Below are 57487 nucleotides of genomic sequence, written 5' to 3' on the forward strand. Positions count from 1 at the left end.
CGGCCCGCGAGATAGCTTCGCTGCAACGGGGTCAGCGCGAACCCGGGGTCCGCGGTGAGATGGGCGAGCAGTTCGGCCTTGACGGCCTTGATCCGGCCGACGAGGTCGGCGTCCACGCGCTCGCGCGGTCCCTGCAGACGCAGGTCCGGGCCGACGGCGACGATGCTCAGACCGCGGGCACCGATCTCCTCCAACAGCGACTGATAGCCGGTCATCGGGCCACCGCCTCGGCCAACTCCCGGCTCAGCGCGGCAATGTTCCGCTCGGAGAGCAGATCCGCCATCGGTATGTCGAGATCCAGCCGCTCCAGAATCTGGTACTGCACCGCGACCGCCTGCAACGACGACGCGCCTAGCTCCCGCAGCGTCTTGTCGGCCACCACCGCCTGCGCCGGCAGGCCGAGCGTGCTCCGGACCAGGTCGGCGAGCCAGGGCAGGGGTTCGGGTGCGGCGTCCGGCGGTGCGGGAGGTGCCGGCTCGGCGACGAAGAACACCTGCCCGGTCAGGTCCAGCCCGGTCCCGGCCGGCACCAGGTCCACGGTGGACGGCCAGGTCGGCTCGCTCTCGCCGAGCAGAGCGGCAAGACGCGCGGCGAAGCGCGGCATGACCGGTGTGGCGACCCGGGACAGCAACCGAGCCGCCGCCAGTTCCATCGCGATCGCCGTGCGACGCTCCGACTGCCACCCGGACGCGTCGGCGAGTACCTCCTCGCGCGCGGCGAAGGCACGCGCGTCGGTGACGATGCCCTCCAGTTCGGCGGTGGCCGCCCGCAGGGAGAACCCGTCCTGTCCGAGGTGTGCGGTCACGGCCGCCAGCCGCCTGCCGAGCCGGGCATGGAACGCGGTGTGCTCGGGGGTCCAGATTCCGGCGTCCGGCACCACGCCGCCGTACCGTGTGTTCAGTCGGCGGCCGAGATCGTCGAGCCAGCCCTGCCAGCCGTCGATCAGCACCTCGCGCACGGTCGCGGTGTAGGCCTCCCGCTCGAAGTTGGTGCGCTCGCCCTCCGGGCGGGTGCGGGACAGGTAGAACCGCACCGCGTCCACCGTCTTTGGGGACAGGATGTCCTTGCCCCACACCGCGTGCTGCCGGCTGGTGGAGAACTTCTGGTTGTCCAGCAGATAGAACTCGTTGACGTGGTAGTCGATGTCGGGCTCCCAGTGCGGGAACGCCAGCCGATACAGCACCGGGTAGAGGATCGCGTGGTAGAAGCTGTTGTCGTAGCCGAAGAAGTGGACGATCTTCCAGTCCTGCTCCGGCTTGTCCGCCTGCCACATCTCGCCGATCCGGGCGCCGAGCCGCGCGATGCCGTGCAGGAAGCCGTACGACATCTCCGGCCACACCCAGATCACCTGGTCGTCGGCTCCGCGCGGGGCGACGCCCCACTGCGCAGGGTGACTCAGCGGCAGGTCCAGGGTCTCCCGCGCAAACACCCGCTCGGCCAGCTCGCGCAGCCGGGCGGGGACCCGGCCGAGCCGGTGATGCCGGGTGACGACCTCGCGGAACTCGTGCAGCGGCAGGGCGTGCCGGACCAGTCCGCCCACCCGCACCGAGTCGGAGATCCGGCTGCGCGCCTCGATGAGGTCGGCGACGATATTGGGCTCGCCGCACTCCTCGCAGATGTTGCCGTTGGTGGCGGCCGCGCAGGACGGGCAGATGCCGGACACATTGACCTCGTAGAGGTACCGGCCGGTCTCCGCGTCGAACAGCGCGGGCAGTTCGCGCCGGGCCACCTGGCCCGACGCCTCCACTGCGGCGAAGAAGTCGCGCAGGCCCTCGCGATATCCTGCGTCCGCGCTTGTCACCGTGAACTGGTCGGGCCGGATGTCCATCAGCTCCAGCGTCCTGGTGATCTCGGCGCCGTAGTGCGAGGCGACCTGCTCCGGCGTGCTCTGCTCCTGCGCCGCCTTGGCGACCACGTAGCTCTGGTAGTCGTCGCTGCCGGTCAGGTGCCAGGCCTGCGCCCCGTTCATCCGCTGGAACCGGACGAACGCGTCCGCGCCGAGATACGGCCCGGACAGGTGCCCGAGGTGCAGGTCCCCGTTGGGGGTCGGCGGGGTGGAGAAGACGAACACCGGCCGCTCCGCGAAGCGCCGTCGGCCGGGACGCGCGGCCACCTCCTCAGCGTGCCGGGGCTCACGCCAGTAACACGTCACGAAGACGACATCGGTGTCACCGGTGTTGTCGATCACATGTGTCTCGAACGGGTCGAACTTGACGACCGTGCCCGGTCCGACCGGATGCCGCGCGCCGTCCACCACGACCTCGCCGCTGCCCGACACGATGACGAACATCTCGATCTCGTCGTGCTGGTGCGGGTCGGAGCGCCTGCCCGGCGCCACCCGGCCCCAGCCTGCGCCCAGCCCGACGACACCGGGCAGGTCGATCGTGCTCATGTCGATTCCGAAGGCATCGCTGAGCGTCGCGGGGTCGAAGGTGTCGATTCTCATCGCAGGTTCCCTTTCACGCTCGGGTCCAACAGTTGGACTGCCTCAGCCGCGATGGCCGGGGCAAGGCGGTAACCGGATCCGCCCGCCGCCCCCGCGAACACCACCCGGCCGTCCGGGTCGAGTCGGCACAGCAGCGGTTGCCGGGAGACGCTGTAGGCATCGCAGAAGACGCGCCCGGCCGTGCAGCGTGACGCGAGCAGGGGCACGTAACGGCTCAGGGATGCGCGGGCCTGCTCCACGTCGTGCGCGTCGAGATCGGCGCCGACTCGGTCGGGGTCGACATCCCAGTCCTGGCAGGTGTAGCTGAACAGCCAGTGCCCCCGGTAGGCCAGGGGAAGCAGGAAGGCGTCCTCGTCGTGGAAGACGACCGCCCGGTCGGCCTCGCCCGCGGGGTGGTCGATGTGCAGGGCGACGATCTTCTTGACGCGCGCTCCCAGCGGCGCGACCGGATCGGCCCATGCGGGCTCGCTCAGCCACGGTCCCGGCGCAAGCACCACCCGGTCGACGGTGAGCCGCTCGCCCGTGCCGAGCGAAAGCCGCACACCGAGGCCACCCGGTTCCAGCCCGGTGACGCGGACTCCCTCACGCACGTGGACGCGCGGGCGCAGGTCGGTGACCAGCTCCTGGACCAGACGGTGCACATCGGCATGGTGCGCGCTCCTGACGTCCCACACCGACGCGCGCGGCGGCACGCGGACCTCGGCGCCGCAGGCGTCCAGCACGGCGGGGGCGTCGTCACGGCGGACCGGATCGATGTAGATCTTCTCCAGCTCGGCTCTGTCGGTCTGCGAGACCATCGACATGCCGACCGGATGGATCGGCACGGTGGGCCGGTCGGCCTTGAGCTTCTCGTAGAACTCCTGGCTGTAGGCCGACATCCGGCGCACCCGCTCGCTCGCACCACGCGGGAAGTGCAGTCCGGCCGAGCGTCTGCTGGCGCCGCAGCCAACCGCGTCCCGGTCAAGAAGCAGCACCGTGCTCGCCGGATGATCGTGGACGATCCGCCGGGCCACCAGGCAGCCGATGATGCCGCCGCCGATCACCGCGACCGTGCCCAGGCCCATGTCACACCCTCCCTCGCGGCTCGCCGTCCTCGATGTCCTCGTCCGCCCACTCGACGAACGAGGAGAGCTGCTCTTCCCGCTGTACGCCGCGCAGGCGGTCGACGATGCGCTGGCTGCGCCACGCCAGCAGGCTCAAGTTCTTGTCTGCGAGGCCACGCTGGGCGGGAGTCCCGTTCTGGATGAAGACGTTGCGGTCCGCCGGGCCGTCCCAGCGCACCGCGAAGTCCCGGTCCACCCGGTACTCGCCGCCATCGCAGTGGAGCCGGTCCGCCAGGGGGGCGAGCAGGTCCAGCAACCCGGTGCGGAAGCCGGTCGACCAGATGATCACGTCGGTCGTCACACGCTGGGGCTCGTCGGGCCGGTCGTTGTTGACCACGGTCAACTCCCACCCCGCACCGGCCTTGGCCACGCCCGTGATCTCCCGGTTCGGGTACAGCCTGATCAGGCCGGGCGAGCGCGCGATGAACCGGTGGTGATAGGTCCGCTGATAGATCGCACGCAGCGTCGGCTCGGAGATGCCGTCGCTGGACAGGACGTTCTCCTGGTTCAGCCGCTCACGGGTCGCTCGCTCCAGGCCGTAGAAGTACTCCGAATAGCACGGCATGTAGAAGTCGTTGGTGAACGGTGAGTCGTCGATCGGCAGGAAGTTGCGTCGCCGGGAGAACCACGACACCCGGCTGGGCAGTTTGCTGCCTTCACGGGAGATGAGGTCGAGGAACGCCTCGGCGCCCGACTGCCCGCCACCCACCACCACGACGCGCTTGCCCTCAAGGTGGACGGCCTTGTCGACGAAGTCGCACACATGGAACTGGCTACGCGAATGCCAGCCCTGTCCGGCCGGCGGAATCCACGGCCGGCTGCCGACACCTACGGCGATGTTGTCCGCGGTGAGCACCCGCTCGTCGGTGCGCACCTTGAACACGCCGTCGAAATCGACCGATTGCACTTCCTCGCCGAACACGACGTTCTTCATGCGCCAGCTCGCCCATTCCAGGTAGTTGCGGAACTCCTGCCGCGGCACGGCGTCGAACCGGGCATTGATGAAGTGATAGATCCGCCCCTGGTCGTACAGGTAATTCAGGAACGAGAACTTGCTGGTCGGATCGGCCAGGCTGACCAGGTCCTTCAACGTCGACACCTGCAGTGTGGTGCCAGGGATCTGCTGGCCGTCGTGCCAGCCGAAGGCTTCCTTGCGATCGAGGAACAGGCTGGGCAGATCCCGGTGTGGGTACAGCAGCGCGGCCAGGCTGAGATTGGCCGGTCCGACACCGATACCGAGCACACCGAAGTGGTTCTCGTCGGTCATTTTTCGACGCCCCTAGGTCCGGTCGAGGACTCCGTGAATTCGGCGGTGATCCCGCTGGAGCGCAGGGAGCCCAGCCAGCGGCGGGCCGCGTACGCGCCTTCGGCCCCACGGTGCAGCCCGGCGGGCAGGCGCCCGGAGAGGATCTCCCCGACACCGACCGCCAGCGGCGTCGACACGAGCCGAGCCATCGCACTGTCCTCCTCGTCGCCGGTGACGTCGACTACGTACTCCCCGGACCACGCCGTGGCGTCCTCCCCCTCGACGGCGAGTGCGACGGCCAGCACCACCCGGTCCCGGTCGGCACCGGTGGTCGGGTACCGCTGCGCGAGGTCCTCGGCCAACTCGGTGATCCGGTCCAAGTCGCCGGTGCGCAACTCGGCGAACACCTGCTGCCATGCGGCCTGCCAGCCGTGGAGCCGGAGGGTGCCGCGGATGAAGGTGTCCAGCGACCACAGCCCCGGTACGCCGTACCGGGCGATGAAGGGGATGCTGTCGCGGTTCGGGTACGCCTCGAACTCCTCGCCGCGCACCAGGTGCGGCCGGGTCGCCTCCCAGGGACGGTCCGCAGTCGACTCGCTGCCGCGCTCGACATAGCGCGCCGATGAGAGCAACGCGGTCAGCACGCCGCGCGGCGCCCAGCTGAACCGGTAGCGGAAGTCGTTGGGCACGGCCGGAATCCCGCCGCAGTAGGAGGTGAACCTCGCTCTCGCCGGCCCGCTGACTGCGGCTCGGCCGCGGGCCACCAGATCGGTCGCGAGCAGGTGGTCGATGCCGGGATCGAGACCCGCTTCGGTCAGCACGACGACGTCCGCGCCCTCGGCCAACTCGGCGATCTCAGCGCCGGCATAGCTGGTGTCCGCGAAATGGGCCCCCGCGGCCATGCTGAGCTTGAGCAGCCAGGCGTGTTCGGTCGCCGGCAGCATCGACACGACCACGTCACCGCGCTCCGGGGCCAGCGTGTCGAGTGCCGCGGCAGTCACCTCGCCGGCCAGCCCGAGCCGGCCCACGACGGCCTCGGCCTTGGCCTTGGTCCGCCCGTAGAGCGCGACATCGGCCTGTTCGGCGAGCAGCCGGACGCCGCCGCCGGTGGACAGTCCGGTACCGACCCAGTGCACCCTAGGCATGGACGTTCTCCTTCACCGCTGTATGGAACCGCCGGGCCGCTCGCTGCCACGGCGCCGAGTCCAGGTCGAGCAGGTACCTGCCGAGTTCCGCCGAGAACGCCGCGCTGGCTTCCCACGGCAGCAGCGACGGCAGGTTGTCGATGGCGATGATGTGCACCGGGCGCTCACCCCGGCGCAGCGCGCGGGCCGGCTCCTGCCAGCTGGTGACCTGGTCGTACACCGGCAGGACGTTGCAGTCCGAGGTCACGTCACAGGTCACGTCGGAGATCACCCGTAGGTCGCTGGCCGGGTCGTCGAGATCGGCTTCGATGAGCAAGGGCGTGACCGGGCCGGTGCTGAACACCGCGTTGACCAAAATGTCATGCGCCAGCAGCGCCGGCCGGTCGAACCTGCTGGTCTCCGCGATGTCCCATGGGGTCGGCTGGATCCCGGCGACAGCGCAGGCGTCGCGGGCGCCCCGCCCGCCGCGGCCGAGCGCGCCGACCACCAGCACCCTTGGCCGCTCGCCGGGCGTGGCCAGTGCGACGTCGAGATCGGCGCGCGAGCCTGGCCGCAACGGAACCGCAAGGGTGCCGCGCAGGTGCAGTATCGCCAGCGCGGCACCGGTGTACCCGGCCCAGTAGCCGAACGCGACCAGCCGCCGGCCATCCTCGCTGGTCAGGTGTTCGAGGTCGAGGAGCGTGCCACCGCCGGCGGTGAAGCGGCGCAGTAGGTCGGCGGCGCCGTGCTGGCCCTTGTAGGCGTGAGCGAAGTACACATGCCGGTGCCGCAGCGCGGCCGGTTCGTCCGGTAGTTCCTTCAATCCGATGACATAGGCGTCCGCGGGCGCGTCGACCCAGCTGCCCGCCGGAGCGATCCTGCAGCCGGCCGTCAGGTACTCCTCGATCGGGAACACCCGCTGCGGTGACTGTTCGACCGTGACCTGGTGTCCGGCGGCCACCAGGCGCGCCGCGTCGGTCGGCACCACCGCCGCTCTCCGTTCGGTGCTGCGCACCTCGTGCCTGAGCCATAATCGGGTCATCCGAGCTGCCCTTTCAGGACGGGGATGCGGGCGTTGGGTGAGGGCCGGTAGCCCTCGTGCGAGGGCGACCCGCCCGCCGCGGCGACGGCGCCGATGGTGATCGCGGCGGCCATGGCATGGCCGGGACACCGGTGGGCACCCTGGCCGAAGGTGAACACCTGCGGATCCGCCCGGCCGGGGCGGAACGCGTGCGGATCGGGGTTGGCCATCGGGTCGCGGTTGGCTGCGGCGAGCAGCAGCAAAATCGTTGAACCCGCCGGGACTTCGTGGCCGGCGATGGTGGTCGTGGTCGCCACGGATCGGCGAGTGTTCTGGATGGGCGCGTCATGCCGGACCACCTCGGCGACGAAGGCCGCGAGATCGTCGGGCTGTCCGTGGCGGGCCAGTGCGAGCAGGGTGTTGCCGACCAGCCCCGCTGTGGCGTCATAGGTCTGCGACAGCAAGCCGATCACATTGGCCGGCAGCGGAGCGGTCTCGGGCCGGTCGTCGCGGGCGGACAGGCGGACCAGTTCGCCGATCAGGCCGCCGCTCCCGGCGCGCAGATACGGGCCGAGCAGGTCGAGCAGCCGCGCGGCCGCGGCGGCCGCGGCGGCCTGGTCCTCGGCGGTGGCCGATGGGGGTACGCACCGGACGAACTCGCCGATGAGCCGGGCTGCCTCGGCCGGGATGTCCCCGCCAAGGCCGAGCACCGTGGCCACCACTCGTGCGGGCACCCCGAACTGGAGGTCCGTCCAGTCGGTCGCCTTGCCTGCCTGCTCTGTGGCCAGCGCGACGACCTGCTCCGCAGTGATCGTGCTCAGCGCCCCGAGCAGGACCCGTTTGCGCCGCACCTGCGGGGCACCATCGGTCATCCGGACCAGCTCGCCGAACACGTCGCCGGCCGGGGTGCCGAGGATGCCGCGCGGCACCGGCTCGGTGCTCGGCCGGACCCGGCAGGCCGGATGGGCGAGCACCTCGGACACCGCCGCCGCGCCAGCCGCCACCCACAGCCCGCTGCCGGTGTCGTAGCCGAACGGCTGGTCGGCCACCAGGTCGGCGTAGAACGGATACGGGTCGGGGTGGGTGGCCGCCGTGCTCGGCGTCGCGGGAAGCGGCTGCGTCATGATGCCCCTCGGTGTGTTCTGTCCGGATCGATCGCCGCAGCGATGATCGCCTGCTGCACTTCCGAGGAGCCTTCGTAGATCCGCAGCGACCGGATCTGCCGGTACAGCCGCTCCAGCAGGCTGTCGTGGACCAGCCCGGCCGCACCGAAGATCTGCACTGCGCTGTCCACGATCTGCTGCGCGGCCTCGGTGGCGTAGAGCTTGGCCACCGAGGAGTGCCGGGCGTAGCGGCAGCCGCCCTGGTCGATCTCCCAGGCCGACCGGGCCACCAGCAGCGCGGCCGCGTCCAGCTTGACCTCCATGTCGGCGAAGGTGGCGCGCACGGTGGGCAGGTCGAACAGTTTCCCGCCCAGCATGGGCCGCTCCCGTGCCCGGGCCAGCGCCGCATCGGCGGCCCGGCGGGCGAAGCCGAGCGCGGCGGCGCCTACGGTCATCCGGAACCGGTCCAGCACCTCCATCGCGATCGGGAACCCGGCGCCACGCCTGCCGAGCAACGCCTCTCGCGGCAGCGCGCAGTCGTCGAACACGAGATGGCCGAGCGCCCGCGGGGCGATCATCGGCACCGGCTCGACGCGCAGGCCGGGCACGGCCGCCGGGACCAGGAAGGCGGTGAGCCCGAACGCGCCCGGTCCGGGGCCGGTGCGCGCGATCACCGTGTACACCTCGGCGATGCCCGCGTTGGCGATCCACGCCTTGCCGCCGTTGAGCACCCAGCCGGTCTCGGTCTCGCGCGCCTCCAACCCGATCGCGGCGACATCCGAACCCGCCGCCTCCTCCGATACCGCGAAGGCGCCGCACAGGGTGCCCGCGGCCAGTCCCGGCAGATACCGGCGGCGCTGGTCGTCGGTGCCGAAGCGGCGGATCGGGGTGGCTGCCAGGGCCTGAACGGAGAATGCGTAATCGGCGAGATCACCGGCGTACGCAAGTGCCTCCCGCGCCAGGCACAGCGCGCGGTAGTCGTCGGGGCCGCCATCGAGGAAAGCCAGCCAGCCCCCGTCGCCGAGGGCGCGGAGTATGCGCAGGCCAGTCGCTTCCGGCCGCTCTGAGCCGACGAGGGCATTCCGGTGCTCGTCGCACCAGGTCACCAGGCGCTCAGCCAGCTCGCGGTGGTGATTCTCGTACAGAGGCAGCGCCAGGATGCGCGTGTCGAAGGTGTGGGGGGACGTGGCCGTGGCCATCAGATGATCACATCCGCCGACTCGTGCCGGGTGAGGCCGGCCACCAACTCGTGCTCGATGAAGTAGGCGAAGGAGGCGTAGCCGCGCCAGATCCGCTCCCAGTGCGACGACACCGCGTCGGCCCCGGACAGCTTCGCCACGTCGTGCAGGTAGGCGATGATGATCTCGGCCGACTGGCGCGCGTGGCCGGCGGAGAGGTTGTCGATCGTGAGGTGCGCCTCCTCGTAGGCGACGTCGAAGCCGTAGCGGCGCAGCTTCTGCGTCTCGTGCATGCGCATGGTGCCGAGCCCGAACATCTCGATGCCCAGGTTGTAGCCGAGGATCTCGTCGTAGAGCGAGTCCGGGAACAGCGCGAGGCTGAGCTGGAACAGCGAGAAGCCGTAGAGGTGGTCGGGCAACTCGTCCTGGTCGAGGAAGGCGGTGTCGCGGATGTGCGGCACCTCGATGCCCATGCTTGCGAGCACCCGGTAGATCAGGGTGATGTGGTTCTTGGTGACGTCACCGCGACCCATCTCGTCGGCGTAGATCGAGTAGAGCATGCCGTCACTGCGGCGGGTGTAGCGGCCGGTCGCGCCGATGCGATGGGCCCACGCGCCGTCGATCATGCTGCCGAGCGCGAAGGTCTTCTGCCCGAAGATCACCTCGTCGCGGTCCGGGATCTCGGTGAGCGGCCGGTACGGATTGACCAGCTTGTCCCAGTAGATACGGTCGACGCGCTCGTTCAGCGCCGAGGGCGAGTACGCGAACCAGCTCGCGTCGGTGAGGACGCCGTCGCCGCCGTGCTCGAAAAGGATCTCGGCCCGGGCGAGCCCCTCTTCGGCCCTCGCGCGTGCGAGGGCCAAGGTGTTGGGGAAGTTCTCGATGTTGACCAGCCGGTGGAGGAACTCGCGGTCGTCGCTTTGGGCAGCGGCCCTCAGCCGCACCTCGGGCGGGAGCGCGCCGATCGCCTCCGCGAGGGCGTGTGCCGCGTCGTCACCGGCCGTGTTCGGGGTCAGCTCAACGCCGGGTGGGTTTCCTGCGGCGATCGCCTCGGCCCACCGCTGGAAGGTCGCAGCTTCCTGCTCGTCGAAGATGCCGAACATGGGACCGCCGAACTTGATGGCCCGCAGAAACCGGCACCCGCCGTCACGCGGCCTCAACTGGGGTGACGCACGCAAATCGCAGATGAACGCGGCCAAGTCGAAGTCGGGATCGCCGAACCGTTCGGTCAGCGGCCGACCGCCGACGCGAACGTTGCGGTGCTGCTTGCCCGCAAACGGGGCATGTCTGGCCACGATCCGCGCCACCTGCGCGTCCAGTGAAAGGCCCGCATGCCATTCGGCGACATCGGCGAGCAGGCGCACGTGCTCCAGCTCCATCGCCAGCGTGCGCGTGACCGCGGCGTACAGCCTGCTCCTGACCGATGCCGGGGCCAGTGCGAGGTAGTCGGCGAGGGCGGCCCTCAAGTCGGCTTCGACGACCATGGGCCGGGTGCCCAGCAGAAGTTCGTCGACGCCGAGCGCGGCCACGACATAGTGCGTGCCGACCACCTCGGGCAGGAACGTCGTCGGCAGCCTGGCCAGGCTGAGGTGGTAGGCGCCGTGCCACGCGGTGAGCGGCCGGGCTTCCGCCCGCCGCAGGAAGTCCGGCGCCGTGACGTCCGGCAGGAACACGCCCAGGTCCTCCAGCGCACGCCCGCGCAGCTGTTGGAGCCCGCGCCGGGGGTTGCCCTCACCTCGCCAGACGAACTGGTGACGCACCAGGTGGTTCACCACGATCGAGGGCTGGGTGGCGGGCTGGGAGACCGAGTCCAGCCAGCAGCCCCCGATGAGCGCCAGCGGCGCGCGCTGAGCCAGCACAGCGTCGCGCACCCGGGGTTCGGCCTCGCGCAGCGGCTGCAGCATCCCGCTGATCTGCCGATGCACCTGGGCGGTCCGCTCGGCGATGCCGTCGGCCTCCTGCGCACCGGCGTCTTGGTCGGTCGGCTCCCGCACGCCGCCGAGGAAACCGTTCAGCACATGCCGGGCGAGGAGGAAAACGGCCTCGGACTCCTGATCACCGACCAGCCGGTGGTAGACGGACTCCGGGCCTGCGGCGATCATCTCGTGGGCCACTGCGGCTGCAGACGGGTCGAACTCAGAAGCGGACAAGGGCGCCACGACGAACGTGTCGGGCAGAGCGAAAGCAGGCATCGAAACCTCCGGACAATGTCCTGGGGCCTGTTCGGATCAGGGCCGTGGTGGGGTCTTCCGCAGCAACATGGCGGTGCGGGAACCCGGCACGCTTGCGGCGAGCAGGTAGTACCCACCCGGTTCGGTGCGGCGATCGGCGAGATTGATCAGCGGGTCGGCGGCGAAGCAGTGGCCGATTCGGGCGGTGTTGGCGGTGTCGAGTTGCGCGAGTGAGAATCCGGCCAGGCGTTCCTTCATCACGACGATCGGGACATACAGGTTGTTGTGCAGCAGGCCGGCCAGGTCACCGGGGGCCAGCCCGCGCGGGGCCAGCAGGATGTCGTTGACCTCCCGCGACAGGTCCGCGCTGATTTCGTTGCCCCAGTCCAGCGCCTGGGTGTCCTGCGCGCTCGCCGAGCCGAGGATCTCGTAGTCACCCGGCCGCGCGGTGACCAGGCAGCCGGCTGCGCCGTCACTGAACAGGGCGAAGTTCTCTATCCGGGCGGTCTCCGTGGTGCTGCGGTCCGCAGTGATCACCAGGACATTGCGGTACTTGCCCGTCCGGACGAAGGCCTCGGCTACGCCGAGCCCGCTCACCAGGTTGGTGCATCGGTTGAGGGTCAGGCCGAGGAACGCGCAGTCCAGACCGAGGCCGTTCATGATCCTCTCCATGAACCCGCCGTGGGTGTGGGCGTCGCCGGGGAACCGTGTCGAGCACAGCACCAGGAAATCGACGTCCGCCGAGTCGGTGATCGTTTTCCCTGTATCGACGACCAGTTCCTCCAGTGACTTCTCGGTGCGGCGTACCTTGCCCCAGCCCCACAGCCGGGCGTCGGGCTGCATACCGCACTCCCGAGCGCGCGCAGCGAAACCGGGGATCTCGTAGTGGTCCTGTTCGATCTCGCCGAGCAGGTAGCCGGGGGAGGTGAGGTAGACGGCGGTCATGACCTGCCCAGCAGGGCGTTCGATTCGGCGTAGCCGAGCGCGGGTTTGAGAAAACCGAAGGTGCCGGGCTCCGCGAGGTCAGCCGCCGCGTCGAGCATCGCGGTCAGCGCGACCCTGGGCAGTGCTGGGCCGAGGCTGATCCGGCGGACGCCGAGGGCGCCCAGCTCGGCGACCGAGCATGCGAGGACGGGACCGGCGGCAAGCACGTTGACCGGCTTGTCCAGCGAGGAGCAGACCGCCTTGACCGCGTCGAGGCTGGGCAGTGCCGGTGCGCAGAGCACGTCCGCACCAGCTTCGGCGAAGGCCTGCAACCGGCGGATGGTGTTGTCGAGGTCGGCGCTTGCGTGGAAGAAGTTGTCGGCACGGGCGGTCAAGGTGAAGGGGAAGGGTTGCTCGCGGGCGGCTTCGACCGCGGCGACGACGCAATCGACCGCCTCGGAGACGTCACGGATCGCCCTGCCCTCCTCGCCGGTTGCGTCCCCGATCGACGCACCGACCAGCCCCACCTCGGCGGCGCGCCGGATCGTGTCGGCCACGTCCTCCGGGCTCTCGCCGTACCCGCTCTCCAGATCGGCGGTCACCGGCAAGTGGGTCGCTTCCACGATCGACCGTGCGTTGGCCAGTGCTTCTTCCCGCCTGACTTGCCTGAGGCTGTCGGGGCGGCCGAGGCCGAAGGCGAGGCCGGCACGGGTCGTCGCGAGTGCGGAGAAGCCATGACCGGACAGCATCCGCGCGCTTCCGGCGTCCCAAGGATGCGGCGCTACGAAGCTGCCTGAGCGGTGCAGTTCGGCAAACGCGACGGCCTTGCTGTGTTGGTCGGCCATGCTTCCCTTTCTCGTTCGATGCCGGAACCTAAATAAGTTCGACCGGCAGCGCCTCCGCCGCACGGCGTATTACTTCAGTGACCGCTTCCGGATGCTGCTCGAAATAGAAGTGGCCGCCTTCGGACCAGTAAGTCTCGGGCTCGCCGATGCACTCACGCGACCAGTCCGCCAGATCTTCACTGCGGACCAGTGGATCGTCCATGCCGTTGACCAGAGAGACACCGAACGGCAAGGCGGCGGCCGGGCGATAAAGATACTCAGCGACCATTCTGAAATCAGCTCGGACGTCGGGAAGTATGAACTCCTGAAGCTCCGGATCGGCCAGAATCTCCGGCCGCAGTCCCCCGTAGACGGCCAGCGCGTCGGTGAGGCCCTGCCCGTCGAGCCCCGCCACCTCGACCATCCGCGGTGTCGGATGCAGACTCGGTGCGACACAGCCGGAAGCGATCAGGTGCGCAGGGCGGTCGTCGAGCCTGCGACCCACCTCAAAGGCGATCAGCGCGCCGAGGCTGTGGCCGAACAGCAGAAATGGCTCAGTGCGCTGCGCCGCGATCAGCTCGGCGGCCTGGTCGCAGACCGTGTCGATGCCGGTGCGCTCGGGCGGAGTGACCGCGACCAGTGCGGTCACTTCGGCCAATGCCTCCTGCCACTCGACGAACGCCTGCGCCCTGCCGCCTGCATGCGCAAAGCAATAGGTACGGGGCCGTCCTGATGGCACAGCGCGCGCCGTGTCGAACCATGCTTCCATCGGCTTTCATCCTTCTGTCACAAAACAGGGTCGTGATCAGAGCGGGCAAGCTGAGCGAAGCGTCGAAGACAATCAACAGAACACGGACTCCATTGTTGGCTGCAGTGAGAACTTGTCAAGACCGAGCGGCCCTGATCTAAAATTCTAAGAAGTACGGACCATAGAGTTCCGGTCACGGTCGAAGATGCTCGCGAAGGCTCTGGGAGTGGAAATCAAGCCATGGTCAAATATTCCCGAAAGGAAACGGGCCGCGTGATTTCGGCCGCCGATCGACTTAATTTCCGCGCACCGGGGGCGACGGACGACCGCCGCACGGCCGCCTTGGGGTCTTCGGTCGCCTCATGAGTCGTGTTCTGTTTCAGATCATGGGATGTGTTCTGACGCGGCTCCTTCAGCGCGCTGTCCTGTCGGTAGGGGCGACACCAGGCTGGAGCCGCTGGTGTCATCCGAGGCTGAGCGGCTGATGTTGCAGAACTGGGCCGAACGGCGGTCCACGGCCCAGGGTCTGCCGAAAGGGGCGCGGATTGTGCCGGCTTGCGCTGCGGGCGGGAACAACACGGCCGCTGCCGCCAGGCTGGAATGGACCGTAGGACGGTGACACGGTGGCGGACCGGGTTCCTGCGGGATCGGCTGGATGGTGTGTCCGACGAACCGCGTCCGCGGGTGCGCCGCAGTCTCGACTACGTCCGGCACGGCACCGTGGGTCAAAAGGTCTGCCGCTGCCGACGGTGTTGATCAGTTCTTGGAGTGCTGCGGGCGGGGGCTGCGTCGACCATGCCCGCCCGCACGAACCCGCCGTCGACAAACCACCGCTAGTGCCAGAACTCGGCTGTCGCCGACGCCGCACGCAGCCCTTGGCCGTGACCGGCGCGGGCCGCTGATCCCCGCACCGCGGGATCGAGCAGGTCCGGGCCGATCGACGATGCCGCGGTGTCGTCCGGGCGGATCACCGTAACCCGCGCGCCGCTCTCGCGCAGCTCGGCGACCTGGAGGTCGAGGTCGGTGTTGCCCAAGATCGCCATTACTTGAAGCACGAGAACCCGGTCGCACCCTGCAGCGAGGTCAGCGTTCTCCGCCGTGCGCGTACCGCCGTCGATGTAACGGCGCCCGTCGATCGTGACCGGCGGCCACGCTCCGGGCACGGCGCAACTTGCTGCCACCGCGTCCACGAGGTCGACACCCGATGCCGGGTCGAACACCCGCTCCGCACCGGTCTCCGCGTCCACGGCCACGATCTTCAGCTCCGACCGCGGCCAGCTGTGCGAGAGCAGCCGGGCCTCGATCACCGCGCGTCGCTCGGCCTCCGCGACGGTCGGCGCCGCCAGCGCCATGGCGCCGATCCGGCGCCGAACATCGAGGGCGTCCGTGGCGCCGTCACGGGCATCGAGAAACAGCGTCATCAGATCCTCGGCGCCGAGAACGGGGGACAGTTCAGGCGCCTGGAGCGCCGGATCGACCTGGCGGTCGAGCAATTCCCCGAGCGGAGTCCCGCCGGTGATCTGCGCCGCCACTGTTGCCCCCGCAGACGTACCGATGATCACGTCCGCCTCCAGGACGTCGGCGCCTCCTTCGAGCAGCCCGGCCAGCACACCCGTCTGCCACGCGACTCCTGCCACGCCACCGCCGCCGAGTACCAGCCCACGTCGAGTCATCTGCCGATGATATGCCGCGGGACCCGAGTCGCGGGCGCCGGCGACGATGACGATGACGTCAACTGCATCCAGTGGCTGCAGATCGGTGAGCGTGCGGCGCGGGGAACGCGGCACGGAAAACCGTCGGGTGGAATCGGCAATCGCACGTGCCCGCCGCAAAGGCGACCGCGCCGAAGTGCGGTCGCTCTACCGGCAGTTGGGCCGCCTCCCCAGCCAGGATCCTCACGCCCCTGACTACCTGAGTTCGATGCTCCGAACCCTGGCGCGAAAGCACGGCCCAACGGTGGCCCAGTACAGACCAGGAAATGTCAGACTACATGCTACTTTGCCTGGAATTCCTTTAGTCGAGAGTCCGCACTCGGGTCTGATGGAGGAGCATGATGTCGGCATTCGATCAGTCAGAGGCCTCGCACGCGAACACCATGGGCAGGCGTCGGCTTCTGCGCAGCGGCGGGGTGATCGCAGCCGCCGCGGCGCTCATGAGGCCGGCAGCGGCGCAGGCGTTACCCATTCATGGGGACGCTGCCGTGAAGGTGACGGACCTGGGCCCCGGGGTGAAAAACCTGTCAGTGATGAGCGGCCTTCTCATCGGTACCAATTTCTATGCCGGATCACGGAATGTGTCCCCCGCGCGTGTGTTCGCGATTGATGTGTCTACGGCCAAGGTGACGGCCACTCACATGCTCGGCAAGGGCAATTTCGTCGAGGGTCTGGCGGCCGATCCGACGGGACGCGCGTTGTTCGTCGGTGTGACCCATACAGGACGCGGGGACGTCAATCTCTACAGCATCGCGTTGGGTACGGGTGCCGTGTCGAAGGTCGTCAACGTGCCCGGGCTGCTGATCCGCGACCTGGCCATGGCACCGGACGGGGTCTTGTTCATCACGGGGCGTCCGACGCCGCACGCGGACGGGCCGCCTGTGTACAGCTGGTCCTCGTCCAGCCGGCGGCTTGCCAAGGTGGCCGTGCCCGAACCGGCCGCCGACGAAGGGTCCTGTCTGGCGGCGACGCGCACCCATGTCTACTGGGGCGGCGGAAGTCTTCTTACCGGGGGCAACCCCAAGGCCGGCCTGTTCGAGATCAACCGGGCGACCGGCAAGGCCACCAGGATCCCGCTCCCCGCCGAACTCCTGCACCAGACAGAGATCTGCGCGCTGGCCGTCTTCGGCCATCTGCTCGTGCTCACCACGATGAACCCCGGTCTGGGTACGCCAGGCGGGGTCGGCATTCTCGACCTCGGGACTCGCCGGTGGCGGGTGCCCGCATACACCGGCCAAAGCCTGGTCAGCATCGCGCGATGGGGCACTTACCACTTCGTCGTCGACGGGGCCCCGCAACCCGGACTCGCCGCGATCGACACCCGATCCCTCAAGGTCACACGCCAGCCCGCCGGCAACGCGCACAGAGGCAGCGGGTGGATGGGCATCCGCGGCAACACCGCCTACGGGGTGGTCGGGCGTCGTTTCTGGAGCTACGACCTCGCGGCCAAGCAAGGGCGGGTACACGACCTGGCCACGATGGGTGCCGCTCCCGGCTCGATGCTCGGCATGTCGATCGCCACGGACGGCACGCGCGTCTACGTCGCCGGAACCCAGGCGGTCGACATGCACGACCTCACCACGGACAAAGTCACCCCCCTCTCCGTGCCGGGCGAGGTCAAGGACATGCTCTGCGTCGGATCGACCCTCTACATGGGCGTCTACAGCAGCCAGGGAATCTGGAGATACAGGCCCGGCGGCACGCCGGCGCGCGTCGCGAGGCTGCCGCAGGGCCAGAACCGGCCAACAGACATCTGCCGGGACGGCGTCAACAAGCTGATCGGCATGACGGTCAAATCGGACACTCTGGGCGGCGGATCACTCTGCCTGTACGACACCGACCACGCGAAGACGACCTCCGTCATCAACCCTCTCGGCGCCACACAGGTCCCCACCGCCGTAGCCGCCAGAGGGGGAAGGATCTACATCGGCGGCAGCGCAGGCGACATCGCCATGTGGGACCCCCTCACCAGAAAGCAGATCTGGCGCTACGCCCTGCCATTCACTGAGGGCGACCAGCGCAGACCCGCGGTGACCAGCATCCTCGTCTACGGCAACAAGCTCATCGGAGCATCATCCCGCTCACTGTTCGTCATCAGCATCTCCGCCCGCCCCACCCTGCTCCACTACGTCGGCATCAACGCGTTCACCGGCGCCGCGGCCAACGAGAACCCCGAACTCGTCGCGACCGGCAACGGTATCTACTCCGTCTCGGCATTCTCCGTCGTACAGATCAACCCGGTGAATTACAAACTCCGCCTGCTGCTGAAAGACCTCGGCGGCGACTGGTACGGACACGCACACGTGGCCTCAGATCCACAGCACCGCCTCTACACGCTCTCCGGGCGAAACCTGATCCAGATCACGACTCCCTGACCGGCAATGCTCAGGGCTGTCCCGTAACGCCTGGTCACGGGTGAGACGATCTTGATGTGGCTGGTGTGATCACGGCGTCGGAGCCGTCCGGGATGGCCCCGTTCACCGGACTGAGCCCGCGCTGCTTCGCCAAGTCGGTGACCGTGGTGCGCCGCGAGAGCGGGGCCGCCGCACCAGATAACCGGCATGGCAGAGGGCCCGCGGCCATGGTGGCTGCGGGCCTCTGGTGGTGCGGGTGGTCAGGGGCGGCGGGGCTTGCTGAGGACGACGTCCAGACACCCGCTGGGAAGGTCGACCACGGCAGCGAAGTCCTCGATAGGCGCGCCCTGTTGTTCGGCGGCGACGAGCAGGGCGGCGAGCAACTGCTCAGCGGCCGATCTCGGCCCATCCGTAGCTGAGCGAGGAGTTCACCGAGGTGCAGTATGCGTAGGACCAGACACCGCCGCCGACTCGCTTCCACTGGCCAGGGACGGTCTTGCCGTTCTTGCACTTCGCCATGGCCCGGAAGGAGGGGTTGCCGTCTGCGGAGCTGCAGTAGGTGCCGAAGGTGTTGGGGTCCGACCACGGCTGACAGTTGGGCGCTGCATGGGCGGCGGTGGCTGGGGACAGGACGGTGAGTGCTGCCGCCAGGCCCAGCACGCTGACACTGGCTGCCGTTGCTGCACGCAAGCGATGACGGATCGTCACAGTTTCCTCCTGGTGGGTTTCCGTTTACGGAAGGCGACAGCGGGGTTTGCGCCGCGAGACAGACGCTAGGTGCCGGTGTTTGGACAGACCTTGGAGGAACCTTGAATCGACTGGTCACGCGGGCTGCCTGAGGCGGCGACTGCAGGAGCACCGAGTCTCCCGGCCAGGCAAGGTGAACATGGGCGCTCGATATCCGGTTACTGACTTCGGCTCGTCAAGGGTGCGTAGGCGGGTGGCACAGCAGGGTGCGGGAAACGGGCCGCATGGCGATCAGTCCGGCCACCGACGGTCGTCCCGAGCATCGTGACTGACGATCACGACCGGGATGTGGCCGCGCCGGCCCCAGGTGCGTGCTCGTCACGCTCGGCGACCCGTCGTGCAGGGCCCGTCAGTAACGCATGCACCGGCACCGGTGCCCGGCCTTCCTCGGGTCGCGTACCGCCGGCAAGGCTCCCATAATGCCCATAAGGAAGTAGTGATCAGTCGCTTGCTCGCAGCGGTACGGCGCCGGGCGTCGCACTCGCGCCGGCATCGCCTACCAGGTGGATCCGAGGCTTTCCGCGCCAGACGCGCCGCTCGCCCCGGGTCCGCAGAGCCGGAGACGGCCATCGTCAACAATGACCGCCCTCATCCCGCGCACAACCGATTGCGGCCCGCGCCAGACGGTCTGCAGCCGGCAGAGAACTCGCGGGTGCTGGTCGCCACCATGACCGGGACGTCTTTTGACCTTCAGAATCGTGGGTTCAGACGTGCACTCCCCCACGATCGCTTGATGCATGCCGGCCGGGGGTGAAAAGCGGAGGAATGCGGGATGGGTTCCTGCACCGATGACATCTGGGGTCAGTCGTTCTCGTTGAACGACATCGTGACGGGCGTGCTCGACGATCAGGGCATTGTGCTGTGCTGGTCCCAGGCTGCCGCCAACCTGCTGGGGCTCACGGCGGAGGAAGTCTGCGGCTCGCCGGTGTGGAGCCTTCTCGCCGACGGCTCCCCCGGACGATGCGAGGTCAGCCACCATCGGACCGGGATACCGCCGTGCGGACAGGCGCTGCTCCGCCATCGCTGCGGCCACCGGGTCGAGGTGGCTTTCCGCACGGTGCGGCTGGGAGGCTTGTCCCAGAGTGTGGTCCTGGCCCTTCCCCTCCAGCACCTGGCATCGCGGGGCCAGGGCAACGCCTTCCTGCGGGCGCTGTTCACCCAGGGCCACATCGAGGTCGGCATCCACGATCTGGATCTGCGTACTGCGTTCACCAATGTCACCTCACAGGTGTCTCATCCATCTGACCTGCTCCTCGGTAGCCGAGTGCGTGATCTGCTCTCTCCGCAGGACGCGGAGGACGCAGAGTCGGCGGTGCGCCAGGTGGTGGACACGGGGATGCCGTTGATCGGGTGGGAGCCGCGGGCACGGGCACCTCAGATGCCCGACCAGCAGTGGTCCCTGTCCGCGTTCAGATTGGAGGAACCGCCGGGGCGCCCGACAGGTGTCGCCACGATGCTCACCCCCATGGCCACCCGGCAACGGGAGCGCCACCGCCTTGACCTGCTCCATGAAACCTCTGCGCGGATCGGTGGTTCCCTGGACGTCCTTCACACTTCTCAAGATCTGGCCGATGTCCTGGTCCCAGCCCTCGGCGATTTGGCCTGGGTGGAACTCGCGTACGCCACGCTGACGGGTGACGAGCCCCCGAAGCTGGCCGGCGCCGGGCTGTGGCACACGCGTCGCGCCGCAATGGCCTCGGCCACCGGCTCCATCCCGAGCAGGTTGCTGCAGACGGGAATGACGCTCCCCCCGATGCCGGACAGCCCTTTCCTTCAAAGACTGCAGCGCGGTGAAACCGTCCTGACCTCCGCGCGCTCCGCGAGCGAGCAGTTGGGACCAGAGCTGTCGCCCCTGTTCGTTCCCGAGCGCGGTCACTGCGTCCTGTACTCACCCCTGTTCGCGCGTGGCCTGGTGCTCGGCGTCGTGGTGGTCTGGCGTACCGACCGTCGCGACCTCTTCGTAGAGGAGGACCGGGAGCTGCTGGCGGAGATCGCCTCCCGGGCCGCACTGAGCGTGGACAATGCGCGCCGGTACACCCGTGAGCACCGCGCGGCCCTGGCACTGCAGCAGCGCCTGCTGCCCCGTACGACCAGCGATCTCCCGGCGGTCGAGGCCGCGGGTAGTTATGTGCCGGCGGGCGGCGGGGCCGACATCGGCGGGGACTGGTTCGATGTGATCCCGTTGCCGTCGCTGCGGGTGGCACTCGTCGTAGGGGATGTCGTCGGTCACGGCCTGCACGCCGCCGCCACGATGGGACGGTTGCGTACGGCGGTGCAAAGCCTCGCGGATCTGGAACTGGAGCCGGATGAACTGCTCACACACGTCGACGACCTGGTCCTGCGGTTCGCGGAAGAAGCCGATCCCACCGAGCGGGACACCGTGGGCGCGACGTGTCTGTACGCGTTGTACGATCCGGTCGCCCGCCGGTGCGCGGTGGCCAGCGCCGGGCATCCACCACCCGTTCTGGTCCACCCCGACGGCACAACCGAGATGTTCGAGGTACTACCGGGTCCGCCGCTGGGAGTGGGTGGGATGCCGTTCGAGGTCACCAGCCTGCAACTGGAGCCCGGCAGCATCCTCGCCCTGTACACCGACGGGCTCATGACCCTCGGCGAACAGGACGTCGCAGGTGAGGTGTCACGGCTGACGGACAGGCTGGCGGTGCTGTGCGCCGGCACCATGTCACCGTCTCTGCGCGAGATCGGCCGATCCCTGCTGTCCAGGGCCACCGAAGTCCCGCCCCGCGACGATGTGGCCCTGCTGCTCGCTCGCACCAGGGCACTGCCGGACGATGCCACGGCCACCTGGCAGTTTCCCGCCGACCCGGCCATAGTGACCGAGGCACGCGAGGATGTCACACGGCAGCTGACCTCGTGGGGCCTGTATCACCTGGTCTTCACCACCGAACTCGTCGTCAGCGAACTGGTCACCAACGCCATCCGCTATGCAGGCGGCCCCGTCTCCCTACGGCTCATCCGCGATGACGTGCTGGTCTGCGAGGTTTCCGATCCGAGCAACACCCAGCCACGACTGCGCCGGGCCCGCTGGACCGACGAGGGAGGCCGCGGGCTGTATCTCGTGGCCCAGCTGACCACCCGCTGGGGCAGCCGCTACGGTCAGACCGGCAAGACGATCTGGACCGAACAGTCCCTCAGCCCCGCAACGAAATAGCCGGCGCACCCAAGTGGGCCCTATGCCCGAGCGTCTCGCTCGCGCATAGGGCCGGATTCAAACCATCGACCTCGATAAGACTTGCTTATTGCGCGCGAAATTTTCATCTATTGGACCTCCCGAGGACGCCTGTGTTCCACTCCTGAGCAATCACCGAACAGGCCGATCAAGGAGATCACATATGGGAGGCACGGTCGCGCGAGGCCTGGCAGCGGCATTGCGCCGCCACAAGGTCAGCGACGTATTCGGACAGAGTCTACCGTCGCTGTTCTTCCTCGCCGCCCCCGAGGAATCCATCCGGCAAATTGTCTATCGCACGGAGAACGCCGGCGGCGCGATGGCCGACGGGTATGCACGGGTGTCGGGCAAGGTCGGCGTCGTGGCCGCTCAGAACGGCCCCGCCGCAACCCTGCTCGTGCCGCCGCTGGCTGAAGCCTTCAAGGCCTCGGTGCCGTTGATCGCGATCGTCCAGGAGGTCCCACAGGCGGCCCGGGACCGCAACGCATTCCAGGAACTGGACCACGTGAAGCTCTTCGCCGCATGTACCAAGGCGATTCACCGGATCGACGACCCCGCCCGGGTCGACGACTACGTCGACGCGGCGGTCACCGAAGCAACGTCCGGCCGCCCTGGGCCTGTCGTGCTGCTGGTCCCCAAGGACGTCCTGGCGGAGCCCGTTCCGGTCGCGTCCCCTCGCCGCGCCAGCTACGGCCACTTCCCGCTGGACCGGTACATACCGGGCCCCGCGCAGATCAAGCACGTTGCCGACCTGCTCGCCACGGCCAAGCGGCCGCTGGTGGTTGCCGGCGGGGGCGTACACATCTCCGGGGCCGGGCCCGAGCTGGCCGAGTTGCAGCGCCTCGGCGCGCTGCCCGTGGCGACAACGCCCATGGGCAAGGGATCGGTGGACGAGACCGACCCGCTGTCCATCGGTGTGATCGGCTACGCCATGGGAAGCTACTCGTCCACCCACTACGCCCGCTCCCTCGTGGAAGACGCGGATCTGATCGTGTTCGTCGGCACCCGGACCAATGAAAACGCCACCGATGCCTGGCGGCTGTTTCCGCCCGCAGCGACGTACGTCCACATCGATATGGATCCGGTCGAAGTGGGGCGCAACTACGAAGCGTTCCGGCTGATCGGCGACGCCAAGCTCACCCTGCGTGCGATCGTGGACGAGCTGAAGTCCGCCTCGCTCGACACCCGCACGGCGGCCCGCGACCAGGTCATCGGTCAGATCGCACAGGCCCGGGCCAAGCACGAGAAACGTATCGCGCCTCGGATGGCAGCGGCCGGCTCACCGATCCGGCCCGAGAGAATCATGCGGGAACTCGATGAGCAGCTGACTCCGGAGACGATCGTCGTGGCTGATGCCAGCTACAGCTCGATCTGGATGTCCAACTACCTGCGCGCCCGGCGCAGCGGTCAGCGGTTCCTGTCTCCTCGCGGCCTGGCCGGGCTCGGCTGGGGGGTCCCCATGGCGATCGGTGCCAAGGCGGCGAGCCCGGACAGCCCCGTGGTCGCTGTGGTCGGTGACGGAGGGTTCGCCCACTGCTGGTCCGAGCTTGAGACGGCTGTCCGGATGGACCTGCCCCTCACGGTCATCGTTTTGAACAATGCGATCCTCGGCTACCAGAAGCACTCCGAGCTGCACCAGTTCGCCGAGCACACGAGCGCCATCGACATCACCCAGATCGATCACGCAGCCATCGCCACCGCCTGTGGCGCGCGTGGGGTCCGTGTCGACTCCGCAGACGATCTTGCCGTCGCGCTCAGTGACGCGCAGCGCTCGGGCACCGTCACCGTGATCGACGTGATGACCGCCGCGGACGCCTTCCCGCCGATCTCCGCCTGGGACAACGACACCACGCTGCGCGAGCTGACGACTGGGGCCGCCCTGTGAACGAGGAGACCTTCACCGGCTCGCGAAGGTACATGCAGCGTGCTCACCAGGTCATCCCACGCGGGGTGAACTCCTCGCGCCGGGCAGTGCTGCGCCCCACCCCACTGGCCTTCACGCGCGCGCAGGGCAGCCGGATCACCGACATCGACCGCAACGAGTATGTGGACTATGTGGCCGGGTACGGCCCGATGCTGCTCGGACACCAGCCCCGTCAGGTGATCGAGGCCGTGCACACGCAGCTCGCCGCCGGAGTCCTGTACGGCGGTCAGCACGAGGCGGAGGCCGAACTGGCCGAACGCATCGTCCAGATGGTGCCCTGCGCGGAGCGGGTGCTGCTCAATGTGACCGGCAGCGAGGCCGTCCAGGCGGCGTTGCGGATCGCCCGCGCCGCGACCGGACGACGCAAGACGATCAAGTTCGAGGGCCACTACCACGGGTGGATCGACCCGATGACCGCCAACGGGCCGGGCAGCCCCGTGGGAACAGGCCCGGCACCGCGTTCGGTGATCGCCCCGACACACAGCATGATCGGGCCGGAGATCCTGGTGTGTCCCTGGAACGACCCGGGGGCTCTCGCCGACCTGCTGACACATCACGGTGCAGACGTCGCCGCGGTCATCATGGAGCCCGTCGCAGTCAACGGCGGCAACCTGTGGGCCGACGACGGTTACCTGGCCACGGTCCGCCGCCTGTGCGACCAGCACGGCTGCCTCCTCGTCTTCGACGAGGTCGTGACCGGCTTCCGGCTGGCCCCCGGCGGGGCGCAGCAGCGCACCGGCGTGACCCCGGACCTCACCGCGCTCGCCAAGGCTCTCGGGTCCGGGTTCCCGATCAGCGCGGTGGCGGGGCGCGCCGAGGTGATGCGCGTCGCTGAGGACACCGTCGCACATGGCGGAACCTACAACGGCAACGCCTTGTCGGTCGTCGCAGCCAACGCGACCCTCGATGCCCTCAAGGCCGATCAGGACTCCCTTTACCCACGCCTCGAACGCATCACCGGGAAGCTCGCGGACGGCATCGAGCAGCTTGCCGGCCGGCACGGGGCGCCGCTGCAGGCTCTGCGCGCCGGCGCCCTGATCCGCCTGCACTGGGACGCCCCGAAACCCCTGCGCACCTATGCGGACGCGCTCGCCGGCAGCACCGAACCGCTGCGGCACTTCTCCGAAAACCTGATCCGCAACGGCGTCCACGCCCGCGAGACCGGGCTGTGGTACGTCTCCGCAGCCCACACCGACGACGACGTGGACAGGACCCTGTCTGCCGTCGACCGGGCGCTGGCCGAGGTCTCCAAGCAGCTGCTCAGCAGCGCTCGGTAGCCAGGGCGTCCGCACCACTCCCCTGGGGCCGCCGCTGCCGCGCCGCGTCCCGCGGCAGCCGGCCTCGAATCTCGCCGTCGCCCACCCGAGAGGCACTCATGCGCTTTTCTGTCTCCGCCGACACCGGCGGCACCTTCATCGACGTCGTCGTCCGCGACGACAACAACCACTACGTCGGCAAGGCACTGACCACCCACCAGCGCGTCTTCGACGGCATGCGCGAGGCCCTCGAAGGTATCGCCGACGGCCTCGGGACAACCGCGCATGCCCTGCTCGCCGACACCGACCTGTTCATTTACGGCACCACGCGGGCGACCAACGCCATCGTGACCCGTCAGGTGGCCAAGACCGCCTTGCTCACCACCGAGGGTTTTCCCGACATCCTCGTGCTGAAGGAGGGCGGCAAGCGGGATGTCTTCGACTACGCGACCGAATACCCCGCCCCCTACATCCCGCGGCGCAGGACATTCGAGGTCCCTGAACGTGTCAGCTCCGAGGCACGGATCACCAAGCCCCTGGACGAGCAGGCAGTGCGGGACATCCTGCACCACCTGCGCCGGGAGAACTACGAGGCAGTGGCCGTGTCTCTGCTGTGGTCCGTCGTCGAGCCCGCGCACGAACTGCGTATCGGCGAGCTCATCGAAGAGATCCTGCCAGGCATCCCGTACACGCTTTCCCATCGGATCGCACCGATTGTCCGCGAGTACCGCCGGGCCTCGGCGACCGCCATCGACGCCTCGCTCAAGCCGCTGATGCAGAACCATTTCCGCGCGCTTGAGTCGGACCTGCGGGGATTTGGCTACGCCGGTCAGCTGCTGGTCTCCTCAAGCATCGGCGGCGTGATGACCGTGCAGGAGATGATCGCCGCGCCGATCAACGCCGCCAAGTCCGGACCCGCGATGGCTCCGGTCGCGGCCGTCAGCTTCTCCAACGCCGAAGGTTTCGGCGGAGACACCATCGTCTGCGACACCGGTGGGACAACATTCGATGTCGGTCTGTCGCACGACTCGGGGCTGGTCTACACCCGTGAGACGTGGCTCGGCGGCGAGTGGGAAGGAGATCTGCTCGGCATCTCGTCGGTCGACATCCGCTCGATCGGCTCCGGAGGCGGGTCGATCGCCTGGGTCGACGACGGTGGGCTGCTGCGTGTCGGCCCCCAGTCGGCCGGTTCCGAACCAGGCCCCGCCTGCTACGGGCGTGGCGGCACCGAGGCCACGTTGTCGGACGCCGCCTGCGTCCTGGGTTTCTTCGACCCGGACTACTTCCTGGGCGGCCGGATGGACCTGGACATCCGCGCGGCCCGCAAGGCCGTGACCCGGGTGGCCGAGAAGCTGGGCAGGACCGTCGAGGAGACGGCCTGGGGGATCCTGACCCTGGCGACGGACCACATGGTCAAGGCGGTCTACGACATGACCATCTCCCAGGGCCTGGACCCCAAGGAGAGCACGGTCGTCGCCGGCGGCGGCGCTGCCGGCATCAACATCATGCAGATCGCGGCCGAGCTGGGCAGCAGCCGGGTGATCCTGCCCAAGACCGCAGGTGCCCTGTCGGCGGCGGGCATGCACTTCGCCGACATCGTCAAGGAGGAGTCGGCGCCGCTGATCACCCGCTGCTCGGCCTTCGACGCGGACGGCGTCAACGCGGCGCTGGTGCGCCTCAGCGCCCGGCTTGCGGCCTTCGCGGGCCGGGTCGGCCTCGACGAGGACGACTACGTGATCGAGTACTTCACCGAGGCCCGCTACGAGGCCCAGGTGTGGGACATCGTCACCCGGGTGCCCGTGAGCGAGTTCCGCAGCGACGAAGACGTTGCTCAGCTCCGCAAGGCTTTCGACGACGAGCACGAGCGCCTGTTCGCCTTCTGTGATGACTCCGCGGACCTGGAGTTCATCAGCTGGAAGGCACGACTGACCGCCGACCTGCACAGCAGTCCGCCGCTCGTCCAAGCCGTGGCCCGGACCGAGGGCGCCCCGTCGAAGACACGCATGTGCTACTTCGGCCCGGCCGGACCGACAGACACTCCCGTGTACCTGCCTGAGAGCCTGCGACCGGGCCAGTATGTGCCCGGCCCCGCGATCATCCAGGAGCCGACCACCACATTGGTCGTCTTCCCGGGCATGGCCACCGAGGTCAGCGGGTCCGGCAACTACATCCTGCATGTGACGACTTCGGAGGGAGACCAGTGACGGTGTCCGACGACAGCACACTCGCCGAGGACAAGAACGAGTTCGACCCGATCCTGACCGCCATCCTGGCCAACCGCCTGGACGGCATCGTGCGCGAGATGACCACCACCCTGCTGCGCTCGGCACGCTCGGCAGTGATCAACAGCGGACGCGACTTCTCGTGCGCCATCGCCACGGCCGACAACCAGCTGCTGGCCGCGGCGGAAGGCCTGCCGGTGCACATCTTCGGTGTGCAGCTGCAGGCAGAAGAGATCCTGACCGCCCACCCGGATCTCGCCGAGGGCGACGCGTACCTGGACAACAATCCCTACGGCGGAAATTCCCACGCCGCAGACCACTCGGTGCTCGTACCCGTGTTCATCGACGGTGAGCACATGTTCACCGCGGTGGCCAAGGCACACCAGGCCGACACCGGGAACTCCCTGCCCACCACCTACTTCGCGGGTGCGAAGGACGTGTACGAGGAAGGGGCCCTGATCTTCCCCGCCGTCCGAGTGCAGCGGAACTACACCACCATCGACGACATCATGCGCATGTGCATGGCCCGCATCCGCGTGCCGCAGCAGTGGCACGGCGACTTCCTGGCGTCGCTCGGGGCCGCACGGATCGCCGAGCGACGACTCAAAGCACTGTGCGAGAAGTACGGAAAGGACCAGGTCAAGCAGTTCATCCGCGCCTGGTTCGACTACTCCGAAGACCGCATGCGCCAGACCATCGCCCGGCTGCCGCAGGCCCATCTGCACAACACCGGCAAGCACGACCCGTTCCAGCCCTACCTCCCCGAAGGGCTGGAGTTCCGGGTCAGCATCGACATCCACCCGCAGGACGGGCGGATCGTCGTCGATCTGACCGACAACGCACCGAACGTCGACTGCGGGCTCAACCTCACCAAGGCCACCACGCTGGCCGGTGTGTACAGCGGCATCTTCCACGGCCTGTGCGGACAGGTGCCCAAGAATTCCGGTGCGTTCCGCCGCGTGGAGGTCCGGCTCAAGAAGGGCGCCGCCGTCGGCATCCCGGAGTTCCCCTACAGCTGCTCGGTCGCCACGACCAACATCGCCGACCGGCTGACCAACTGTGTCGGTGCGGCCTTCGCCCAGCTCGGTGAGCCGTACGGGATCGCCGAAGGTCCGGTGGGCATGGGCGTTCCGCACGCCGTCGTCTCCGGCCACGACTCACGCACCGGCGAACGGTTCGTCAACCAGTTGCTGATGGGCGCGGCCGGCGGACCCGGCAGCGCCACCGCCGACGGCTGGCTGACGTGGAACGTGCCCAGCACGGCGGGCCTGACCTACCGGGACTCCGTGGAGATCGACGAGCTGAAGATGCCGATCCAGTACCGGCACATCCGGATGATGGCCGACTCCGGCGGTGCCGGACGCCACCGGGGCGGGTGCACCGTCGACCTGGCCTTCGAGTCGAAGGAGGACGGCGTCTCGGTCATCTATCCCTGCGACGGACAGATCGTCCCGCCGAAGGGAGTGCTCGGTGGACAGGACGGCGCCCTGGCCGCCGGCTGGATGATCGACACCGACGGCAGCGAGACACTGCTGCCCAACAACGCGGTCGTCACACTCGACACCGGCCAGGCCGTCCGAGGTGTGGAGTGTTCCGGCGGTGGATACGGCGACCCCCTGGACCGCGACCCCAAACGCGTACTCAACGACGTGATCGGGCGCTGGGAGAGCATCGACCACGCCCGCGAGGTCTACGGCGTCGTGATCACCGGCAGCGGAGACGACCTTTCCATCGACTGGAGCGCGACCGCCACCACCAGGGCCGCTCTGCGCGACCCCTCGCTGGTGTCGTCATGACCCCTGTGGGGGTTACGCCCCACGACCATCCCACTGACCCGGCCTTGTCTTGATCCCACGGCCTGGTTTCCGGTCCCGCCGGGGCGCGGAGATCAGGCCGCACAAAGCCCATGCACAGACGTCCCACCCGATCAGTCCACGTTTCACCTGGAAGGCGCCACCTCAGGCCAACGACGTAGTCGCCGTCTCGGCGACGAGAAGGACGAGCCATGACCGCCACCGCATTGACCCCGCCGGGCCGGCCGACGAACCGACGCACGATCTTCGGTGCTGCCGCCGGGACACTCACGGAGTATTACGACTTCGCCATCTACGGGCTGCTGGCACCGACCATCGCAAGCCAGTTCTTCCCCGAAGCCGATCCCACGGCCGGGCTGCTCAGCACCTTTGTCATCTTCGCCCTGGGATTCCTCTTCCGCCCGCTGGGCGGCTTCATCTTCGGTTACTTCGGCGACAAGTTCGGGCGCACAAAAGCGCTGACCGCGGCGATTCTCCTGATGGCGGCGACCACAACCGCGATCGGTCTGCTGCCGACCTACACCAGCGTGGGGCTCGTGTCCCCGGTGCTCCTGCTGGTCTGCCGATGTCTGCAGAGCGTCTCCAACGGCGGCGAGTTCGCCGGGGCGACGTCCTACTTGGCCGAATCGGCGCCGGACAACAAGCGGGCGACGTACGTCAGCACCATCACGGTGTCGTCCGCGATCCCCGCCGTCCTGGGCGCCATCGTCATCCTGCCCGTCTCCGTTCTCCTGAACGACGCCGCCTTCGCCGCATGGGGCTGGCGTATCCCGTTCCTGCTGGGCGCGCCGCTGGGACTGATCGGCCTTTACGTCCGGTTGCGCCTGGCCGAACCCGAGGTCTTCACAGAAATGAAGGCGGCAGGAGTGGCTCCCCGCAACCCGCTGCTCACCGGCATCCGCACCCAGTGGCGCAAGATGCTCCTCGTGTTCTGTGCCGCGGCGGTCACCGCATCGTCCTACTACATCCTGAACTCGTACATGGTCACCTATACGGAGACAAAGCTGGGTGTCAGCCGGGACGCCTCGCTGTTCATGAACAGCACGGCCATCGTGATCTTCTGCGCCGCGGTCCTCCTCGGCGGCCGGGCCGCCGACCGATTCGGACGCCGACCGGTGATCATCACGGGGTTGGTCGCCCTGACCACGCTCGGTGTTCCGGCCTTCTTGCTGATGCAGACCGGCCACCTCGTCGGCGTGCTGCTCGGGCAGATCATCTTCGGTCTGTGCATCGCACCGGTCTCGGGGGTCGTGCCGGCCCTGTCAGCCGAGCTGTTCCCGACGTCGGTCCGGTACAGCTGCAACTCGATGAGCTACAACCTCGCCTACACGATCTTCGCTGGAACCGCTCCCTTCGTCGCCGCGTGGCTGGTTGCCCTGACCGGCCTGCTGATCTCGCCCGCCGTCTACGCATCCTCGATCGCGCTCATCTCCGGTTTGATCATATTCTGCTTTCTCAAGGAGACCGCTGGCACTGCCCTGGAACAGGATGTAGATACCGCGGAGCTTCACGGCAATAATGGGGTGTCCGGCTCACCACACGACGGCAAGGAGCAGCACGCTCCTGCGCGGTTGCAGAGCTGACCGGCGCCGCAGGTCGTACCGCGCTTCCCTCGGCGAGCAAGCAAGCATCACCAGCAGAGGGCACACAAGGACAGCGATGGACTTGAGAAGGTTGGAGTACTTTCTGGTGCTCGCGCGCTTGCAGCACTTCGGCCGTGCAGCTGAGAAGCTGCACATCTCGCAGCCGGGCCTGTCCCAGCAGATCAAGGTCCTGGAGCACGAGGTCGGTGCGCAGCTGATCGACAGGAGCACCAAACCCATCTCTCTGACGACCGCCGGCGAGGTGCTCTGCGAGCAAGGCGAGCAGGTCCTCGCCCAAGTCGATCTGTGTGTCGATCGCGTACGGATGGCCGTTGAGCAGCCGACGGGGACACTTCGGGTCGCCTACACCCGCTCCGGCGCCGACCTGAACATGCACGAGCTCGTCGAGCGCTTCCGCGCCCACTATCCCGGGGTGCAGATCTCTCTGACCTCGGCTTGGACAAGCCGTAACTTGGAACTGCTCGAAGCCGGAGAGGTGGACGTCGCCTTCGCGAGGTCCATCGTGCGTGACCAGGCGGTCGACTCGATGGTCGTCGCCACCGAAGAGCTGGTGGTCGCCATGCCCGGTGATCACCCGCTCGCCCCCTTGGAACGCGTCACCTACGACGAAGTGGTGGATCTTCCGCTCATTCACTGGCCGCGGTCGCAAGGTCCCGCCTACCACGACGAGATCAGACGGCAGATCTGGGGCGAACGACCGCAGAAAATCGTCATGGAACAACCCGAAGCGGAGCACATCCTGCGCGAGGTTGCCAACGGTGTCGGCATTGCCGTGCTGGACGAGCGACGAGCGACCAAGCTCTGCCCGCCCAGGGTTCGCGTGCGACGGTTCGTAGCCCCTGCTCCGACCACCACTCTGGTCGTGTCCTGGCTACCTGGTTCCACACGGTCATCGGTGGTGAACCGCTTCATCGGACTGTGCCGCAGGCACGCGCTCCAACCTGACCCTGAAACATGCCCCTGATCGTGACTTCGGTTCGTCCGCTGTGCCCGTGTTCGGGGAGCGGTTGGCGGTGGCAAGTCCTCCCTTGTTGCCGCAGGAACCACTCTCCCGTCGGTGACATGTGTCAAAGGGTGGTCATGCCTCCGTCGACCCGGAACTCGGCGCCCGTGGCGTAGGACGATTCGTCACTGGCGAGATAGATCATGATGCCGGCGACGTCCTCGGGAGTTCCCGCTCGTCTCAGGGGAGTTCGGCCGACGATCGCCCGCCGGGCCGCACTGTCGTCGGAGATCGTCGTGACGAGCGGTGTCTCGGTGTATCCGGGAACGACCGTGTTGGCCCTGATTCCTTGGTCCGCGTAGGCCGCAGCGACTGCCCGAGTCAGGCCATGGCCCCCGCTCTTGGCCGAGGAGTAGGCCGTGAAGTCGGCGCCCTCTCCGTTCAGGGCGGTGGGCGAACCGGTGACGATGATCGATCCTCCACCGGAGGTGAGCATCGACCGGACGGCGTGCTTGAGGGTCAGAAAGGTGCCGACGAGGTTGACTTCCACGGTTTGCCGGAAGACCGCCAGGTCCAGGTCGGCGACCTGTGCGTCCTGCCCGAACAGCTGGACGCCGGCGTTCGCCACGACGACGTCGGCCGGCGTCCCGGCCGCGGAAAGGGTGTCGAAGGCACGGCTCACGCTGCCCTCGTCGGTGACGTCGAGGAGCAGCGCGGTGTGTTCCTGGCCCGCAGGTCGCGGGGCCGATTTCGCGACGGTTCGGGCTCCCTCAAGGTCCAGGTCGGTGAAGGCGACGTGAGCGCCTTCGGCGGCGAAGGCGGTGGCCACGGTCGCGCCGATACCGGATGCGGCACCGGTCACCAGAATGGTTTTGCCACGAAGGCGATCCGTCATGATCTGAACTCCTTGCATTGCTCTGCTGCGTACCTGGCGCGGATCGCGCGCTACACCCGGCTGCGCTGTCGGGCGGGGGTCTTTCAGTCGATGGCGGTGCCGGAGAAGTCGTCGCAGAAGATGAACAGCCGGGGTGCACCGCCCCGGTCGGGGACGGTGTCGTTGGCCTCGGCACGCACGCCTCGGGCCATCACCGCACCGGAGCGGGGGTCGACGATGCGATAGGGGCGGGGAACGGTCTCGCCGAAGAAGAAGTCGAGGTCTCCGCCGTTGTGCGAGTAGGCCAGGTAGAAGACCCCGGGCACCAGGAGTCCTCGCGGATTCATCGTCTGCTCCCAGCTCGGCCGTGCCCCCAGGAACGGCAGCCCGTGCAGGATGGTGTTGACGAGCCCGACGTAGCGGGATCCCTCGAAGTCGAGGGCCTGCCTCCAGCCCGCGTCCGGGGCGGTGAAGTAGGGGGCGTGGCCGGGCTCGTCAGGGTGGAGCTTCCACTGCCACAGGCTGGCGGCCCCGTAGACGGCACCCATCGCGGCCCCGGCGCAGAGGTTGCTCCACGCTTCGTGGCCCTGCCACCATCCTCCGGCGAGCCCTGTCTCTCGGGTGTTCTCGTAGCTCGGTTCCCCGTTGGCTACGGCCTTTTCGGGGAGGTTGCGGACCATGTCGGCGAGTCGTTCCGGGATGTGGTCACCGAGGTGCCCGGTCTGGCACCACTGGAAGTCGAGCCAGGGTGCGTCCTGGTGCGCCCGGTTGTGTCCGTGCGGCCGGTAGTGGATTCCGGTGGGATGGCCGTAGGCATCGCTCTTCTCGATCTCCCGGCCGGCGGCCTCGATCTGGGGCTCGTCGCCCGCCCCGTCGGCACCGGGGAGCCATACGGCGGGCCAGGCCCCGTACCGGGCGACGAGATAGCGGCAGTAGCGGGCGTACTCGTCGGTGGGGATCACGGTGCCCGCGACTTCCAGGCCCTTCCAGCCGAAGCCCTGGAAGACCGGTTGCCAGACCGGCACGAGGCCGTGCTCGACGAGAATGCCGACCAGTTCCCCAGGAGGCTCCGACGTAAGTGGCCTGCAGCCCCGAGGCGAGCATCGTGGAGTTGTCGGTGGTGAAGGCGTCGACGTGGTCGACGGCGCCCTTCTGGATCAGGTCGTGCCAGAACGTGGTGACCTTGCGCGTGGCGGCGTCATCGAGCGAGATACCCATGGCGTTCGGTTCGTTCGCGTCGTAGCTGAACGCGGTGTTGCCGGCCTGCTGGAACAGGGCCAGAGCCAGGGAGGGCGTGTTGGCGGAGAAATTGCCGTACGTGCCGTCCTTCATCATCCTCTGGTAGTGCTCGGCCTGTTCGGCATACTCCTCCCAGGTCCTGGGAGGCGCATGGATGCCGGCCTTGGCCAGCAGGTCGGCCCGGTAGTAGAGGCCTACGGGCCCGGCGTCCACCGGGACGGCGAGCACGCGGTCACCGACCGAGACGTTCTGCCAGGCGCCCTCGGTGACTCGCTCTTCGCCTCGTTGACCCCGTAGGGCGAGAGGTCGACGATGCTTCCGTTGACGGCGAAGCTGTTGAGTTGCTCGTTCTCGATCATCGCGATGTCGGGAGCGCCCGTCTGGGCCGCGAAAGCCGTGCGCAGCTTGGGGTACTCGTCGGCGCTCTGACCGACGTTGGTCCAGCACACCTGGACGTCCTCATGTGCCTGGTTGAACTGCTCGACCACGTCGCCCATGGCGTTCCACCAGCCCCACACGGTGACGCGCGGGACGTTCTTGTGCACGATCGGGGCGGTGCACGAGTCCGGGTCGGCCCCCGTGGCGGAGCACCCAGAGGTGCCGAGCAGCAGGGCCGCTGCCGCGGACGCGGCGAGGATCATCTTCCATCTGGTCACCGTGGGCGTTCTCCATTGATCGCTGGGTGTCGCCGACGCGGACGGGCGTTGGCAGCGGGGGTGGGGAGCCTGGAGTCTCACAGGCTCCCGGCATCCGTGCGTATCCATGACGCAGCAGGTGAGGCGAGACGTTATCCATAACACCCGTGGTGCTGTCAACGGCCAGGACGAGTGTTTGACACAATTGTGTTATGCATCCCACACTGGCGTCGGTGAGGTGCTGATCTGCGCGCCTCCGACGAGAGCGAGAAGGGGAACGGTGAAGCGGTGAGCTTGTCCCGGTCGACGGAGCCGGCGCTCTGGGGTGACGACGAACCTGCTCCGCTCCCGGTCGGCATCGGCGGCTGGACGTTCACACTCCGGCACGACTCCCTCTGCGACCTTCGCTGGAAGCAGCAGCCCGTCCTGCGCGCCATCCGGTTCGTCGCCCGCGACCGCGACTGGCGGACGGCTCAGCCGGTTGCCATCCGCACGGACCCGCACCTCCCCGGGGAGCACGACTTCCACGTCCACCTGACCTACGCCTCACGCCGCCCGGACGAGGTCGCAGAGATCGAGGTCGACCTGTCCGTCGAGTGCCGCAACGATTCAGAACTGTTGGTTTCGGCGAGTGCGGTGGTCTGCCGGGACTTCCTGCGCAATCGTCTCGGTCTGGTGGTCCTGCACCACATCGCCGAGGCCGGGCGACCGCTTCGGGTGCATCACCCCGACGGGTCTGTGAGCCAGACCCGGTTCCCGCGTGACATCGCACCCCACCAGCCGGCGAGAAATGTCCGGGCGCTCACCTGGAACTCGGAAAACCTGCGGGTGTCCACCGTCTTCGCAGGCGACGTCTTCGAGATGGAGGACCAGCGGAACTGGACGGACGCCTCGTTCAAGACCTACAGCACGCCGCTCGCCGAACCGTTCCCGGTACAGCTCGCACAGGGCGCACGGATCACCCACACGGTCGGCGTCACAGTCGAGGAACCCGTCGTTCGAGAACGAGAAACAGCCGTTGCGGCAGCGCCTGCGAACGTCTCGTTCCATCCCACCGCAGAGCCGGTTCCACAGTTCCTGGTGGGAGCTTCGACGTCTCACGGCGCCACACCCCCGGGCCTGCCGTCCGTCGACGTCCTGGTCGAACCTGTCCTTGATGACGCCAACTGGCGAGCCGTGCTGATGAGAGCTGTCAAGGACGCGGCAGGCGGGCGGCTCGACGTCCGCCTGGTGACCAGTGATCCCTCACTCCTGGAAGCGGCTCTGGACCCGATTCAGGAGCTTCCGGTGGCTCGTCTGGGTGTGTACGACCTCACCACGCACGTGAGTGAGCCTCCTCTCTGGCGAGCACTCGTCGCCGGTGCCGCAGCCCGGCCCCTCCTCGCCGGGGTGGACCTGGTGGCCGGTGCCCGCGCTCACTTCACCGAGCTGAACCGGACTCTTGACCGGCTGCCGGACGACGCCACCGCGGTCACGTTCTCCATCACCCCTCAGATGCACGACACCGGACGCGATCAGTTGCTGGAATCCCTGCCGCTGCAGCGCCTCACAGCACGCCAGGCACTGGGACCGGGCGACCGGCCGCTCCATGTGGGACCGGTGACCCTGCGCCCCAGGTTCAATGCCGTGGCCACCAGTGCCCGCGCGACGAGCACCGTGCCGCATGTGCGGGACGGCTACGGCGCGCATTTCGTGCCAGGTTCGACGGACCCCCGCCAGGAGTCCGCCGGTTACGCCGCCTGGCTGGTCGCGTCAGCAGCCCAACTCGCCCTGCCCGGCGTGCTGAGCGTCACCTTCGCCGAAGCATGGGGCCCGCGCGGGCTGTACGACCAGCACGGCACGCCTCGCCCGGCGGCGGAGGCGTTCGCCCGCCTGATCGGACTGTCAGGAGCCGAACTGCTCGCCCCGAAGGGCGATCTGCCCGTGAACGTGTCCGTCCTGGCTGCGCGATCGCGAGACCGCGTGACGCTCATGGCCGCCAATGTCGGCCCCCGGACCGAACTGCTGGCTCTGGACAGTGGCCATGCGTTCTCACTGCCCGCCTGCTCCTGGCGGGCGATCGAACTGGAGGAGTGACCCGTTCCGTTCCCACGAAGGGAGGGGCACGGCAGAACTCATAGAATGCGCCCCGGTCCGGAGGGTGAACTCAAGACTCAGGAGAGCAGAAGCGATGTCCAAGGCGCAGTCGGATCGGCCGAAGCGCAGGCCCAGCATGTCCGACGTGGGACGCGCGGCGAATGTGTCCGCCCAGACCGTCTCCCGGTACTTCACCGGCGGATACGTCTCGCAGGAAGCCCGCGCCAAGATCGAGACCGCGGTCCGCGAACTCGGTTACAGCCGCAGCAGACTTCCCCGGATCCTCAGGGCCGAACGCACCGACACCCTGGGGTTCCTGGCCATGGGACCGATGAACTACGGCAATGCCGACATCCTGACCGGCATCAGCCGGGCAGCCATCGCGGCGGGACAGACACTGCTCACCACACAGATCGACCTCGACCCGTCCGAGGCGGACGGTCACGCGAAGATCGATCAGGCACTGCACAATCTGCTGTCCATGCGGGTGGACGGCATCGTTGTCGGATCTCCCTATCTCGGCGTCGACGACCTGCTGAAAGAGATCGCGGCCATGGTCCCGGTCGTGTTCCTGTCCGAGGTGAGCGCACCGGGCGTCACAGCGGTCCATGCCGATTCCTACGGCGCGGCCCTCCATGCGGCACGGCATCTCACCGGTCTGGGGCACCAGCGCATCCTGCATCTGGCCGGGCCGGCCAACCGCAACGAGTCCACCGAACGGATCCGCGGATACCGCGACGCCCTGGCCGAGGCACATGTGTCCCCGCTGCCCGTGGTCCAGTGCCGTGAATGGGATGCCGCAGCCGGGGCAGAGGCCGCTACGAAGGTGCGTCCGTCGTCCTTCAGCGCGGTTCTCGCCGCAAGTGACCAGATCGCCCTGGGCTTCATGGCCGAACTGCGCAAAGAAGGGCTGAGCGCGCCGGCCGACTATTCGATTGCCGGCATCGACGACATGCCGGAGGTGAAATACTATTCGCCCCCTTTGACTTCCTCCAGATTGGACTTCGCACGGGTCGGGGAGATCGCGCTTGAGGCCATCCTCGGACGTATCGGCGGACAGCCCCTCTCCGAAGCCGTGGTTGTTCCCAGCACTTTGTCCGTTCGTTCGTCTACGGCCCCATTTCGCTGAGTGCGTCGGCGCTGATCCCCCGGTTCCATCGAGCGCAGGGGTGCGCAGCGTGTTCAGGATGGCGAGCAGCGCACTCTCCTGGGCGGCTGGCATATCGGCGATGGTGCGTGCCCGCTCGCTGTGGAAATGGCGAGTGGTCCGGCGGTCGCCGTTGCTGTCCCGATTCCACCGGAGACAGCAAGGAGGTACTGCGGCTTTTGGACCAGGAGTTTCCGCCGGCCTGACGGCCCGCCGCCTCACCGGCGAAGCCGCCACCTGGTGTGGTCGCGAGGCGGCGGCTGCTCTTGTGTTGGTGAGGGCACCGCTCAGAACAGCTTGCGGAGAATGACCTCCAGGGAGTACTCCGTGTGTTCCCGCGCCGTCTGCCCGGCGCGGTTCGCGTCGCCCTCACAGACCGCGGTGATGAGATCGCCGTGCTGTCGCGAGGAGAGCGCGATCTCCTCCGCGCTGTACAGCGCGGCGATGCGTTTGGTGAAGTGGAAGAGGCGGTTGGCGCGGATCATCTCCAGCAGACGGCGGTTGCCGGAGGCGGCCGTGATGCTGTCGTGGAAGGCGTCGTTGCTGGAGACGCGGTCGCACAGGGAGTCCGCCGTCGGCGAGGTCATGCGTTCGCGCCACCCGGCGATCGCCTCACGCTCCTCGGGTGTGGCGCGCAGCGCGGCCAGCCGGGCGGCCTGGGCTTCCAGGCCGGCCCGGACCTCGTAGAGATGTGCCACTTCCTCCTGGGTGTACTCGTGCACCACCCAGCGCCGCCGCTGCGAGCGGATGAGCCCGTCGGCCATGAGCCGCTGCATGCTTTCACGGACGGGAGTGCGCGAGACGCCGAGCCGGGCCGCTATCTCGTCCTCCACGAGCGGCGCGTTGGGCCGCAGTACCCCGTCGACGATCTCCTTGCGCAAGGTCCAGTAGACCTCTTCCGACCGGCGACGCGCCGACGCCCTGCCGGCACTGCCCGTTGAAGCGTCCGGATGCTGTTCCGTCACTGGTCCGTCCTGTCCACTCCGCCCCGTTGCCGCCCTGGTCCCGTCGCCACCGACGTGCCGCTCAGTACACGGGGCGTTCCGCGTTCCCGGCGAGGCCCCGGTCCCAAGCGGGCACCGGCGGCGTGTAGTCGATCATGTGGGGTACCTCGATGTCCAGGTACAGCGGCCGCGGCCGCTCGGCGAAGTCGGCTACCCGGGCGGCGAGTTCGTCGGCCGAGCGGACCGCGTGGGCCTCCACGCCGCACGCCATGGCGACGGCGACCGCGTCGATCGTACCGGGGTCGACGCCGAAGTAGCGACGCCCGGTGTAGAGGTGCTGGAGCATCTTGATCCAGCCGAGGCTGTGGTTGGTGAACTGCACGAAGAGAACCGGAAGTTCGAGACGGGACACCGTCTCCAGCTCACCGCACGCCATCGCGAAGCTGCCGTCGGCGGCGCGTTGACACTGAAGGCGGGGGCGTCCCACGTGGTCACCCGCCCTCGGTAGGCGGAGTCGAAGAGGTCCGTCCAGGAGGTGGGCGGAGTACGGATGACCTTCTTGTTGTAGATGAGGCCCATCGCGTCCATCACCATGTAGGCGCCGAAACCGTCACCGGTGGTGTATCCCGGCAGCACCTTCGCGATGTTCGGTACGGACTTCTCGCTCACCGGTGCCCACAGCCCGTCGGCGGCGCCCTGGGCGAAGCTCTGCGCGTTGAAGAAGCCCAGGTTCAGCAGCGGCTTGTCGGCGTTGACCTGGACGGAGGACACCAGCTTGGGAAAGGTGTCCGCGTTGGTGCCCTCGATGTAGCGGATCGTCACGTCGTGCTTCTTCGCGAACGCCTGGGCGACCCTGCGCGGCACGGTCCCCTGCGCCCCTGCCCAGTGGAAGAGGGTGAGGGCGGTCGACCCGCCGGCCGAAGTGCGGCCCGGCGACCCACAGGCTGCCAGCAGACCGCCGCCCAGGAGGGCCGCTCCCGCGGCACCGGCAGAGCGCAGGAGTGCGCGACGATCAAGATACGTCATGGCGAATCCTCTGTCGTTCAAGGGCTGGACGGCCAACCGGCTCCAGGGTCGGGACTCCACGGAGCGGCCCCGCCGCCCGAGGAAGAATCTCGCATGCAGCTTCGCATGCGAAGTGGTATGCCAAAAGCCCCCGGTGATGAGACTTCACAGTGCTGCAACAAAGCCCCTCGCCGGAACGGGCGCATTTCACCTTCCGGATCGGCACCTCCGGTGCGGCCCGCCGCCCATGCGTCGTCTGGACGACCGGGGCGGGTCGAAGGGCCTGTCCGACGCGGCGGCCTGGTGGCTGCGCCACTCGCCGTCGGGCGCCCGGCAGCCTCACCCCATCGACCGCCGGTGGGCCGGCGCCCCAGCCGACCGAAAGACCGGTCCGGCCACGGCAGTTTGGAGCGGCTACGCCGGGTTGAGCTTGGTGTAGCGCCGTTTGAGGCGCCGGACCGCGCTGGCCGCGATGTCGGTGCGCCCGCGGGAGGAATCGGGCGTTGTCGATGACGAGCAGGTCGCCGGCGTCAAGGGGGGCGCGGGTCTGCCTGGCGGACTCGCGCACGGTGGCGGTGAACCGGTGCAATGCGCTCAGGTGTGCGGGGCCGGCGGTCTAGGGTGCCAGGGTCGAGCCGACTCCGGCGTCGCGACCTGCCTCACGGTGGCGCACGGTGAGGCGGCCGTCGGCGCGGCGGGCGAGCACGCTGGTGAGCGTGGGGGCGCGCCCGGCGTCGGTGGGCACGTTCAGGCTGGGACAGCCGGGGTTCTTGAAGGTACGGCGCCTGTTCAACGGCGCCTGGCCGAGCACTGAGTAAGACCCGGCGAGCGACAAGAGCGCCTACGCCATCGACTGGAAGGCCTCACCAGGTCCGATGTCCCGCCGGGAGCCTCCGCCAACTTGAAGTCGCAGGTCAAAGGGCCGGTGTGTCGGTCCCCAGGTGTGCTCACACTGGTCGTAGGCGGCAGTCTGCGGAGTAGATCGTCCGTCAGCTTGTCGCTTGATACTCCAGCTGTAGATCGTGTTCAGGCTGGTGAGAGCCCGGTGGGTGGTGCTGCTCTACGCTGCCCTCATGATCGCCAAGCTGCAGTGCGTGGTGCTGGATTGCGCCGATGTCGTTGAGCTGTCCCGGTTCTACCAGTCGCTTCTCGGCGGCGAGGTGAACCAGCCGGATCCGCGATGGTCGCTCGGCGACGGCTGGGCGACGCTCCACGCCGACAACGGGTTCGTGCTGGCCTTCCAGCGGGTGGAAGATCATCAGCCGCCGAGCTGGCCGGATCCTGCTCGGCCCCAGCAGTTCCACCTCGACCTGGGAGTCGAGGACCTGGACCAAGCGCTGGAAGAGGTCCTCAAACGGGGCGCCACACTGCTCGATGAGGGTGATGGAAAGCGGAGTTGGCGCATCTTCGCGGATCCCGCAGGGCACCCGTTCTGCCTCGTCCGGGACTGACGGGGAGACACCGCAGGGTGCGGCCTCCGTTGATCACCGTGAGTTGTGTGGACTTACGAAGAGACGGTGGCCGCAGGTCACGGAGAGCTGTATCCCGCGTTCCTGGCCACCCTGGTCAAGGTGGCAGGTTCCAGATGGCGGGTAGAGGAGACCTTCCAAAGCGAGAAGGGACTGGCCGGGCTGGACGAGCACCAGGTCTGCCGCTCCTGGGCACGATAGGTAAGCGGCTTCGAGGGGTGCTGTGGATTTCGGCTCTGTGATCATCGCGGTGGCAGGTGTGGCTGGCACATTGGGGGGATCGTTGCTTACCCAACGTGCCTCTGAACGGGCAAAACGTCGGGAGATAGAGCTGGTTCGGGACCAGGAAGAGGTCCGCGAGAATCTACTTCTCCGACGCACCTGCTACGTGGAGCTCAATCGGGATGCACGTCAGTTCACCACGGCGCTCAGCCATTTTCTGCATGCCATGCAGGAACGCAGGATTGAGGAGCCCGACCGGGCAGAACTCGATGAGGCAAAAAGAGCCCACCGCGACACGTACTCCCAAGCTCAGATGATCGCCCCTGACGACGTCCTCGTATCTGCGAGTGAGGTCAACAAAGCCCTGAACGGGGTATACGGACAGGTCAAACGCCTTGAGCGAGAAGAGCCCGAGCCTGAGGAGACGATGGCCGCTGCCTTCCGGGCCCAAGCGGAGGTGTGGGATCTGCTGCGGGCTCTGAGGACCGTGATGCGCCGTGACCTCGGGGTGACCTCTGTGAGTGACGATGCGTCGGTGCGTCTCTGAGTCCGCCAGTTCTTGAGGTGAGCGAAGCCGTGTTCGACCGGGGCGCGCCCGACGGCGAGGATCCGGTTGGCTTCCTTCTGGCCAGTGTGACCTTGTGGGTGCGGCTGGCGTGGAAGCCGGTGACGATCACGGGGCGCGTGCATCGCTGTCCAGGCCGCGGAAGCCGAGGTCCACGAGGGCGCCGACGCCGACGGCATGCAGGTGGGCCAGGATGTGATCGTGGCGGGCGGCGGTGGTGTCGTGCGTGAGGCCGGGCCGGGCGGCGGATATCCAGATCAGGCGCCCCTTCTCGTCTGTCAGGGCGAGGAAGCGCAGGCCGTGATGATGGTGTTTGCCGGAGTACTGCCTCGGTCCTCGCCCGCGCCCCCCGCATCCGCCGCGAGCGCCGCAACCGGCATCCACGCCGAACTCGACCCGGGCACCTACGACACCGGCGTCAAGGTCGCCGGCAGCGACAGCCTTCCCGCGGATCATGCGTTTTCCCTTGACGAAACACACCCGGTCGGCAAAGGGTGTGCTTCAGCCGCGCGGCCCGACCGCGGCGAGAAAGAAGGGTACCGGTGGACGTCCGAGGAGAAGACGCGCTCTCGGCGCTACCGCCGTCGCCACAGCTCTGGTGGGAGAACTCCGCCCCCGGCCGTCCAGACAACGTTGTCAACGCCGAGCGGACCCAGACTCGCACCGCCTGGCGCACTCGGTCCTGGGCGCTGCCATGTGGCGTCCGGGCCACAGGCACCGACCGCCGCTCCCCCGGGACCATGACGCATCCCGCCCCCCACCACCGTCCGCCACCGTAGGTACCGCAAGACACTCAGCGGGGCGGGACCGTGGATGCGCGCCCCGTCCCCGAATCCGGGTTCCGCTCTCGCCGCGGTGCCCTCCGGCCGTGCGGCTGACGCCGTGCCATCACTGCGACAACGTTGTCTCAACCCTATGAGGAGAACACTGTGGGGTCGATCTCCCTCCCTCTCGGCCGTCGCCACCTGCTGCAGTTCCTCGGTGCCACCGGCGCCGCGGCGGCCCTGTCCGCAGGACCGGGCTCCCCGTCGGCCGTCGCCGCCGCGCGCGCCGCTGCGTCGGACGGTTCCGGCGACACCGACGACATCACCGCCACGTACTACCGCGTGCTGCTGCGGCACACCCGTTGGTCCGAGACGCAGTGGGACGAGGCGCGGGGCATCTACACCGACAAGTACTTCGGCTTCGCCGTCGTGCTCGGCCACGCCGTGCTGCTGACCCACGGCACTTTCGACGAGGAACAGGCCGGCATCGACCGGGACACGCTCAAGCGCCGAACCCTCGCGACGCTGCGCCACTTCGCCGCATCGAACCGGCTGACGGGCGGCAAGCAGTGGGGCCGTACGCTGTTCTTCGACACCACGTTTCAGTCGTACTTCATCCTGGCCGCCCGGCTGCTCTGGGACGACCTCGACGCGGAAACCCGCTCCCTGGTGGACCGGATCGCCCGCGAGCAGGCGGCGTACACCTCCTCCCTCGGCACGGGCGACGACCCGGACTCCGGTGACTGGACCCCCAACGGGCTCAAGGGCGGGTACGTCGGCGACACCAAGCTGGAGGAGATGGGGCTCTACTCCCAGACCCTCGCCCCGGCGCTGGCCTGGGCGCCGGACGACCGGCGCCGCGCCGACTGGGCCACCGGCTACGGCACCTGGTCGCGCAACGAGGCCGGCCTGCCGCAGGCCGACCTGGCCAACCCGGCGCGCGTGGACGGCGTTCCGGTCTCCCGTAACACCGCCCAGAACATCTACGACACGTTCATCGTGGAGAACCACGGCTCGTTCGGACCGCACTACCAGGCGGAGCTGTGGCGCACCTCGGGCCGCAACGCCGCGCACTTCCTGGCCGCGGGCCTCCCGCTGCCCGAGGTGCTGACCCGGCAGCCGAACGCCGGCCCGTTGTGGCGCACCCTGCTGGGTGTGATGTCCGACGCGGGCGAGCCGCTGATGCCGATGGTGAACGACCGCGAGCATCTCTACGGGCGGGACGTGATCCCGTTGGCCTTCCTTTCCCGGGTGATGGGCGACCGGGCCGCGGCCCGCGCCGAGTTGGAGCTGGCCTCGCGTCTGGAGGCGTACCAGCAGTACCCGCCGGAGTACCGGCTGGCGAAGTTCTCCGGCGAGCCCAAGTACGAGCCGGAGGCGCGCGCCGAACTCGCCATCAGCTATCTGCTGCACATCTGGCCGCACGCGGGTGAGCGGGTGACGCCGCTGTCCCGAGCGGAGCTGTTCGAGCACGCCTCCGGGGTCACCGACTTCGGGACCGGCCCCGGCCTGGTGTCCCACCAGACCCGCGCCGCCTGGGCGGGCGTGGTGACCAAGCCCGGCTTCGTCAAGTTCGCCTGGCAGCCCGGCCACGACGACTGGCTCTTCCGGCTCAGCGGCAGCACGCCGATGTTCCTGCCCTCGGCCTCCGTGGAGGTCACCGGCCGGTCGGTGCGGGTGCACACCAGGCTGCGGGACGGCTTCGACGGCAGCGCCACGCTGCTGCGGCTGCGGGACGGCTTCGCCGGCTGCACTACGCTCCCCACGGGCGCCGTCGTCTACGCCGCCGACGGCCAGGACACCCGTGGCTGCCGGCTGGAGGTGCACAATCTCACCATGCCGGGCGTGCCGGGCCTGGACGGCAGCCGCACCTACCGCTTCGAGGAAGGCTCGGCCACGGTCGACGCCAAGGACACCTCCGGCGGCTCGACGGGCCGTGTCGACGAGCTGGCCTTCGACCGCACGACGGTACGGCACCTGCGTGTCCTCGGCGTGCAGCCCGACCCGTCGTACGGGTACTCGCTGTTCGCCGTCGAGGCCCGCGACGGCGAGGAGGGTCCGGACCTCGCGCGCGGCGGGAAGGCCACGGCCTCCTCGTACACCCCGGGCAAGGGACCGGAACTGGCCGTGGACGGCGACACCACGACCCGCTGGGCCGTGTCCACCGCCGACCGGCCGCGGGCCGACAGCTGGCTGGCGGTGGACCTCGGCGCGGTGCGCACGCTCGACCGGGTCACCCTGCGCTGGGAGAAAGCCGCGGGCCGCGCCTACCGCGTTCAGGGCTCGGCCGACAACGAGCAGTGGACGGACCTGGTGAGCGGGCCTGCCCCGTCGCTGCGCAGCGGCGGCGGATGGCTCGACGTCGACGGCCGCGCGGGCCTCGTGCTGCGCGGCGAACGGCACCCGCTGGCCGTGTACGGGGACATGATCGTCCTGGCCGAGGGGGCGCAGGGCCCGCTCGTCGTCGAGGGCCACTGCGGCGCATCCGCCGCCGAGTTGAGCGCGCTCGCCGGTCGGCCGGCGCCCGCAGCCGAGGACCCCGGGGTCCGCGCGGCGGTCACGGACGGGTATCTGAGCCTCTTCAACCTCTCGGCGCAACCGGTCCGCACGACGGTCGCCCTGGAACAGGGGGGTCGCCACCGGGAGGTCTATGAGGGCGAGCAGATGGTGACCGGGAACGGCCTGCGCTACGACGCGCGCCTCGACGAGGCGTCGGCGCGCCTGCTGCCGCCGAGGTTCACACTCGTCCCGCTGTCGGGACGGTCGCTGCCGACCGGGCTGCAGGTGCGGGTCCTTGACGCCGCCACCCTGCACCTGTCCGGGCCGACCTGCCGGGTGCGGGTCGAGGCCCAGGGCCGCAGCACGGTGGTGACGGTGCGGCCCGGCCGCGGCACGGACGTCACGGTGCCCGGCGCACAGCCGTATCCGACGACGGACCACGCGCTGGGCCGCAGCACCTTCCCGAACGCGCCGCTGCCCCCGGGCATGTCGGAGCCGGACGCCGCGGTGGACGGCGACCCGGACACCTCATGGCGTCCGGGCCGTAACGGCCGCCTGGTCGTGGACCTCGGCGCCCGGCGCGCGGTACGCCAGGTGGAGGCCGAGTGGTCCCGCAAAGACGCACCGGCCGCGTACGTGGAGTTCAGCGACGACGGCGTGCACTACCGCCGGGTGGGCACACTGGACGGCCGCGGCCGCGTCCGCCGTCTGCACCGCACCGGCTCGCCGCGCTACGTCGCGCTCGCGGTGTCCGGCACGCCGGACGGGCACACCGGCGTCGCACGGCTTTCCGTGTACTGAGCCGCAGGTGCCCCGGTGCCGGGGCACCTGTCCCATCCCACACGGACGAGTCCAGGCCGCCGCCGCGGGCCGCAGGGCCCGGCCCACCCGGCCGTCGGCTGAGACGGGCTCGCGGGCGCATCCACCGCGCACACCGGCCTGCCCCCAGGCGAACTGAGGCATCCACCGTGCCGTTCCTGTCATCTGACGGAAACGGATGCCGGTCTCGGTGGGTCAGTATCCGATGGTGAAGCGGCGGTCGAGGTGCCGGGGATCCTCGATCTCGTCGACGAGGGCGAGAGCGTAGTCCTCGTAGGAGACGCGGGCCTGGCCGTCCTCGCCGACGACCGGGTGGTCGAGGCCGGTGCGGTAGCGGCCGGTGCGCTCGCCGGGGGCGAAGTGCACCGGGGGCGGGGAGACGTACGTCCAGGTCACGTCGTCACCGAGTGCCTGGTAGGCGTCGAGGGCCTGGATCTGGCCGATCGCGTAAGGCTTGAACTCCTCCGGGAAGTCCGGCGCGTCGAAGAAGCGCACGCCGTCGTCGTTCAGCAGGCTGGCGCCGCCGCCCATGTGGAGGATGCGCGGTCCCTTCGGGCCGAGGGCACGGGCGGCCTCGGCGACGGTGGCCACCGCCTCGGTGTACAGCCGCGCCTCGGGACCGCCGACGGTCAGCACCAGCGCGTCGGCTTCCTGGGCCAGTGTGGCGACCGTCTCGGTATCGGTGACGTCGCCCGCCACCGCACGTGCGCCGTCGGGGAGTTGGCCGAGTCGTGCCGCGTCACGGGCGACGGCGGTCACCTCGTGACCGCGGGCGGCCGCCTCGGCAACGACGCGGGAGCCGGCCTTCCCTGCGGCTCCGAAGACAACGATCCTGCTCATGTTCTTACTCCTTGGGGTGCGGGTTCAGGCGCCCTGCGCACCGAAGAGGTACTGGTCACCGGGCGGACGGCCTCCGTCTGGCTGCCCGTGCCCATCCACTCTCACTGCGGCAGATCCGGCAGGCGAGATACGCTGAAGACCCTTGATGGTCAAAAACGGACAACACTGGGGTCATGGTGCCGATGCGACACGTCGCCGGCCGGGCCCGGACAGGTGACGGCCCGATCCCGGGATTCGGGTTCAACCCGCCGACCGCACCGGTCTCCGGCTTCGAGATCACCGACCTGGCAGCCCTGCACACACGCATGGCCGACGGCAGTCTCGAACGCGTTCACCGTGTCGGCTTCCACACGGTCACGCTGATCACCGACGGGAGCGGGGAGCACACCGTCGACTTCGTCAGCTACCCGTGCCGCCCCGGCACACTGCTGTGGATCCGCCCCGGCCAGGTCCAGCGCTTCGGCCGCCCCGGCACGATGAACGGCCCGCACCTGCTGTTCACCCCCGCCTTCCCCGCCCACCTCACGAGCACCGCCCGCCTCCTGGACGAGTGGCACGGGCCCGTCTGCCGGCAGCTCGGCACCGGCCGCGACCACGCCGCCGTCTCCACTCTGCTGAGCCAGCTGCGTGCCGAGTTCACCCGGCGGTCCGGTACCGTCTCCCCGGACATCCTCCGGCTCGAACTCGCCACCCTGCTGCTGCACATCGACCGGCTGCCACGGCACGGCGCGCACACCGACCCGGACGCCGGCGGCGAGATCTACGCCCTCTTCCGCGCCGAACTGGAACGCTCCTACGCCACCACCCGCCGCGCCGAGGACTACGCCGGCCACCTCGGGTACACCGTCAAGACCCTCACCCGCGCCTGCCTGGCCGCCACCGGCCAAACCGTCAAGCAGGTCATCGACACCCGCGTCGCCCTGGAGGCTCAGCGGCTGCTCGCCCACAGCGATCAGCCCGTCGCCCTGATCGCGCGCCGCCTCGGCTTCTCGGAGCCCACCAACTTCGGCAAGTTCTTCACCCGCCACACCGGCACCGCCCCCGGCGACTTCCGCCGCAGCCACCAGCTTTCGGCGTCCTGACCGAAGGCCGTACGCCGACGGCACGTCCGTTCCGCACGGCACCGGCCGGCCGGTGGTTCGCGGAGGCAGCGCCAGGATCGCCGACGCCATGGGGCGCCGGCGTCAGCTCCGTGCCGGGGCGGGTGCCTCTGCCGCGGCCCCGGAGGTGCGGCCGGGGCCGGGCGCGGGTGCTGCCGGCCGGACGAGGAGCAGTACGGCGACGGCGCCGAGGGCCGCCGCCAGGGCCGAGAGCAGGAAGACGCGGTCAAGACCGGCGGCGAACGCCCGGTGGGCGAGGTCGGCCGCCGCCGCGCGCTGCCCGGCCGGTGCGGAGGCGATCATCCCGTTCGCCCGGCCCGAGGCCAGGGCGTCGGCGGCGGCGCCGGCACGCGGGAGCCCGCCCGCCGTCAGCGTGGCGGTGGCCCTGTTCGCGAAGGCGGCGCCGAGGACGGCGATGGCCAGGGTCATACCCGACTGGCGTGCCGTGTTGACGGCGCCGCCGGCCATCCCGGCACGCTGCGGGGGCACGGTGGAGGTGGCGGCAGAGACCAGTACGGGTGTGGCCAGGCCCACTCCGACACCGGTGACGACGAGCCCCCAGGTCAGCGACGCGGCGCTCGCACCCTCCGTCATGCCGGCGCTGAGCAGGAGCATGCCCGCCGCCACCAGCAGCAGCCCGAGCCCGATGGGCCGGCGCGGGGAGAGACGCTGGATGTACCGGCCTGCCACCACGGACACGATGAACGAGGCGGCCGCGAGCGGGGTCAGGGCGAGTCCCGCCCTGACGGGAGAGAGTCCGACGAGTGACTGCAGCCACAGCGACACGAGTGCGAGGCAGCCGAAGGCACCGGCCTGCAGGAGGAACGCTCCGGTCATCAACCCGGTGAAGGAGGGGTTGCGCAGCAGCGTCAGGTCCAGCATCGGCGAGTTGCCGCGGCGGGCGATGCGGTGCTCGACGGCCACGAAGCCCACCAGGGCGAGTGCGGCGACGGTGAAAGAGAGGCGAGTGGCGGCGGTGCCCCAGCCGTCCTCCGCGCCGCGGATGAGTCCGTAGGTGAGGGCGCCCGCGGCCACGGTGAAGGTCGCGGCCCCGAGGACGTCGACGCGGTTCTTCCGGCCGGCCGCGGCCGGGCGGTCGGTGACCATGACGCGCCGGGTCAGGACGACGGCGACGGCTGCGACGGGCAGGTTGACCCAGAAGATCGCGGGCCAGCTGATGTGCTGGGTCAGCACGCCGCCCAGCAGCGGTCCCGCCGCCGCGGCGGCCCCGTTGGTCGCTCCCCACAGGCCGAACGCCGTACCGCGGTCCCGTCCCCGGTAGGAGGCGAGCAGCAGAGCGGGGGCGGTGGCGAACATGGCGGCCCCGCCGATGCCCTGCACGGCGCGCGCCGCGACGAGCACGCCGACGTCGGGGGCGAGGCCGCACACCAGCGAGGCCGCGGCGAACAGCGCGAGCCCTCCCACGTAGGCCCGGCGGTGCCCGTAGCGGTCGGCGAAAGCGCCGGCGGCGAGCAGCAGTGCCGCCAGGGCCAGCGCGTAGGCGTCGATGACCCACTGCAGCGACGCGAAGGAGGCGCCGAGGTCACGGGCCATGCTGGGCAGCGCCACGTTCACGATGGTGACGTCCACCAGCAGGACGAACGCGCCGAGACAGATCGCTATGAGCGGTCCCCACTTACGCATGTCGTTCTCTCCGTTCAGGAATCGAGGGCGGACCGGAACTCGGCCCTCGACAAGGGTTGACGGTGCATGCGCGATCGGAGGACTGACGAAGGTCGATCTGCACGTATTCTCTAAAATCGACGGCATGAAGACGTATCTCGACAGTGCGGACTCCTCCGGGCGTCACCTCACGGACGAAGACCTGGCCCTGGCGCACGCCCTCCAGATCGACGGCCGCGCCTCCTTCACGGAGATCGCGGCGGTGCTGGGCGTCTCCGACCAGACCGCGGCCCGCCGCTGGGCCCGCCTGCGCGCCACCGGGAAACTGCGTGTGCTGGGGCTGACCGATCCGTTCCGGCTGGGAGACCTGTCATGGTTCGTGCGCGTGCGGTGCACTCCGGACGCCGCCGCTTCCATCGGCGCGGCGATGGCCCGCCGTACGGACACCACATGGGTCACCCTCACCTCGGGGGGAACGGAGACGATGGCCTCGGTCCGTACGCGGGGTCCCGGCCTTGAAGAGCCCTTGCTGGTCCAGAAACTGCCCAGCACGCCCCGGGTGGTCGATGTCTCCGCGCACTGCGTCCTGCACGTGTTCTTCGGGCGGGATCTCGCCCCCATCAACAAGAGCGGGCCGCTGACCGACGCGCAGGCCGCCGCGCTGGCCCCACGGCCAAGGGACGGGAAGCGGGCGGCCGGCACCGGGCCCGTTGTGCTGGACGGCCGTGACCGGCTGCTGCTCGACCTGCTGGCCCGCGACGGCAGGGCGCCGGTGGGTGAACTGGCCGATGCCACGGGACTGTCGGTGTCCACGGTGCGCCGCCGCATCAGCGATCTGCGCGCCGAGGGCGTGCTGTACTTCGACATCGACTACCACCCCGACGTCCTGCACCGAAAGCTGCGTACCGCCCTCTGGCTGGAGATCGATCCCGCGCGGCTGGCCGAGGCGGGCGAGGCGCTGGCGGCGCATCCCGAGGTGTCGTTCGCCGCGGCGGTGACCGGCGCGACGAACCTGTACGCGAGCATCCAGGTGGACTCTCCGGAGTCCCTTTACCGCTACCTCACCGAGGCCGTGGCCGCCCTGCCCGGACTTCGGCACACGGTGACCACGCCGATCCACCGGACGCTCAAGGGTCCGGGCCCCTACCCTCCGCCCCCGGAACCATGACTGTCCCCGCCGCCTCGGCGCCGACACGGGCCCCGCTCCCCCACTTGCGCGCCTTCCAGCGGGACTTCACCGCCGACGCGCCGATTATGCAAGTCAAGATACCGTGGTCTACGAGACCACAGTATCCACATCTACAGTGTTGCAAACCGTGGTCTGTGGTGCCATGCTGCGAAGCATGTCGGCGAAGCAGAACAAGGACGACCAGGACCCCGACGTGCAGAGGGTCCGCAATACCCGCGCCGAGATCGCCCGCACGGAGAAGCAGCTCGCCCAGCTCCGCAAACAACTCGAAGACGACGTTCGTGCCGCCGTCACCGCACCCGTCGGCGGAAAGCTGCCGTACGGACGGGTCGCCAGGCTCGCCCGTATGCTGGGCTACAAGGACTCCAGCATGATCTACACCCTGCGTGACAACAGCCTCGCCCGTGCGGGACAGCGGTTTGCACAAAGCGCCGCCAAGGACGACAAGAAACCATCTGCCGAAAAGTCTGACGGCAGACCAGGCCGGATGAAGCCAACCGCCGCCTGACCGACCGCCACGTAGGGGACTGCCGTTCATGACTACCGCCACCCTCAGCTCCGGGTCCGTGCCCCCCATGCCCGACAGGACGCCGAAGGCGCTCCGCGCCGCCATCGCCCAGCATGCGCCGCAACTCCTCGTCGACTTCGATCGGCACTGGCGCCGTGACATCGCCGACGCTTACGACCTCGCGCCGGTCCCCGCCTTCATGGCCCGCTGGTGGGGCGAGTTCGCCCTCGCCCGCGACCCCCGGCTAGAAGCGAAGGTGCACGGCCTGGAGGACGAGGCCGGCCGGGAACCCGACTACGCCCGCGCCAAGTCACTCATTGAAGAAGCCGGACGCATTCGCCGCACGGCAGCGAAGGCGGAGCCCGGCCAGTGACCGGCGGTTTCATGGGGCCGCCCTGGCAAGCCGACTGGACCAAGAACGCCGAGGACAACCGAAACGCCCTCCCCGAAGAGGCCCGTGCCTTGGTCGACGAAGCCCGCGCCGAACTCGTCACCGCCGCTGACCCGTACTTCCGGGGCATCGACAGCGACCGCGACCTCCCAGGCGGAATGAGTGTCGAACCCGTCCAGTCCACCCGCCCAGGTGGCGAGCACATCATCTACTTCGATCACGGCCGGGGGTGGCTCCGGTACCACTTCACCCGCAGGAGCACCGATCCTCAGATCGTGATCGATGAGTGTTTCTGGCAGTGAGCCGGCCACCCTGACCCTGGATCCAGCGCGTCTCCCGTCCGGCGCATGCAGTTGCGGCTTGGCTCCTGCAACTGTGGGGCGGCTGGGCGCCGCGGGCGGGATCCCGTTGTGCTGGAACGTCCCGAATGCCGGCCGGGCCGGACCCCGCTCACCGGCCTCGGCCACCCGCCCCCGGATAGACTCCTTCGCATGGTCCGATCGTCTCGTGGTGCGAGCCCCGGGATGTGGCGGCGCGAGAAGGGGACCGTGGTGCGCCGAGCCGCGGCACTTCCGGACCAGGCAACAGCCCCCTTTGCCATCATCGCCGGGTCGCAGGTTCCTCGCGTTCCCACGGAGTGGGCGCCGCACGCGCATCCCCTGCATGAGCTTGTGTGGGTACGCGGGGGAACGCTGACGTCCCGTGTGGAGGACCGTATCTTCACCGTGTCCGAGGGACACGGGCTATGGATGCCGGCCGGAGTGGTGCACGGGGGGCGGTCGACGGCGGGTGCGGAGTTCCACGAGGCCTTCTTCGCCCCCGACCGCACGCCGTTCGCGTTCGAGGGGCCGATAGCGATTGCGATGACGCCGTTGCTGGAGTCGTTGCTCACCCATCTGTCCCGCACGGATCTCGATGCCGCGGCCAGGGCGCGGGCTGAGTCGGTCGTGTTCGACGTGCTCCAGCCGTTGGAGAGCCAGTTCGCGTTGCAGTTGCCCGGCGACGCCCGGATCGATGCGATCACCGAAGCCTTGCTGGACGATCCTGCCGACTCCCGCTCGCTGGAGGAGTGGGCGCGGTGGCTGGGGATCAGCGACCGCACGATCACCCGTGCGTTCCGCCACGCGACAGGGCTGTCCTTCGCACAGTGGCGGCAGGTGCTGCGCGTCCATCGGGCGCTGACGCTGCTCTCCGAGGGGCTGGACGTGCAGACCGTCTCCGAGACGCTCGGCTACGCGCAGCCCAGCACCTTCATTGCCGCCTTCCGGCGAGTCATGGGAACCACGCCGGGCGCGTTCTTCGACTCGGCCGACGGCACCCCGGACGGTGTCCGGAATCCCGTATCGAGTGTCCAGAACTCCTGATTGTCGACACGGCGAGCGGAATATAACCTTCTCGAAGTTAGGCAACCCTTAGTTGTTGCTCGCCGCGTACGGAGTTCCCGGGCGCCGGAGAGTCTGTGCTGCCCGGCCGGCAACGGCCGGACGGAGGGTGCCGCAGTCGTTGCCCCTCCAACCATCCGGACCCACCCATGTTCACAAGCTCCTCCCCGCGCGCCGGCCGGCGTGCGGCCGATCCGGCCACGCCGGGGGCCGCCCTCAGCGGGCACGATCTGGTGCTGCGATACAGCGGGAGGCCGGTCGTCCACGGCGTCTCGCTGGCCCTGGAGCCCGGTCGCGCGACCGCTCTGGTGGGGCCGAACGGCAGCGGGAAGTCCACGCTGCTGCGCGCGCTCTCCCGACTGCACCGGGTGGACGGCGGCCGGGTGACGCTCGGCGGCCTTGACGGGCCGCCCGAGCGCGACGCGGCTCTGCTCAGCGCCCGTCAGTTCGCCCGCGAGGTCACGCTGTTCTCCCAATCGAGGCCCGCGCCCCATGGACTGACGGTCAGGGAGGTCGTGGCGTTCGGACGCCACCCGTACCGGCGTGGCTTCGCCGGACCGACCGCCGAGGACCGGCGCGCCGTCGACCACGCCATGGGCGTCACCGGAGTGCGGGAGATGGCCGGCCGGCCGGTCGGGGAACTCTCCGGCGGGGAGATGCAGCGTGTCTGGCTCGCGGCCTGCCTGGCCCAGGACACCGGCGTCGTGCTGCTGGACGAACCGACCAACCATCTGGACCTGCGCTACCAGATCGAGACGCTCGACCTGGTGCGCGATCTCGTCGAGGAGCACGGCATCGCGGTCGGGATCGTGCTGCACGACCTCGACCAGGCCTCCCGCGTGGCGGACACGCTGGTCCTGATGCGCTCCGGCCGCGTGCACGCGGTGGGCGCACCCGCCGACGTCCTCACCGCGGAGAACATCGGCGAGGTCTACGACATCCGTGTCGAGGTCGGCGTCGACCCTCGCACGGGCCGTCTCCGTATCGATCCACTCGGGCGGCACCCCGCCCGAGGCGGCACATCCGCCGCCGCAACGAATCGCAAGAAGAATCGCAAGAAAGAGGACCCTTCATGAACCGTGCCCGTCGCCTGGCGGCGTCAGCCTCCGCAGGGCTCGTCGTCCTCGCCGCAACGGCTTGCGGCACGACCACCGTCGACAAGGCCGAGGCCAGCAGCAGCGCCGGCGCGTCACCCGCGTCGAAGAGCTGCGCCAAGGACACCACGACCACCTCTACGAAGCCGGTCTCCTTCACGGACGGCGTCGGTCGGCAGGTGAAGCTCGACAAGCCCGCCGAGCGGATCGCGGTCCTGGAGTGGCAGCAGATCGAGGACGCGCTGACCCTGTGCGTCACCCCCGTCGCGGTCTCCGACGCGAAGGGATACCGCACCTGGGTCAGCGCGGAGAAACTGCCCGGCGGGGTGACGGATGTCGGCACCCGTGAGGAGCCCGACCTCGACACCCTCTTCGCGGCGAAGCCCGACCTCATCGTCGTGGAGGCGTTCGACGCCACCGACGAGACCCTTGCGAAGCTGGAGAAGCGAGGCGTCCCCGTGATGGCCACACGGGGGGCAGACCCGGCTGATCCGATCGGGAACATGCGGGACGTGTTCAGCATGATCGGCAAGGCGACGGGGCGCACCGAGCGGGCCGGCCAAGTGCTCAAGGAGTTCGACGAACACCTCGCGACGGCCAAGAAGCAGGTCGCCGCCGCCGATCTGCCGACGAAGGACTTCCTGTTCTTCGACGGATGGCTTCAGGGAGGCAACCTCACCGTCCGCCCCTACGGCAAGGGCGCCCTGTTCACCGAGATAGGCGAGCAACTCGGCATGACCCCCGCGTGGACCGACGCCGTCAACAAGGCCCACGGGGACGGGGGCGTCGATCCCGCCTACGGCCTCGCGCAGACCGATGTCGAGGGACTCACCGCGGTGGGGAACGCCAACCTCTTCTACGCCAACGACGAAGGGGCCGGGGGCTATGTCGCGGCGCTGGAGAAGAACCCGATCTGGAAGTCCATCCCGGCCGTGAAGGAAAACCGCGCGCACGCCTTCCCGGCGCGAGTGTGGGGCGCCGGCGGTCCGCGCTCCTGCGAGCAGGCGATCGACGCGTACGTCGACGTACTCGACAAGAAGTGAACACACCGCGGATATCGGCACGCGGAGGGAGAACGCTGCCGCGCGCCGAGCACGGCGGCGGCCCCACCGGGGTGGTCGTCCTGGCACTCCTGCTCATCGTGACCGTCCTGGTGGGCCTGTGGCACCTGACACAGGGGACGTCGGGCGTCGGCGTCGGCGACCTGGTGCGGTATCTCGCCGGGGAACGGGAGAACACCGGCGGGGCGCCGGTCGGCGAGATCCTCACCGGCTCGCGCCTGCCGCGCCTGCTCGCGGGCGTGGCGGTGGGCTTCGCCCTCGGCTCCGCCGGCGCGCTGCTGCAGTCCGTCACGCACAACGCGCTCGCCTCCCCCGACACGCTTGCGGTCACGGCCGGTGCCTACTTCACGCTCTCGCTCGTCGCGGCCTTCGGTCTCGCCGTCCCGCTGTGGGCGTCGGGCGCCGTCGCATTCGCCGGCGGCCTGCTCGCGGCGGCGCTCGTGCTGCTCCTCGCAGGCCGGGCCGCGGGCACCGCGGGCACACGCCTCATCCTCGCCGGATCGGCCACGGCGATGGCCCTGGACGCGGCGACCGGGATGTTCCTCATCCTGTTCGACCAGAACACGACCGGTCTCTTCGCCTGGGGAAGCGGTTCGCTCGCGCAGTTGAACATCGACGCGTCGGTCCGCGCCTTCCCCCTCGTGGCCATGGTGCTGTGTGTCGCCCTGGCGCTGTCCCGGAGGCTGGACGTGATGAACCTCGGCGACGATGCCGCGTCCACTCTCGGCGTGCCGATTCGGACCACCCGCGTGACCGCGGTGCTCTGCGCGGTACTCCTGACCAGCACGGCGGTGACACTCGCGGGCCCGATCGCCTTCGTCGGCCTCGGCGCCCCCGTTGTGACCCGTCTGATCGCGGGACGGGTACGGTCGCTGCACCGGCACCTCCTCCTGGTGCCCGCGGCCGGGCTGCTCGGCGCGCTGCTCATCCTGCTCGCGGACGCGTCGCTGCGTGCGGTGCAGGGTGCGGACGGGGCCGCCTCCATTCCCACCGGGGTGCCGACCGCGCTGCTCGGCTCCGTCGTGATCGTGGTCCTCGCGCTCCGCCTCCGCGACACGGGCGGGCTCCGGCATCCACCGCACACGCGAGTCGCCACACGGTCGCGCCGCGCGTTCCTCCTCGTCGTGTTCGGCACGGTCACCCTCCTGGCCGGGGCGGTCCTCGTGGCGGTCCTCGCGGGGAGCCTCTGGCTGCGCACGGGGGACATCGCGCTCTGGGCCCGGGGAGCCGCCCCGGACCTGATCGGCCAGGCGCTCGACGACCGGGTCCCGCGTGTGACCGCCGCGGTCCTGGCCGGCGCGGCGCTCGGACTGGCCGGATGCGTCGTGCAGAGCGCGGTGCGCAACCCGCTGGCGGAGCCGGGTGTGCTCGGCATCACGGCGGGCGCCGGGCTGGGTGCGGCGAGCGTCGTCACGTCGGGACTGCCCGGCGGACGGCCGCTGCTCATCGCGGTCGCGGTCACGGCGGGGCTCGCCACGTTCGCGGTGATCGCCCTGCTTGCCTGGCGCGGCGGCTTCCTGCCCGACCGGTTCGTACTGATCGGCATCGGCTGCGGGTACGGCCTCAGCTCCGTCACCACCTTCCTCCTGCTGCGTGCCGACCCGTGGAACACGCCCCGGATCTTCACATGGCTGTCCGGCACGACCTACGGGCGCACGCTGCCCGACGTCGTACCGGTCGCGGTGGCCCTGGCGCTCGCCCTCCCCGTGCTGCTTGCCATGCGCGGCCAGCTCGACCTGCTCGCCGTCGACGAGGACACCCCGCGCATAGTCGGCGTCAGGCTGGAACGCGCACGCTTCACCGCACTGGCGATCGCCGCGGTGCTCGCGGCGCTCAGCGTGATCGCCGTCGGCGTCGTCGGTTTCGTGGGGCTCGTCGCCCCGCACCTCGCCCGGTCGCTGGTGGGCGCCCGGCACGGCCGTGCGATCCCGGTCGCGATGCTGCTCGGCGGACTGCTGGTGTGCGTGGCCGACGCCCTCGGCCGCACACTCGTCGCACCCGCCCAGATACCGGCGGGCCTCATGATCGCCCTCGTCGGTGCTCCGTATTTCATCTGGGTGCTCCGGCAGTCCCGCGCATGACACCGAACGGCACACCCACGTCGACCGGCACACCACCGCCACCATCCCGGGGCACGCAGCGCGGCGCCCCCCCTCCGCCCCGCCAGGAGTACCGGAATGCCGCCTCACCAGGAAGCGACCGTGAAGAGCAGCGTCGTCCCGTTCGACCCCGTCGCGTTGCCGATCCCGCTGAGGCGGCTCGGACACCGCGATGCGCTGGAGCGCTGGCGCGCGGCCGACCGTTCCGCGCACGCCCCGCACATCGTGGCCGTTCCCGGGGACGACGGCGAGGACTGGGCCGCTGCCGCGCTCGTGACGGCACGCCCG

48 protein-coding genes and 3 pseudogenes (2 of these 51 running past the window's edge) are annotated in these 57487 nt (G+C 69.2%); 25 read left to right on the forward strand and 26 right to left on the reverse strand.

Annotated features, from left to right (window positions below):
- From ACFYTE_RS27960 to ACFYTE_RS28020, 13 genes are all read right to left on the reverse strand, one after another.
- Positions 1 to 215, reverse strand: partial view of an amino acid adenylation domain-containing protein gene (locus ACFYTE_RS27960; protein WP_388715961.1) — the 5' end (the start) only. The gene continues 3088 nt to the left of window position 1, outside the view; 215 of the gene's 3303 nt are visible here — the first part of the coding sequence; its start codon is at positions 213 to 215; the stop codon falls past the left edge of the window.
- Positions 212 to 2446, reverse strand: coding sequence for a class I tRNA ligase family protein (locus ACFYTE_RS27965; RefSeq protein WP_388715964.1), 2235 nt, complete (start codon positions 2444 to 2446; stop codon positions 212 to 214). Before ACFYTE_RS27965 ends, ACFYTE_RS27960 begins: the two co-directional genes overlap by 4 nt.
- A complete protein-coding gene (locus ACFYTE_RS27970) occupies positions 2443 to 3510 on the reverse strand; it encodes an NAD(P)/FAD-dependent oxidoreductase (RefSeq protein ID WP_388715967.1) in 1068 nt (355 codons plus the stop codon). Before ACFYTE_RS27970 ends, ACFYTE_RS27965 begins: the two co-directional genes overlap by 4 nt.
- A 1-nt stretch (position 3511) precedes the next feature.
- The gene (locus ACFYTE_RS27975) at positions 3512 to 4816 is read right to left on the reverse strand and encodes a lysine N(6)-hydroxylase/L-ornithine N(5)-oxygenase family protein (protein ID WP_388715970.1); all 1305 of its coding nucleotides are present in this window, start codon (positions 4814 to 4816) and stop codon (positions 3512 to 3514) included.
- Positions 4813 to 5940 (reverse strand): saccharopine dehydrogenase C-terminal domain-containing protein, encoded by a 1128-nt coding sequence (locus tag ACFYTE_RS27980; protein WP_388715971.1) that lies wholly within the window; start codon positions 5938 to 5940, stop codon positions 4813 to 4815. Before ACFYTE_RS27980 ends, ACFYTE_RS27975 begins: the two co-directional genes overlap by 4 nt.
- Positions 5933 to 6961, reverse strand: coding sequence for a saccharopine dehydrogenase (locus ACFYTE_RS27985; protein WP_388715973.1), 1029 nt, complete (start codon positions 6959 to 6961; stop codon positions 5933 to 5935). Before ACFYTE_RS27985 ends, ACFYTE_RS27980 begins: the two co-directional genes overlap by 8 nt.
- Positions 6958 to 8064 (reverse strand): cytochrome P450, encoded by a 1107-nt coding sequence (locus ACFYTE_RS27990; protein WP_388715976.1) that lies wholly within the window; start codon positions 8062 to 8064, stop codon positions 6958 to 6960. Before ACFYTE_RS27990 ends, ACFYTE_RS27985 begins: the two co-directional genes overlap by 4 nt.
- Entirely contained in the window at positions 8061 to 9242 is a 1182-nt protein-coding gene (locus ACFYTE_RS27995) for an acyl-CoA dehydrogenase family protein (RefSeq protein ID WP_388715979.1), read from the reverse strand. The genes ACFYTE_RS27990 and ACFYTE_RS27995 overlap by 4 nt, the downstream gene beginning before the upstream one ends.
- A complete protein-coding gene (locus tag ACFYTE_RS28000; RefSeq protein WP_388715982.1) occupies positions 9242 to 11413 on the reverse strand; it encodes an iron-containing redox enzyme family protein in 2172 nt (723 codons plus the stop codon). Before ACFYTE_RS28000 ends, ACFYTE_RS27995 begins: the two co-directional genes overlap by 1 nt.
- 36 nt (positions 11414 to 11449) lie before the next feature.
- Positions 11450 to 12337 (reverse strand): 3-oxoacyl-ACP synthase, encoded by an 888-nt coding sequence (locus ACFYTE_RS28005; RefSeq protein WP_388715985.1) that lies wholly within the window; start codon positions 12335 to 12337, stop codon positions 11450 to 11452.
- Positions 12334 to 13161, reverse strand: coding sequence for an isocitrate lyase/phosphoenolpyruvate mutase family protein (locus tag ACFYTE_RS28010; RefSeq protein ID WP_388715988.1), 828 nt, complete (start codon positions 13159 to 13161; stop codon positions 12334 to 12336). The genes ACFYTE_RS28005 and ACFYTE_RS28010 overlap by 4 nt, the downstream gene beginning before the upstream one ends.
- A gap of 28 nt (positions 13162 to 13189) precedes the next feature.
- A complete protein-coding gene (locus ACFYTE_RS28015; protein WP_388715991.1) occupies positions 13190 to 13909 on the reverse strand; it encodes a thioesterase II family protein in 720 nt (239 codons plus the stop codon).
- 812 nt (positions 13910 to 14721) lie between these two features.
- Positions 14722 to 15561, reverse strand: coding sequence for a patatin-like phospholipase family protein (locus ACFYTE_RS28020; protein ID WP_388715993.1), 840 nt, complete (start codon positions 15559 to 15561; stop codon positions 14722 to 14724).
- A 377-nt stretch (positions 15562 to 15938) separates the two neighbouring features.
- On the opposite strand from ACFYTE_RS28020, the gene ACFYTE_RS28025 reads away from it, so the two are divergent.
- Positions 15939 to 17975, forward strand: coding sequence for a hypothetical protein (locus ACFYTE_RS28025; protein WP_388715996.1), 2037 nt, complete (start codon positions 15939 to 15941; stop codon positions 17973 to 17975).
- Positions 17976 to 18031: 56 nt separating this feature from the next.
- A pseudogene (locus ACFYTE_RS28030) lies at positions 18032 to 18160 on the forward strand (IS5/IS1182 family transposase); the annotation flags it as partial.
- 54 nt (positions 18161 to 18214) lie between these two features.
- On the opposite strand, the gene ACFYTE_RS28035 reads toward ACFYTE_RS28030, so the two are convergent.
- Together ACFYTE_RS28035 and ACFYTE_RS28040 are read right to left on the reverse strand one after the other, a co-directional pair.
- On the reverse strand, positions 18215 to 18337 hold the full coding sequence (locus ACFYTE_RS28035) for a hypothetical protein (RefSeq protein WP_388716116.1): 123 nt from the start codon (positions 18335 to 18337) through the stop codon (positions 18215 to 18217).
- 4 nt (positions 18338 to 18341) lie between these two features.
- Positions 18342 to 18662: a hypothetical protein gene (locus ACFYTE_RS28040; protein WP_388715999.1), complete on the reverse strand. Its 321-nt coding sequence runs from the start codon at positions 18660 to 18662 to the stop codon at positions 18342 to 18344.
- 811 nt (positions 18663 to 19473) lie between these two features.
- On the opposite strand from ACFYTE_RS28040, the gene ACFYTE_RS28045 reads away from it, so the two are divergent.
- The 7 genes from ACFYTE_RS28045 (at position 19474) to ACFYTE_RS28075 (ending at position 31675) form a co-directional block, all read left to right on the forward strand.
- On the forward strand, positions 19474 to 21873 hold the full coding sequence (locus tag ACFYTE_RS28045) for a SpoIIE family protein phosphatase (RefSeq protein WP_388716002.1): 2400 nt from the start codon (positions 19474 to 19476) through the stop codon (positions 21871 to 21873).
- Between the two features lie 181 nt (positions 21874 to 22054).
- Positions 22055 to 23776, forward strand: coding sequence for an acetolactate synthase catalytic subunit (locus ACFYTE_RS28050; RefSeq protein WP_388716005.1), 1722 nt, complete (start codon positions 22055 to 22057; stop codon positions 23774 to 23776).
- A gap of 32 nt (positions 23777 to 23808) precedes the next feature.
- Positions 23809 to 25092: an aspartate aminotransferase family protein gene (locus ACFYTE_RS28055; RefSeq protein WP_388716008.1), complete on the forward strand. Its 1284-nt coding sequence runs from the start codon at positions 23809 to 23811 to the stop codon at positions 25090 to 25092.
- Between the two features lie 98 nt (positions 25093 to 25190).
- Positions 25191 to 27275: a hydantoinase/oxoprolinase family protein gene (locus ACFYTE_RS28060; RefSeq protein ID WP_388716011.1), complete on the forward strand. Its 2085-nt coding sequence runs from the start codon at positions 25191 to 25193 to the stop codon at positions 27273 to 27275.
- A 2-nt stretch (positions 27276 to 27277) separates the two neighbouring features.
- The gene (locus ACFYTE_RS28065; RefSeq protein WP_388716014.1) at positions 27278 to 29089 is read left to right on the forward strand and encodes a hydantoinase B/oxoprolinase family protein; all 1812 of its coding nucleotides are present in this window, start codon (positions 27278 to 27280) and stop codon (positions 29087 to 29089) included.
- 209 nt (positions 29090 to 29298) lie between these two features.
- Positions 29299 to 30690, forward strand: a complete 1392-nt coding sequence (locus ACFYTE_RS28070; protein ID WP_388716017.1) for an MFS transporter — start codon at positions 29299 to 29301, stop codon at positions 30688 to 30690.
- A gap of 91 nt (positions 30691 to 30781) precedes the next feature.
- The gene (locus tag ACFYTE_RS28075) at positions 30782 to 31675 is read left to right on the forward strand and encodes a LysR family transcriptional regulator (RefSeq protein ID WP_388716020.1); all 894 of its coding nucleotides are present in this window, start codon (positions 30782 to 30784) and stop codon (positions 31673 to 31675) included.
- Between the two features lie 103 nt (positions 31676 to 31778).
- Here ACFYTE_RS28075 and ACFYTE_RS28080 read toward each other — a convergent pair whose 3' ends face one another.
- The 4 genes and pseudogenes from ACFYTE_RS28080 to ACFYTE_RS28095 form a co-directional block, all read right to left on the reverse strand.
- Complete coding sequence (locus tag ACFYTE_RS28080; protein WP_388716022.1) at positions 31779 to 32549, reverse strand: SDR family NAD(P)-dependent oxidoreductase; 771 nt, start codon at positions 32547 to 32549, stop codon at positions 31779 to 31781.
- An 83-nt stretch (positions 32550 to 32632) separates the two neighbouring features.
- Complete coding sequence (locus tag ACFYTE_RS28085; protein ID WP_388716026.1) at positions 32633 to 33553, reverse strand: DUF4038 domain-containing protein; 921 nt, start codon at positions 33551 to 33553, stop codon at positions 32633 to 32635.
- A gap of 91 nt (positions 33554 to 33644) precedes the next feature.
- A pseudogene (locus tag ACFYTE_RS28090) lies at positions 33645 to 33995 on the reverse strand (extracellular solute-binding protein); the annotation flags it as partial.
- Positions 33962 to 34423, reverse strand: coding sequence for an extracellular solute-binding protein (locus ACFYTE_RS28095; RefSeq protein ID WP_388716029.1), 462 nt, complete (start codon positions 34421 to 34423; stop codon positions 33962 to 33964). The pseudogene ACFYTE_RS28090 and the gene ACFYTE_RS28095, both read right to left, overlap by 34 nt.
- Before the next feature lie 267 nt (positions 34424 to 34690).
- On the opposite strand from ACFYTE_RS28095, the gene ACFYTE_RS28100 reads away from it, so the two are divergent.
- Together ACFYTE_RS28100 and ACFYTE_RS28105 are read left to right on the forward strand one after the other, a co-directional pair.
- On the forward strand, positions 34691 to 36478 hold the full coding sequence (locus tag ACFYTE_RS28100; protein ID WP_388716032.1) for a hypothetical protein: 1788 nt from the start codon (positions 34691 to 34693) through the stop codon (positions 36476 to 36478).
- A 94-nt stretch (positions 36479 to 36572) separates the two neighbouring features.
- Positions 36573 to 37607, forward strand: coding sequence for a LacI family DNA-binding transcriptional regulator (locus ACFYTE_RS28105; RefSeq protein ID WP_388716035.1), 1035 nt, complete (start codon positions 36573 to 36575; stop codon positions 37605 to 37607).
- Between the two features lie 305 nt (positions 37608 to 37912).
- Here ACFYTE_RS28105 and ACFYTE_RS28110 read toward each other — a convergent pair whose 3' ends face one another.
- The 4 genes and pseudogenes from ACFYTE_RS28110 to ACFYTE_RS28125 form a co-directional block, all read right to left on the reverse strand.
- On the reverse strand, positions 37913 to 38590 hold the full coding sequence (locus ACFYTE_RS28110; protein WP_388716037.1) for a GntR family transcriptional regulator: 678 nt from the start codon (positions 38588 to 38590) through the stop codon (positions 37913 to 37915).
- A 61-nt stretch (positions 38591 to 38651) separates the two neighbouring features.
- Positions 38652 to 39056 carry a thiamine pyrophosphate-dependent enzyme gene (locus ACFYTE_RS28115; protein ID WP_388716040.1) on the reverse strand — a complete coding sequence of 135 codons (405 nt, stop codon included), beginning with the start codon at positions 39054 to 39056 and terminating at the stop codon, positions 38652 to 38654.
- A 29-nt stretch (positions 39057 to 39085) separates the two neighbouring features.
- A pseudogene (locus ACFYTE_RS28120) lies at positions 39086 to 39595 on the reverse strand (extracellular solute-binding protein); the annotation flags it as partial.
- 595 nt (positions 39596 to 40190) lie between these two features.
- Positions 40191 to 40319 carry a hypothetical protein gene (locus tag ACFYTE_RS28125; RefSeq protein WP_388716042.1) on the reverse strand — a complete coding sequence of 43 codons (129 nt, stop codon included), beginning with the start codon at positions 40317 to 40319 and terminating at the stop codon, positions 40191 to 40193.
- A 328-nt stretch (positions 40320 to 40647) separates the two neighbouring features.
- On the opposite strand from ACFYTE_RS28125, the gene ACFYTE_RS28130 reads away from it, so the two are divergent.
- The 3 genes from ACFYTE_RS28130 to ACFYTE_RS28140 all read left to right on the forward strand — a co-directional run bounded on the left by ACFYTE_RS28130 (position 40648) and on the right by ACFYTE_RS28140 (position 41812).
- Positions 40648 to 41025, forward strand: a complete 378-nt coding sequence (locus ACFYTE_RS28130; protein ID WP_388716044.1) for a VOC family protein — start codon at positions 40648 to 40650, stop codon at positions 41023 to 41025.
- A 66-nt stretch (positions 41026 to 41091) separates the two neighbouring features.
- The gene (locus ACFYTE_RS28135; protein ID WP_388716118.1) at positions 41092 to 41244 is read left to right on the forward strand and encodes a hypothetical protein; all 153 of its coding nucleotides are present in this window, start codon (positions 41092 to 41094) and stop codon (positions 41242 to 41244) included.
- A 37-nt stretch (positions 41245 to 41281) separates the two neighbouring features.
- Entirely contained in the window at positions 41282 to 41812 is a 531-nt protein-coding gene (locus ACFYTE_RS28140) for a hypothetical protein (RefSeq protein WP_388716047.1), read from the forward strand.
- 126 nt (positions 41813 to 41938) lie between these two features.
- On the opposite strand, the gene ACFYTE_RS28145 is transcribed toward ACFYTE_RS28140, so the two are convergent.
- Complete coding sequence (locus ACFYTE_RS28145; protein ID WP_388716049.1) at positions 41939 to 42286, reverse strand: transposase family protein; 348 nt, start codon at positions 42284 to 42286, stop codon at positions 41939 to 41941.
- A 473-nt stretch (positions 42287 to 42759) separates the two neighbouring features.
- Between ACFYTE_RS28145 and ACFYTE_RS28150 the strand changes: the two genes are divergently transcribed.
- Positions 42760 to 45894, forward strand: a complete 3135-nt coding sequence (locus tag ACFYTE_RS28150) for a discoidin domain-containing protein (RefSeq protein ID WP_388716052.1) — start codon at positions 42760 to 42762, stop codon at positions 45892 to 45894.
- A gap of 213 nt (positions 45895 to 46107) precedes the next feature.
- Here the strand turns inward: ACFYTE_RS28150 and ACFYTE_RS28155 are convergent, their stop codons facing one another.
- On the reverse strand, positions 46108 to 46752 hold the full coding sequence (locus ACFYTE_RS28155) for an NAD(P)-dependent oxidoreductase (protein WP_388716055.1): 645 nt from the start codon (positions 46750 to 46752) through the stop codon (positions 46108 to 46110).
- 173 nt (positions 46753 to 46925) lie between these two features.
- On the opposite strand from ACFYTE_RS28155, the gene ACFYTE_RS28160 reads away from it, so the two are divergent.
- Entirely contained in the window at positions 46926 to 47834 is a 909-nt protein-coding gene (locus ACFYTE_RS28160) for a helix-turn-helix domain-containing protein (protein WP_388716058.1), read from the forward strand.
- A 102-nt stretch (positions 47835 to 47936) separates the two neighbouring features.
- Here the strand turns inward: ACFYTE_RS28160 and ACFYTE_RS28165 are convergent, their stop codons facing one another.
- Complete coding sequence (locus tag ACFYTE_RS28165; protein ID WP_388716061.1) at positions 47937 to 49496, reverse strand: MFS transporter; 1560 nt, start codon at positions 49494 to 49496, stop codon at positions 47937 to 47939.
- 124 nt (positions 49497 to 49620) lie between these two features.
- Between ACFYTE_RS28165 and ACFYTE_RS28170 the strand changes: the two genes are divergently transcribed.
- From ACFYTE_RS28170 to ACFYTE_RS28210, 9 genes are all read left to right on the forward strand, one after another.
- Positions 49621 to 50643, forward strand: coding sequence for an AsnC family transcriptional regulator (locus tag ACFYTE_RS28170; protein ID WP_388716064.1), 1023 nt, complete (start codon positions 49621 to 49623; stop codon positions 50641 to 50643).
- A 175-nt stretch (positions 50644 to 50818) separates the two neighbouring features.
- Complete coding sequence (locus ACFYTE_RS28175) at positions 50819 to 51172, forward strand: hypothetical protein (RefSeq protein WP_388716067.1); 354 nt, start codon at positions 50819 to 50821, stop codon at positions 51170 to 51172.
- A 28-nt stretch (positions 51173 to 51200) separates the two neighbouring features.
- On the forward strand, positions 51201 to 51545 hold the full coding sequence (locus ACFYTE_RS28180) for a DUF6247 family protein (protein ID WP_388716070.1): 345 nt from the start codon (positions 51201 to 51203) through the stop codon (positions 51543 to 51545).
- Positions 51542 to 51865: a hypothetical protein gene (locus ACFYTE_RS28185; protein ID WP_388716073.1), complete on the forward strand. Its 324-nt coding sequence runs from the start codon at positions 51542 to 51544 to the stop codon at positions 51863 to 51865. Before ACFYTE_RS28180 ends, ACFYTE_RS28185 begins: the two co-directional genes overlap by 4 nt.
- A 222-nt stretch (positions 51866 to 52087) precedes the next feature.
- The gene (locus ACFYTE_RS28190) at positions 52088 to 52927 is read left to right on the forward strand and encodes a helix-turn-helix domain-containing protein (protein WP_388716108.1); all 840 of its coding nucleotides are present in this window, start codon (positions 52088 to 52090) and stop codon (positions 52925 to 52927) included.
- A gap of 167 nt (positions 52928 to 53094) precedes the next feature.
- A complete protein-coding gene (locus ACFYTE_RS28195) occupies positions 53095 to 54021 on the forward strand; it encodes an ABC transporter ATP-binding protein (protein ID WP_388716076.1) in 927 nt (308 codons plus the stop codon).
- Positions 54018 to 55082 (forward strand): iron-siderophore ABC transporter substrate-binding protein, encoded by a 1065-nt coding sequence (locus ACFYTE_RS28200; protein ID WP_388716079.1) that lies wholly within the window; start codon positions 54018 to 54020, stop codon positions 55080 to 55082. Before ACFYTE_RS28195 ends, ACFYTE_RS28200 begins: the two co-directional genes overlap by 4 nt.
- Entirely contained in the window at positions 55079 to 57181 is a 2103-nt protein-coding gene (locus ACFYTE_RS28205; protein WP_388716082.1) for an iron ABC transporter permease, read from the forward strand. Before ACFYTE_RS28200 ends, ACFYTE_RS28205 begins: the two co-directional genes overlap by 4 nt.
- A gap of 96 nt (positions 57182 to 57277) precedes the next feature.
- On the forward strand, positions 57278 to 57487 hold the beginning of the coding sequence (locus ACFYTE_RS28210; RefSeq protein WP_388716084.1) for a peptidase C39 family protein. 900 nt of this gene lie beyond the right edge of the window; the window shows 210 of its 1110 coding nt (coding positions 1-210); its start codon is at positions 57278 to 57280; the stop codon falls past the right edge of the window.

Origin of the sequence: Streptomyces sp. NPDC004629 (assembly GCF_042873595.1) — a bacterium.
Taxonomy (GTDB): domain Bacteria; phylum Actinomycetota; class Actinomycetes; order Streptomycetales; family Streptomycetaceae; genus Streptomyces.

Bases quoted from the DNA above. Each gene is read 5' to 3' on its own strand.
- ACFYTE_RS27965 (WP_388715964.1), bottom strand. From the start codon at position 2,446: ATGAGAATCGACACCTTCGACCCCGCGACGCTCAGCGATGCCTTCGGA.
- ACFYTE_RS27970 (WP_388715967.1), bottom strand. From the start codon at position 3,510: ATGGGCCTGGGCACGGTCGCGGTGATCGGCGGCGGCATCATCGGCTGC.
- ACFYTE_RS27975 (WP_388715970.1), bottom strand. From the start codon at position 4,816: ATGACCGACGAGAACCACTTCGGTGTGCTCGGTATCGGTGTCGGACCG.
- ACFYTE_RS27980 (WP_388715971.1), bottom strand. From the start codon at position 5,940: ATGCCTAGGGTGCACTGGGTCGGTACCGGACTGTCCACCGGCGGCGGC.
- ACFYTE_RS27985 (WP_388715973.1), bottom strand. From the start codon at position 6,961: ATGACCCGATTATGGCTCAGGCACGAGGTGCGCAGCACCGAACGGAGA.
- ACFYTE_RS27990 (WP_388715976.1), bottom strand. From the start codon at position 8,064: ATGACGCAGCCGCTTCCCGCGACGCCGAGCACGGCGGCCACCCACCCC.
- ACFYTE_RS27995 (WP_388715979.1), bottom strand. From the start codon at position 9,242: ATGGCCACGGCCACGTCCCCCCACACCTTCGACACGCGCATCCTGGCG.
- ACFYTE_RS28000 (WP_388715982.1), bottom strand. From the start codon at position 11,413: ATGCCTGCTTTCGCTCTGCCCGACACGTTCGTCGTGGCGCCCTTGTCC.
- ACFYTE_RS28005 (WP_388715985.1), bottom strand. From the start codon at position 12,337: ATGACCGCCGTCTACCTCACCTCCCCCGGCTACCTGCTCGGCGAGATC.
- ACFYTE_RS28010 (WP_388715988.1), bottom strand. From the start codon at position 13,161: ATGGCCGACCAACACAGCAAGGCCGTCGCGTTTGCCGAACTGCACCGC.
- ACFYTE_RS28015 (WP_388715991.1), bottom strand. From the start codon at position 13,909: ATGGAAGCATGGTTCGACACGGCGCGCGCTGTGCCATCAGGACGGCCC.
- ACFYTE_RS28020 (WP_388715993.1), bottom strand. From the start codon at position 15,561: ATGACTCGACGTGGGCTGGTACTCGGCGGCGGTGGCGTGGCAGGAGTC.
- ACFYTE_RS28025 (WP_388715996.1), top strand. From the start codon at position 15,939: ATGATGTCGGCATTCGATCAGTCAGAGGCCTCGCACGCGAACACCATG.
- ACFYTE_RS28045 (WP_388716002.1), top strand. From the start codon at position 19,474: ATGGGTTCCTGCACCGATGACATCTGGGGTCAGTCGTTCTCGTTGAAC.
- ACFYTE_RS28050 (WP_388716005.1), top strand. From the start codon at position 22,055: ATGGGAGGCACGGTCGCGCGAGGCCTGGCAGCGGCATTGCGCCGCCAC.
- ACFYTE_RS28055 (WP_388716008.1), top strand. From the start codon at position 23,809: ATGCAGCGTGCTCACCAGGTCATCCCACGCGGGGTGAACTCCTCGCGC.
- ACFYTE_RS28060 (WP_388716011.1), top strand. From the start codon at position 25,191: ATGCGCTTTTCTGTCTCCGCCGACACCGGCGGCACCTTCATCGACGTC.
- ACFYTE_RS28070 (WP_388716017.1), top strand. From the start codon at position 29,299: ATGACCGCCACCGCATTGACCCCGCCGGGCCGGCCGACGAACCGACGC.
- ACFYTE_RS28080 (WP_388716022.1), bottom strand. From the start codon at position 32,549: ATGACGGATCGCCTTCGTGGCAAAACCATTCTGGTGACCGGTGCCGCA.
- ACFYTE_RS28105 (WP_388716035.1), top strand. From the start codon at position 36,573: ATGTCCAAGGCGCAGTCGGATCGGCCGAAGCGCAGGCCCAGCATGTCC.
- ACFYTE_RS28130 (WP_388716044.1), top strand. From the start codon at position 40,648: ATGATCGCCAAGCTGCAGTGCGTGGTGCTGGATTGCGCCGATGTCGTT.
- ACFYTE_RS28145 (WP_388716049.1), bottom strand. From the start codon at position 42,286: ATGATCCGCGGGAAGGCTGTCGCTGCCGGCGACCTTGACGCCGGTGTC.
- ACFYTE_RS28155 (WP_388716055.1), bottom strand. From the start codon at position 46,752: ATGAGCAGGATCGTTGTCTTCGGAGCCGCAGGGAAGGCCGGCTCCCGC.
- ACFYTE_RS28160 (WP_388716058.1), top strand. From the start codon at position 46,926: ATGGTGCCGATGCGACACGTCGCCGGCCGGGCCCGGACAGGTGACGGC.
- ACFYTE_RS28165 (WP_388716061.1), bottom strand. From the start codon at position 49,496: ATGCGTAAGTGGGGACCGCTCATAGCGATCTGTCTCGGCGCGTTCGTC.
- ACFYTE_RS28170 (WP_388716064.1), top strand. From the start codon at position 49,621: ATGAAGACGTATCTCGACAGTGCGGACTCCTCCGGGCGTCACCTCACG.
- ACFYTE_RS28175 (WP_388716067.1), top strand. From the start codon at position 50,819: ATGTCGGCGAAGCAGAACAAGGACGACCAGGACCCCGACGTGCAGAGG.
- ACFYTE_RS28180 (WP_388716070.1), top strand. From the start codon at position 51,201: ATGACTACCGCCACCCTCAGCTCCGGGTCCGTGCCCCCCATGCCCGAC.
- ACFYTE_RS28190 (WP_388716108.1), top strand. From the start codon at position 52,088: ATGTGGCGGCGCGAGAAGGGGACCGTGGTGCGCCGAGCCGCGGCACTT.
- ACFYTE_RS28195 (WP_388716076.1), top strand. From the start codon at position 53,095: ATGTTCACAAGCTCCTCCCCGCGCGCCGGCCGGCGTGCGGCCGATCCG.
- ACFYTE_RS28200 (WP_388716079.1), top strand. From the start codon at position 54,018: ATGAACCGTGCCCGTCGCCTGGCGGCGTCAGCCTCCGCAGGGCTCGTC.